General features: G+C 70.9%; 52 protein-coding genes, 1 rRNA gene and 1 pseudogene (1 of these 54 only partly in view). 19 read left to right on the top strand and 35 right to left on the bottom strand.

What is annotated here, in order from left to right:
• The 6 genes in view from tkt to pgl are tightly spaced (at most 26 nt apart) and all read left to right on the top strand, a layout consistent with a single transcriptional unit that may run on beyond the window.
• Positions 1–1627 carry the 3' portion of a transketolase gene (gene tkt, locus ACIHAD_RS41550; RefSeq protein ID WP_397360366.1) on the top strand. 404 nt of this gene lie to the left of the window's left edge, so only the last 1627 of its 2031 coding nucleotides appear in the window; the start codon falls outside the window, past its left edge; its stop codon occupies positions 1625–1627.
• 7 nt (positions 1628–1634) lie between these two features.
• A complete protein-coding gene (gene tal, locus ACIHAD_RS41545; RefSeq protein WP_397360308.1) occupies positions 1635–2726 on the top strand; it encodes a transaldolase in 1092 nt (363 codons plus the stop codon).
• Positions 2723–4339: a glucose-6-phosphate isomerase gene (locus ACIHAD_RS41540; RefSeq protein ID WP_397360307.1), complete on the top strand. Its 1617-nt coding sequence runs from the start codon at positions 2723–2725 to the stop codon at positions 4337–4339. Before tal ends, ACIHAD_RS41540 begins: the two co-directional genes overlap by 4 nt.
• A gap of 1 nt (position 4340) precedes the next feature.
• Positions 4341–5942, top strand: a complete 1602-nt coding sequence (gene zwf, locus ACIHAD_RS41535) for a glucose-6-phosphate dehydrogenase (RefSeq protein WP_397360305.1) — start codon at positions 4341–4343, stop codon at positions 5940–5942.
• A complete protein-coding gene (locus ACIHAD_RS41530; RefSeq protein WP_397360304.1) occupies positions 5942–6856 on the top strand; it encodes a glucose-6-phosphate dehydrogenase assembly protein OpcA in 915 nt (304 codons plus the stop codon). The genes zwf and ACIHAD_RS41530 overlap by 1 nt, the downstream gene beginning before the upstream one ends.
• A gap of 26 nt (positions 6857–6882) precedes the next feature.
• Entirely contained in the window at positions 6883–7656 is a 774-nt protein-coding gene (gene pgl / locus ACIHAD_RS41525; protein ID WP_397360303.1) for a 6-phosphogluconolactonase, read from the top strand.
• 2 nt (positions 7657–7658) lie between these two features.
• Here the strand turns inward: pgl and add are convergent, their stop codons facing one another.
• Positions 7659–8678 (bottom strand): adenosine deaminase, encoded by a 1020-nt coding sequence (gene add, locus ACIHAD_RS41520; RefSeq protein WP_397360302.1) that lies wholly within the window; start codon positions 8676–8678, stop codon positions 7659–7661.
• Between the two features lie 101 nt (positions 8679–8779).
• On the opposite strand from add, the gene ACIHAD_RS41515 reads away from it, so the two are divergent.
• Positions 8780–9535 carry a class I SAM-dependent methyltransferase gene (locus ACIHAD_RS41515; protein WP_397360300.1) on the top strand — a complete coding sequence of 252 codons (756 nt, stop codon included), beginning with the start codon at positions 8780–8782 and terminating at the stop codon, positions 9533–9535.
• On the opposite strand, the gene ACIHAD_RS41510 is transcribed toward ACIHAD_RS41515, so the two are convergent.
• The 3 genes from ACIHAD_RS41510 to ACIHAD_RS41500 are packed head-to-tail and all read right to left on the bottom strand — an operon-like array spanning position 9515 to position 11839.
• Positions 9515–10099, bottom strand: a complete 585-nt coding sequence (locus ACIHAD_RS41510; RefSeq protein ID WP_397360299.1) for a TetR/AcrR family transcriptional regulator — start codon at positions 10097–10099, stop codon at positions 9515–9517. The genes ACIHAD_RS41515 and ACIHAD_RS41510 overlap by 21 nt on opposite strands.
• 11 nt (positions 10100–10110) lie before the next feature.
• Positions 10111–10980 (bottom strand): oxidoreductase, encoded by an 870-nt coding sequence (locus tag ACIHAD_RS41505; protein WP_397360298.1) that lies wholly within the window; start codon positions 10978–10980, stop codon positions 10111–10113.
• Positions 10981–11020: 40 nt separating this feature from the next.
• The gene (locus ACIHAD_RS41500; RefSeq protein ID WP_397360297.1) at positions 11021–11839 is read right to left on the bottom strand and encodes a hypothetical protein; all 819 of its coding nucleotides are present in this window, start codon (positions 11837–11839) and stop codon (positions 11021–11023) included.
• 73 nt (positions 11840–11912) lie between these two features.
• Between ACIHAD_RS41500 and ACIHAD_RS41495 the strand changes: the two are divergent.
• A pseudogene (locus ACIHAD_RS41495) lies at positions 11913–12329 on the top strand (Clp protease N-terminal domain-containing protein); the annotation flags it as partial.
• Positions 12330–12533: 204 nt separating this feature from the next.
• Here ACIHAD_RS41495 and ACIHAD_RS41490 read toward each other — a convergent pair.
• A complete protein-coding gene (locus ACIHAD_RS41490; RefSeq protein ID WP_397360296.1) occupies positions 12534–13556 on the bottom strand; it encodes a GNAT family N-acetyltransferase in 1023 nt (340 codons plus the stop codon).
• A gap of 108 nt (positions 13557–13664) precedes the next feature.
• On the opposite strand from ACIHAD_RS41490, the gene ACIHAD_RS41485 reads away from it, so the two are divergent.
• Together ACIHAD_RS41485 and ACIHAD_RS41480 are read left to right on the top strand one after the other, a co-directional pair.
• The gene (locus ACIHAD_RS41485; RefSeq protein ID WP_397360294.1) at positions 13665–15041 is read left to right on the top strand and encodes an NAD(P)/FAD-dependent oxidoreductase; all 1377 of its coding nucleotides are present in this window, start codon (positions 13665–13667) and stop codon (positions 15039–15041) included.
• Between the two features lie 25 nt (positions 15042–15066).
• A complete protein-coding gene (locus ACIHAD_RS41480; RefSeq protein ID WP_397360293.1) occupies positions 15067–16671 on the top strand; it encodes an amidohydrolase in 1605 nt (534 codons plus the stop codon).
• Between the two features lie 49 nt (positions 16672–16720).
• Here ACIHAD_RS41480 and ACIHAD_RS41475 read toward each other — a convergent pair whose 3' ends face one another.
• From ACIHAD_RS41475 to gap, 5 genes are all read right to left on the bottom strand, one after another.
• Positions 16721–17065 (bottom strand): RNA polymerase-binding protein RbpA, encoded by a 345-nt coding sequence (locus tag ACIHAD_RS41475; protein ID WP_397360292.1) that lies wholly within the window; start codon positions 17063–17065, stop codon positions 16721–16723.
• Between the two features lie 74 nt (positions 17066–17139).
• Positions 17140–17370: a preprotein translocase subunit SecG gene (gene secG / locus ACIHAD_RS41470; RefSeq protein ID WP_352364424.1), complete on the bottom strand. Its 231-nt coding sequence runs from the start codon at positions 17368–17370 to the stop codon at positions 17140–17142.
• Positions 17371–17469: 99 nt separating this feature from the next.
• Entirely contained in the window at positions 17470–18255 is a 786-nt protein-coding gene (tpiA, locus tag ACIHAD_RS41465; protein ID WP_397360291.1) for a triose-phosphate isomerase, read from the bottom strand.
• Between the two features lies 1 nt (position 18256).
• The gene (locus ACIHAD_RS41460) at positions 18257–19444 is read right to left on the bottom strand and encodes a phosphoglycerate kinase (RefSeq protein WP_397360290.1); all 1188 of its coding nucleotides are present in this window, start codon (positions 19442–19444) and stop codon (positions 18257–18259) included.
• A 37-nt stretch (positions 19445–19481) separates the two neighbouring features.
• Positions 19482–20486, bottom strand: a complete 1005-nt coding sequence (gap, locus tag ACIHAD_RS41455) for a type I glyceraldehyde-3-phosphate dehydrogenase (RefSeq protein WP_397360289.1) — start codon at positions 20484–20486, stop codon at positions 19482–19484.
• A 182-nt stretch (positions 20487–20668) separates the two neighbouring features.
• Between gap and ACIHAD_RS41450 the strand changes: the two genes are divergently transcribed.
• The gene (locus tag ACIHAD_RS41450) at positions 20669–21325 is read left to right on the top strand and encodes a hypothetical protein (protein WP_397360288.1); all 657 of its coding nucleotides are present in this window, start codon (positions 20669–20671) and stop codon (positions 21323–21325) included.
• 133 nt (positions 21326–21458) lie between these two features.
• Here ACIHAD_RS41450 and whiA read toward each other — a convergent pair whose 3' ends face one another.
• From whiA to ACIHAD_RS41415, 7 genes are all read right to left on the bottom strand, one after another.
• Entirely contained in the window at positions 21459–22439 is a 981-nt protein-coding gene (gene whiA, locus ACIHAD_RS41445) for a DNA-binding protein WhiA (protein ID WP_138714326.1), read from the bottom strand.
• Between the two features lie 72 nt (positions 22440–22511).
• Positions 22512–23444, bottom strand: coding sequence for a uridine diphosphate-N-acetylglucosamine-binding protein YvcK (gene yvcK, locus ACIHAD_RS41440; RefSeq protein WP_397360365.1), 933 nt, complete (start codon positions 23442–23444; stop codon positions 22512–22514).
• Positions 23445–23479: 35 nt separating this feature from the next.
• Positions 23480–24346 (bottom strand): RNase adapter RapZ, encoded by an 867-nt coding sequence (rapZ, locus tag ACIHAD_RS41435; protein ID WP_357705735.1) that lies wholly within the window; start codon positions 24344–24346, stop codon positions 23480–23482.
• 44 nt (positions 24347–24390) lie between these two features.
• The gene (gene uvrC / locus ACIHAD_RS41430; protein ID WP_397360287.1) at positions 24391–26319 is read right to left on the bottom strand and encodes an excinuclease ABC subunit UvrC; all 1929 of its coding nucleotides are present in this window, start codon (positions 26317–26319) and stop codon (positions 24391–24393) included.
• An 81-nt stretch (positions 26320–26400) separates the two neighbouring features.
• Positions 26401–26838: a Rieske (2Fe-2S) protein gene (locus tag ACIHAD_RS41425; RefSeq protein ID WP_397360286.1), complete on the bottom strand. Its 438-nt coding sequence runs from the start codon at positions 26836–26838 to the stop codon at positions 26401–26403.
• 76 nt (positions 26839–26914) lie between these two features.
• Positions 26915–27373 carry a Rieske (2Fe-2S) protein gene (locus ACIHAD_RS41420; RefSeq protein WP_397360285.1) on the bottom strand — a complete coding sequence of 153 codons (459 nt, stop codon included), beginning with the start codon at positions 27371–27373 and terminating at the stop codon, positions 26915–26917.
• Between the two features lie 117 nt (positions 27374–27490).
• Positions 27491–27907, bottom strand: a complete 417-nt coding sequence (locus ACIHAD_RS41415) for a Rieske (2Fe-2S) protein (protein WP_397360284.1) — start codon at positions 27905–27907, stop codon at positions 27491–27493.
• A gap of 285 nt (positions 27908–28192) precedes the next feature.
• Here ACIHAD_RS41415 and ACIHAD_RS41410 point away from each other — a divergent pair, with 285 nt between their 5' ends.
• Positions 28193–28909, top strand: a complete 717-nt coding sequence (locus ACIHAD_RS41410) for a DUF2306 domain-containing protein (RefSeq protein WP_397360283.1) — start codon at positions 28193–28195, stop codon at positions 28907–28909.
• A gap of 1 nt (position 28910) precedes the next feature.
• On the opposite strand, the gene uvrA is transcribed toward ACIHAD_RS41410, so the two are convergent.
• Positions 28911–31751, bottom strand: coding sequence for an excinuclease ABC subunit UvrA (uvrA, locus tag ACIHAD_RS41405; RefSeq protein WP_397360282.1), 2841 nt, complete (start codon positions 31749–31751; stop codon positions 28911–28913).
• A 218-nt stretch (positions 31752–31969) separates the two neighbouring features.
• On the opposite strand from uvrA, the gene ACIHAD_RS41400 reads away from it, so the two are divergent.
• Both ACIHAD_RS41400 and ACIHAD_RS41395 read left to right on the top strand, forming a co-directional pair.
• Positions 31970–32761, top strand: a complete 792-nt coding sequence (locus ACIHAD_RS41400; RefSeq protein ID WP_397360280.1) for a maleylpyruvate isomerase family mycothiol-dependent enzyme — start codon at positions 31970–31972, stop codon at positions 32759–32761.
• Complete coding sequence (locus ACIHAD_RS41395; RefSeq protein WP_397360279.1) at positions 32758–33414, top strand: MBL fold metallo-hydrolase; 657 nt, start codon at positions 32758–32760, stop codon at positions 33412–33414. The genes ACIHAD_RS41400 and ACIHAD_RS41395 overlap by 4 nt, the downstream gene beginning before the upstream one ends.
• A 290-nt stretch (positions 33415–33704) precedes the next feature.
• On the opposite strand, the gene pssA is transcribed toward ACIHAD_RS41395, so the two are convergent.
• From pssA to ACIHAD_RS41335, 12 genes are all read right to left on the bottom strand, one after another.
• Positions 33705–34532 carry a CDP-diacylglycerol--serine O-phosphatidyltransferase gene (gene pssA / locus ACIHAD_RS41390; RefSeq protein WP_352364447.1) on the bottom strand — a complete coding sequence of 276 codons (828 nt, stop codon included), beginning with the start codon at positions 34530–34532 and terminating at the stop codon, positions 33705–33707.
• Positions 34519–35160 (bottom strand): phosphatidylserine decarboxylase, encoded by a 642-nt coding sequence (locus ACIHAD_RS41385; protein ID WP_397360278.1) that lies wholly within the window; start codon positions 35158–35160, stop codon positions 34519–34521. Before ACIHAD_RS41385 ends, pssA begins: the two co-directional genes overlap by 14 nt.
• A gap of 108 nt (positions 35161–35268) precedes the next feature.
• The gene (locus ACIHAD_RS41380) at positions 35269–36252 is read right to left on the bottom strand and encodes a TerC family protein (protein ID WP_397360277.1); all 984 of its coding nucleotides are present in this window, start codon (positions 36250–36252) and stop codon (positions 35269–35271) included.
• 176 nt (positions 36253–36428) lie between these two features.
• Positions 36429–37718, bottom strand: coding sequence for a glycosyltransferase (locus tag ACIHAD_RS41375; RefSeq protein ID WP_397360275.1), 1290 nt, complete (start codon positions 37716–37718; stop codon positions 36429–36431).
• Positions 37719–38537: 819 nt separating this feature from the next.
• On the bottom strand, positions 38538–40130 hold the full coding sequence (gene murJ / locus ACIHAD_RS41370) for a murein biosynthesis integral membrane protein MurJ (protein ID WP_397360274.1): 1593 nt from the start codon (positions 40128–40130) through the stop codon (positions 38538–38540).
• Between the two features lie 70 nt (positions 40131–40200).
• Positions 40201–41052: a hypothetical protein gene (locus tag ACIHAD_RS41365; protein WP_397360272.1), complete on the bottom strand. Its 852-nt coding sequence runs from the start codon at positions 41050–41052 to the stop codon at positions 40201–40203.
• A gap of 1 nt (position 41053) precedes the next feature.
• Positions 41054–42028 carry a copper transporter gene (locus tag ACIHAD_RS41360; protein ID WP_397360270.1) on the bottom strand — a complete coding sequence of 325 codons (975 nt, stop codon included), beginning with the start codon at positions 42026–42028 and terminating at the stop codon, positions 41054–41056.
• Entirely contained in the window at positions 42025–43221 is a 1197-nt protein-coding gene (gene steA, locus ACIHAD_RS41355; protein ID WP_397360364.1) for a putative cytokinetic ring protein SteA, read from the bottom strand. The genes ACIHAD_RS41360 and steA overlap by 4 nt, the downstream gene beginning before the upstream one ends.
• Positions 43222–43294: 73 nt before the next feature.
• The gene (gene recN / locus ACIHAD_RS41350) at positions 43295–45004 is read right to left on the bottom strand and encodes a DNA repair protein RecN (RefSeq protein WP_397360269.1); all 1710 of its coding nucleotides are present in this window, start codon (positions 45002–45004) and stop codon (positions 43295–43297) included.
• 91 nt (positions 45005–45095) lie between these two features.
• Positions 45096–45998 (bottom strand): NAD kinase, encoded by a 903-nt coding sequence (locus tag ACIHAD_RS41345; protein ID WP_397360268.1) that lies wholly within the window; start codon positions 45996–45998, stop codon positions 45096–45098.
• Positions 45995–46807 carry a TlyA family RNA methyltransferase gene (locus tag ACIHAD_RS41340; RefSeq protein ID WP_397360267.1) on the bottom strand — a complete coding sequence of 271 codons (813 nt, stop codon included), beginning with the start codon at positions 46805–46807 and terminating at the stop codon, positions 45995–45997. Before ACIHAD_RS41340 ends, ACIHAD_RS41345 begins: the two co-directional genes overlap by 4 nt.
• On the bottom strand, positions 46804–46977 hold the full coding sequence (locus ACIHAD_RS41335) for a hypothetical protein (protein WP_352326208.1): 174 nt from the start codon (positions 46975–46977) through the stop codon (positions 46804–46806). Before ACIHAD_RS41335 ends, ACIHAD_RS41340 begins: the two co-directional genes overlap by 4 nt.
• A gap of 127 nt (positions 46978–47104) precedes the next feature.
• On the opposite strand from ACIHAD_RS41335, the gene ACIHAD_RS41330 reads away from it, so the two are divergent.
• On the top strand, positions 47105–47452 hold the full coding sequence (locus ACIHAD_RS41330) for an SCP2 sterol-binding domain-containing protein (protein ID WP_397360266.1): 348 nt from the start codon (positions 47105–47107) through the stop codon (positions 47450–47452).
• A gap of 310 nt (positions 47453–47762) precedes the next feature.
• On the opposite strand, the gene ACIHAD_RS41325 is transcribed toward ACIHAD_RS41330, so the two are convergent.
• Complete coding sequence (locus ACIHAD_RS41325) at positions 47763–48734, bottom strand: HAD-IIA family hydrolase (RefSeq protein WP_397360265.1); 972 nt, start codon at positions 48732–48734, stop codon at positions 47763–47765.
• Positions 48735–48838: 104 nt separating this feature from the next.
• On the opposite strand from ACIHAD_RS41325, the gene ACIHAD_RS41320 reads away from it, so the two are divergent.
• Positions 48839–49276, top strand: coding sequence for a TipAS antibiotic-recognition domain-containing protein (locus ACIHAD_RS41320; protein WP_397360264.1), 438 nt, complete (start codon positions 48839–48841; stop codon positions 49274–49276).
• Between the two features lie 666 nt (positions 49277–49942).
• On the opposite strand, the gene ACIHAD_RS41315 is transcribed toward ACIHAD_RS41320, so the two are convergent.
• Positions 49943–50368, bottom strand: a complete 426-nt coding sequence (locus ACIHAD_RS41315; RefSeq protein ID WP_397360262.1) for a tetratricopeptide repeat protein — start codon at positions 50366–50368, stop codon at positions 49943–49945.
• A gap of 114 nt (positions 50369–50482) precedes the next feature.
• Here ACIHAD_RS41315 and ACIHAD_RS41310 point away from each other — a divergent pair, with 114 nt between their 5' ends.
• Positions 50483–52105 carry a DUF1015 family protein gene (locus ACIHAD_RS41310; protein WP_397360261.1) on the top strand — a complete coding sequence of 541 codons (1623 nt, stop codon included), beginning with the start codon at positions 50483–50485 and terminating at the stop codon, positions 52103–52105.
• 115 nt (positions 52106–52220) lie between these two features.
• Here the strand turns inward: ACIHAD_RS41310 and ACIHAD_RS41305 are convergent, their stop codons facing one another.
• Complete coding sequence (locus ACIHAD_RS41305) at positions 52221–52613, bottom strand: single-stranded DNA-binding protein (RefSeq protein ID WP_397360260.1); 393 nt, start codon at positions 52611–52613, stop codon at positions 52221–52223.
• An 83-nt stretch (positions 52614–52696) separates the two neighbouring features.
• Here ACIHAD_RS41305 and ACIHAD_RS41300 point away from each other — a divergent pair, with 83 nt between their 5' ends.
• Entirely contained in the window at positions 52697–53650 is a 954-nt protein-coding gene (locus ACIHAD_RS41300; RefSeq protein ID WP_397360259.1) for an MBL fold metallo-hydrolase, read from the top strand.
• Positions 53651–53732: 82 nt separating this feature from the next.
• Here ACIHAD_RS41300 and ACIHAD_RS41295 read toward each other — a convergent pair whose 3' ends face one another.
• Complete coding sequence (locus tag ACIHAD_RS41295; protein WP_397360257.1) at positions 53733–54725, bottom strand: hypothetical protein; 993 nt, start codon at positions 54723–54725, stop codon at positions 53733–53735.
• Between ACIHAD_RS41295 and ACIHAD_RS41290 the strand changes: the two genes are divergently transcribed.
• Positions 54669–55754 (top strand): hypothetical protein, encoded by a 1086-nt coding sequence (locus ACIHAD_RS41290; RefSeq protein WP_397360256.1) that lies wholly within the window; start codon positions 54669–54671, stop codon positions 55752–55754. The two genes, ACIHAD_RS41295 and ACIHAD_RS41290, sit on opposite strands and share 57 nt — an antisense overlap.
• Before the next feature lie 1135 nt (positions 55755–56889).
• Here ACIHAD_RS41290 and rrf read toward each other — a convergent pair.
• Positions 56890–56976, bottom strand: a 5S ribosomal RNA gene (gene rrf, locus ACIHAD_RS41285); the annotation flags it as partial.

Here is a 56976-nt window from a genome sequence, read left to right as displayed (position 1 = left end):
CCACATCTGGTGCATCGTCAGCGACGGCGACATCGAGGAGGGCATCAGCCACGAGGCCAGCGCCCTGGCCGGCCACCAGAAGCTGGGCAACCTCGTCGTCCTGTACGACGACAACCACATCTCCATCGAGGACGACACCCTCATCGCCAAGTCCGAGGACGTCGTCAAGCGCTACGAGGCCTACGGCTGGCACACCGAGAGCGTCGACTGGACCGCCGGCGGCGAGTACGAGGAGGACGTCCAGGCGCTCTACGAGGCGCTTGAGGCGGCCAAGGCCGAGACCGACCGGCCCTCCTTCATCCGGCTGCGCACGATCATCGGCTGGCCGGCGCCGAACAAGAAGAACACCGGCAAGATCCATGGCGCGGCCCTGGGCGAGGCGGAGATCGCCGCGACCAAGGAGATCCTGGGCATGGACCCGGCCAAGAGCTTCGACGTGCCGGCCGAGGTGCTCCAGCACGCCCGCGAGGTGGTCGCCCGCGGCCGTAACGACCGCGCCGAGTGGGACAAGGGTTACGCCGAATGGCGCCTGGCCAACCCCGAGCGGGCCAAGGAGTTCGACCGCATCTCCCACCGCGAGCTGCCCGCCGGCTGGGCCACGGCCCTGCCCGAGTTCGAGACCGGCTCCTCGATGGCCACCCGCAAGGCCAGCGGCGAGGTGCTGGGCGCGCTGGCGCCGGTGCTGCCCGAGCTGTGGGGCGGCTCGGCCGACCTGGCCGAGTCGAACCTGACCACGATGAAGGGCGAGCCGTCCTTCATCCCCGAGGAGTACCAGACCAAGGACTTCCCCGGTAACCGCTACGGCCGCACGCTGCACTTCGGCATCCGCGAGCACGCCATGGGCGCGATCCTCAACGGCATCGCCCTGCACGGCGGCACCCGCCCGTACGGCGGCACGTTCCTGGTCTTCTCCGACTACATGCGCCCGTCGGTGCGCCTGGCCGCGCTGATGAAGCTGCCGGTCACCTACGTGTGGACGCACGACTCCATCGGCCTCGGCGAGGACGGCCCCACCCACCAGCCGATCGAGCACCTGTGGGCGCTGCGCGCGATCCCCGGCCTCGACGTCGTCCGCCCGGCCGACGCCAACGAGACCGCGTACGCGTGGAAGACGATCCTGGAGCACACCGACCGTCCCGCCGCCCTGGCTCTGACCAGGCAGAACGTGCCGGTCTACGAGGGCACGAGCGCCGACGGCGTGGCCCGTGGCGGCTACGTGCTGCGTGACGCCTCCGACGGCCAGCCGCACGTGATCCTCATCGCCACCGGCAGCGAGGTCGAGGTCGCCGTGCAGGGCCGCGAGCTGCTGGAGGCGCAGGGCATCTCCACACGCGTGGTGTCGATGCCGTGTGTCGAGTGGTTCAACGGGCAGGACTCCGCTTACCGGCAGACCGTCCTGCCGAGCGCGATCAGGGCTCGGGTCGCGGTCGAGGCCGGCGTCGCGCTCGGCTGGCACCAGTTCGTCGGCGAGTGCGGCGAAGTGGTCAGCCTGGAGCACTTCGGCGCCTCGGCGCCGTACAGGACGCTGTACGAGCAGTTCGGGCTCACGGCCGAGCGCGTGGCGGCGGCGGCCAAGGCGAGCCTCGCCAAGCTGGGTCAGGACAAGGGCGAGACGACGGGAAACTGAGAAGAAGATGAGCGACAACCTCAACAAGCTGTCCGGCCAGGGCGTTTCCATCTGGCTCGACGACATCAGCCGCGAGCGGCTGCGCACGGGCAACCTCGACCAGCTGATCCGCGAGAAGAACGTCGTCGGCGTCACCTCCAACCCGACGATCTTCGCCGGCGCGCTCAGCAAGGGTGACGCCTACAACGCCCAGCTCCACGACCTGGCCGTACGCGGCGTCACCGTGGAGGAGGCCGTGCGCGCGATCACCACGTACGACATCCGCTGGGCCGCCGACGTGCTGCGCCCGGTCTACGACGCCACCGGCGGCGTGGACGGCCGCGTCTCGCTGGAGGTCGACCCGCGTCTGGCCCGCGAGAGCGAGAAGACCGTGGCCGAGGCCAGGGCGCTGTGGTGGATGGTCGACCGGCCCAACCTGTTCATCAAGATCCCGGCCACCCTTGAGGGCCTGCCCGCGATCACGCAGGCGCTCTCGGAGGGCATCAGCGTCAACGTCACGCTGATCTTCTCCCTGGAGCGCTACCGCGCGGTCATGGACGCGTGGCTGGCCGGCCTGGAGGCCGCGCAGGCCAAGGGTCTCGACCTGGCCACGATCGAGTCGGTGGCCTCGTTCTTCGTCAGCCGTGTCGACACCGAGATCGACAAGCGGCTCGACAGGCTCGGCAAGCCGGAGCTGAAGGGCAAGGCGGGCATCGCCAACGCGCGCCTGGCCTACGCCGCCTACGAGGAGGTCGTCAGCTCCGAGCGCTGGCAGCGCCTGCGCGCCGCGGGCGCCCGTCCGCAGCGCCCCCTGTGGGCCTCGACCGGGGTGAAGAACCCCGACTACTCCGACACCATGTACGTCGACCAGCTCGTCGCCCCCGGCACCGTCAACACGATGCCGGAGAAGACCCTCGACTCCACGGCCGACCACGCCCAGGTCACCGGCGACACCGTGCGCCCCTTCTACGAGCAGGCCTGGAACACCATGGCCGCACTCAAGGACGCCGGCATCGACTACGACGACGTGGTGCGCGTCCTGGAGGAGGAGGGCGTCGAGAAGTTCGAGGCGTCCTGGAACGAGCTGCTCGAAAGCGTCACCAAGAATCTGGTGCCATGATCGAGGTGTCCTACCGCGAGGAGGGGGTGGCCGCGGCCGCCGCCTCCGTCGCGGGGCGCCTCGTCGCCGACGGCGTGCCCGCGCGGCTGGCCGGCGGCGACCCCACGCTGTGGGGTGAGGACGCCGAGGTGGTGGCGGCGGTCCGGCTCGGCTGGCTGACGCTGCCCCGCACCTCCCGCGAGCTCCTTCCCGAGCTGGGCAAGCTCGTGGAGCGGGCACGCGCCGAGGGCCTGACGAACGTGGTGCTGGTCGGCATGGGCGGCTCGTCGCTGGCTCCCGAGGTGATCTGCCAGACCGCCGACGTGCCGCTGACCGTGCTCGACACGACCGACCCCGCGCAGGTCCGGCGGGCCCTGAGCGACCTGCTGGAGTCCACGGTCGTGGTGGTGGCCAGCAAGAGCGGCTCGACCGTCGAGACCGACTGCCACCTGCGCATCTACGAACAGATCTTCACCGAGGCGGGCATCGCGCCCGCCGACCGGATCGTGGTCGTCACCGACCACGGCTCGCCGCTGGAGCAGCGGGCCATCGACGGCGGCTACCACCTGGTGCTGGCCGTTCCCGACGTGGGGGGCCGTTACTCGGCGCTGTCGGCGTTCGGGCTGGTGCCCAGCGCGCTGGCCGGCGCCGACGTCGAGCGGCTGCTGGACGACGCCGAAGAGGTGCTGCCGCTGCTGTCCCAGGACGTCGGCAACCCCGGCCTCGACCTGGGCGCGGCGCTCGGCGGCGCGGCGCTGGCCGGACGCGACAAGCTCGTGCTGGAGGACCAGCTCTCCGGCATCAACGGGCTGCCCGACTGGATCGAGCAGCTCGTCGCCGAGTCCACCGGCAAGCAGGGCAGGGGCATCCTGCCGATCGTCAACGCCGACCCCAACCACACCGGCGACGAGCTGATCGTCGCGATCGAGTCCGACGACGGCGCCGTACGCGTCGACGGGCCGCTCGGCGGCCAGTTCCTGGTCTGGGAGTACGCGACCGCCGTGGCCGGGCTGCTGCTGGAGATCGACCCCTTCGACCAGCCGAACGTGGCCGAGTCCAAGGAGAACACCGCGGCCCTGCTGGCCCTGCCCGACCTGCCGCTCGGCGCGCCCACGCTGGTCGACGGGCCCGTCGAGGTCTACGGCGCGGTCCGCTCGCACGACCTGCCCGGCGTGCTGGCCGAGCTGCTGAAGGCCATCCCGCACGGCGGCTACCTGGCCGTGATGGCCTACCTCGACCGGCTGGCCGCCTTCGACGCGCCCGTGCCCGAGGGCGCCGACTTCGAGCAGATGACCGACGCGTGGATGATGGCCGACGCCGCCACGCTGCGCGCGCTGCTCGCCATCCGCACCAACCGGCCGGTGACGTTCGGATGGGGGCCGCGTTTCCTGCACTCGACCGGCCAATACCACAAGGGCGGGCCGCAGAACGGCGTGTTCCTGCAGATCACGGGGGCGGTGACCGAGGACGTCGCGGTCCCGGGGCGGCCGTACACGCTGGGGCGGCTGCAGCTCGCGCAGGCGCTGGGCGACCTGGCCGCGCTGGAGACCCGCGGACGGCCCGCCGTACGCCTGCACTTGACGGACCGCGCGACGGGTGTCGCGCATTTGCTCGCAGCCGCACAGGAGGTTTGAGATGACTGAGCAGGCATCTCCTGAGGAAGAGGTCGTCGCGGTGGCGGCGGCCGTGGCGAACACCGCCACGACATTGGAGGTCGCGGAGGCCAACCCGTTGCGCGACCCACGTGACAAGCGGCTGCCGCGGGTGGCGGGGCCGTGCGTGCTGGTGCTGTTCGGCGTGACGGGCGACCTGGCCAAGCGCAAGCTGTTGCCGGCCATTTACGACCTGGGCAACCGCGGCCTGTTGCCGCCCGGTTTCTCGCTGGTCGGTTTCGCCAGGCGCGACTGGAAGGACCAGGACTTCGCCCAGTTGACGCACGACGCCGTCAAGGCGCACGCGCGTACGCCGTTCCGCGAGGAGGTCTGGAAGCAGATCCTCGAAGGCATCCATTTCGTGCCCGGCGAGTTCTCCGACGACGGGGCCTTCGACGCGCTGGCGATGGCGTTGGCCGAGATCGACCAGACCCGCGGCACGGGCGGCAACTACGCTTTCTACCTGTCGGTGCCGCCGAAGTTCTTCCCCGTGGTGGTCGAGCAGCTCAAGCGCACCGGGCTGTCCGACGCGCCCGAGGGGTCGTGGCGGCGGGTGGTCATCGAGAAGCCGTTCGGCCACGACCTGAAGTCGGCCCACGAGCTGAACGAGATCACCAACTCGGCGTTCCCGGAGAGCTCGATCTTCCGGATCGACCACTACCTGGGCAAGGAGACGGTCCAGAACATCCTGGCGCTGCGCTTCGCCAACAACCTCTACGAGCCCATCTGGAACCGCAGCTTCGTCGACCACGTGCAGATCACCATGGCCGAGGACATCGGCATCGGCGGGCGCGCGGGCTACTACGACGGCATCGGCGCGGCCCGCGACGTGATCCAGAACCACCTGCTCCAGCTCCTCGCGCTGGTCGCCATGGAGGACCCGACCTCCTTCGACGCCTCGGCGCTGCGCCGGGAGAAGGAGAAGGTGCTCAAGGCCGTGCGGCTGCCGTCCAACCTGGGGCTCAACACCGCCCGCGGCCAGTACGCGGCCGGGTGGCAGGGCGGCGAGAAGGTCGTCGGCTACCTCCAGGAGGAGGGCATCCCCGCCGAGTCGATCACCGAGACGTACGCGGCGATCAAGCTGGAGATCGCCAACCGGCGGTGGGCCGGGGTGCCGTTCTACCTGCGTACCGGCAAGCGGCTGGGCCGCCGGGTCACCGAGGTGGCCGTGGTGTTCCAGCGGGCGCCGCACCTGCCCTTCAGCAAGACCGACACCGAGATCCTGGGCCAGAACGCCCTGGTCGTCCGCGTGCAGCCGGACGAGGGCATCACCGTGCGGTTCGGGTCGAAGGTCCCGGGCACCGCCATGGAGGTGCGCGACGTGTCCATGGACTTCGCCTACGGCGAGTCGTTCCTGGAGTCCTCGCCCGAGGCCTACGAGCGGCTGCTGCTCGACGTCATGATCGGCGACCCGCCGCTCTTCCCGCACCAGCGCGAGGTCGAGCTGTCCTGGACGATCCTCGACCCGATCGAGGACTTCTGGGCCACGCAGGGACAGCCCGAGGCGTACGAGTCGGGCTCGTGGGGCCCGGAGTCGGCCGACGCGATGATGGCGCGCGACGGCCGCGTGTGGAGGAGACTCTAGTGACGACTTTCATGCTGTCGGACACGACGGCCGGCAAGATCTCGGCGCAGCTCATGCTGCTGCGCCACCAGATGGGCGCGCCCGCCATCGGCATGGTGCTGACCCTCGTGGTGGTCTCCGAGGAGCGCCACCAGTACGACGCGCTGCGTGCCGCCACCGAGGCGGCCCGCGAGCACCCCTCGCGCGTCATCGTGGTGATCAAGCGTGAGGAGGCCGAGCCCAACCGGCTCGACGCCGAGCTGCGCATCGGCGAGAACACCCCCGGCGAGGTCGTGGTGCTGCGCCTGTACGGCGAGCTGACCCAGCACGCCGACTCCGTGGTCAGCCCGCTGCTGCTGCCCGACACGCCCGTGGTGGCCTGGTGGCCGGGCGCGGCCCCCGACGTGCCGTCCAAGGACTCGATCGGCGCCCTGGCCCAGCGGCGCATCACCGACGCCAAGGGCTTCGAGGACGGCGGCGCCAAGTCGCTGGTGACCCGGGCCAAGGGCTACGCCCCCGGCGACACCGACCTGTCGTGGGCCCGGCTGACGCCGTGGCGCAGCCTGCTGGCCGCCGCGTTCGACCAGCCGGTCGGCAAGGTGCGCAAGGGCGTGGTGGAGGCCAGCCCCGGGCACCCGAGCGCGCCGCTGCTGGCGGCCTGGCTGTCGGAGCGGCTGGGCGCGCCGGTCAAGGTGGCCGACTCCGCCGGTCCCGGTCTGACCGCCGTACGGCTGCAGGTGAGCGACGGCGAGCTGACGGTCATGCGCTCCGACGCCCGGCTGGCCACGCTGTCGCGTCCCGGCCAGCCCGACCGGAACGTGGCCCTGGCCAGGCGGCACACCTCCGAGCTGATGGCCGAGGAGCTGCGGCGGCTGGACAGCGACGAGGTCTACGAGGCCGCCGTCAAGCGCTTCGCCCGTACGTACAAGGGCTGACCCCCTCCACTCCAGAAAGAAGTGTCGTGAGCGTTCCCAACGTTGTCGTGCACCGCGACGCCGACGTCCTGGCCAAGGCCGTGGCGGCGCGCATCATCACGCGCCTGGTCGACGTGCAGTCGGCCAAGGGGTCGGCCTCGATCGTGCTGACCGGTGGCACGGTCGGCATCGCCACGCTGGCCGCCATCGCCGCCACGCCCGCCCGCGACGCCGTCGACTGGCGGCGCCTGGACGTCTGGTGGGGCGACGAACGTTTCGTGCCCGCCGGCGACAAGGAGCGCAACGAGACCGGCGCCCGCCAGGCGCTGCTCGACCACGTGGACGTCGATCCCGCCCGGGTGCACGTCATGCGCGGCCCCGACGCGGGCCTGACGGCCGAGGAGTCGGCCGAGGCGTACGCCGCCGAGCTGCGCGCCGCGGCCCGCCCCGAGGACCACGGCCCGGTGCCGGCCTTCGACGTCATGCTCCTCGGCATGGGCCCCGACGCGCACGTGGCCTCGCTGTTCCCCGGCATGCCCGCCCTGTACGACACCCGCCCGGTCGTCTCCGTGCACGGCTCCCCCAAGCCGCCCCCCACCCGCATCTCCCTGACCCTGCCCGCCATCCAGGCGGCGCGCGAGGTGTGGGTGGTGGCGGCCGGCGAGGAGAAGTCGGGCGCGGTACGCCTGGCCCTGTCGGACTCGGGCCCCGTCCAGGTGCCGGCCGCCGGCGCGCGCGGCCGGGCCGGCACCCTGTTCCTGCTGGACCGCGCGGCCGCCGGCAAGATCCCGCCGGAGCTGGGCCGCCTGGCCTCCCCCTGAGGTCAGACGCCCGCGGTCAGGGTGTCGATCTCCTTGAGGAACGTCTGCTTGCGGTCGGCCGCCAGGTAGGAGGCGTTGACGGCGTTGCGGGCGAGTTGCGCCAGCTCGGGGGCGCCCAGCCCGAGCACGTGGGCGGCGGCCCGGTACTCGCCGGCCAGGGTGGTGGCGAACATGGGCGGGTCGTCGCTGTTGAGGGTGACGTACAGGCCCTCCTCCAGCATCCGGGGCAGCGGGTGGGCGGCGAGGTCGGGCACCTGGCCGGTGCAGACGTTGGAGGTGGGGCAGACGTCCAGGGGGAGCTGGGTGTCGCGCAGGTGGGCGACCAGGCGGGGGTCGGACAGGCAGTTGATGCCGTGGCCGATGCGCTCGGCGCCGTAACCCTCGATGACCTCCCACATCGTCTCGGGCCCGCTCATCTCGCCGCCGTGCGGGACGCTGTGCAGGCCCGCGGCGCGTGCGGCGGAGAAGGCGTCGCGGTAGGCGTCGCGGTACTTGGGGCGCTCCTGTTCGATGCCTCCGATGCCGAAACCTACCAATGCGGCGGGAGGTTCGCGCAGGGCGTGATCGACGGTGATCCGGGCGGCCTCCTCGCCGTACTCGCCGGGGATGTCGAAGATGTAGGCCATCTCCACGCCGTGGTCGGTCAGGGAACGGCGGGCGGCCAGGTCGAGGGCCTCGGTCACCTCGCGCATGGGCATGCCGACCACGTGGTGGGCGTACGGGGTGACCTGCAGCTCGGCGTACCGGCCGCCCTGCGCTGCGAGGTCCCCGGCCAGGCCCAGGACGAGGGTGGCGACGTCCTCGGGCTCGCGGACGAGGCTGTTGACGGCCTTGTACACGCGGGCGAAGTGGGGGAAGTCGAGGAAGGTGTAGAAGCGGCGCAGCTCCTCCTCGGAGGTCGGGACCTCGCTTCCGGGGTGGCGCCGGGACAGCTCCAGCACGGTGGCGACCGAGGCCGAGCCGACCAGGTGTACGTGCAGCTCCACCTTGGGAAGCGCGTCGATGAAGGCGTCGATGGTCATGGCGAAGACCATAAGCCCGAGATTTCGCCATAAAACAGGGAAAGAGCCGAAATTTCACGTGAAGATGTAAGGATTCGGGCTCCGGGGTATGCTCGTGGCCCGTGAGGGACCCTGAGGCCTACGACCGCGGCTTCGCGCGGCTCACTTCGCACACCGTCGAACCGCTGCTCGCCGCCCTGGCCCGAGGCCCGGGGCAGCGTCCGGAGCGGGTGCTCGACCTGGGGTGCGGCACCGGCGTGGTCACGGCCGCCGCGCTCGCTACCGGCGCCGAGGTCACTGCCGTGGACACCGACCCCGCCATGCTGGAGCTGGTCGCCCGCCGCCACCCCGGCGCCACGGTCGGCCGGGCCACCCTGCCCGCCCTGCCGTTCGAGGACGCCTCCTTCGACGCCGTGGCGGGCAACTTCGTCGTCAACCACGTCGCCGACACCCCGGCGACGCTCGCCGAGCTGCACCGCGTGCTGCGTCCCGGCGGCGCCGTCGCGCTGACCTGGTGGAAGTCCGACGAGATGACGGCCACGAACGTCTTCGCCGAGGCCCTGGCCGCGGCCGGAGTCCCGTACGAACCTCCGGCCCGTCCCTTCGACGCCGTGGACCGGCCGGAACGGTTCGCCGGGCTGCTGGCGCAGGCGGGCTTCACGGAGGTGGGCGTGCGCACGCTGCGCTGGCGGCACCAGGTGGACGTCGCCGCCTGGTGGACCGGCATCGTGCGGGCGGGCGGCCCGCGCTTCGAGACGATCGCCCGGCAGCCGCCGGAGACCGCCGCCCGCGTCAGGGCCTGCTACGACCGCCTGGCCGCCCCGTACGCCGCCACGGGTTTCCCCGTCTGCGCCCGCCTAGCCCGCGGCCTGCGCTGACCAGGCCAGCACCAGCGGCGTCAGCACGCCGTCGACCGACCCGGCCACGAACTGCTCGTCGAAGGGCGGCCCCGTGAAGATCATGCGATGCCAGACCAGGGCCTCGGCGACCTCGAACAGCCGCGCGGCGTCGACGTCCGCGCCCAGTTCGCCGCGCCCTCGGGCCCGCTCGACGAGCGCGCGCACGTCGCCGAGGTTCGTGACCCGCATGTGGGCGCGCAGCGTGCGGGCCAGCTCCTGGTTGGACACCAGCGTCGAGGACAGCCCGATGACCAGCGTGTGCTTGCGCTCCACCGTCTCGCACAGGCCACGGAAGATCGAGACCAGGTCGCCGCGGAGCGAGCCGGTGTCCTCCCCCGGCGGCGCGTCCATGTCGAACCGCCGGCAGATGACGTCGACCACCAGCTCGGGCTTGCCCGCCCAGCGCCGGTAGATGGTGGCCTTGCTGGCCCTGGCCCGCTTGGCGATCTGGTCGACCGACATGCGGTCGTAGCCGACCTCGGACAGCAGCTCCATCGTGGCGTCGAGGATGGCCCGGGCGCGGTCAGGGTCGAGTGGAGCCACGATCACGTCCTTCAGCGATAGGCGATCTCCTCGAATCGTACGCCCGTAAGCTCCGTGGACACCTCCCACAGCCGCCGGGCGACCTCCTCGGACCTGGCCGTCTCCGAGGGCGTGAGCAGCTTCGTCCGCGGGCCGACGAACTCGCCGCCGGTGATGGCCGGGGAGGTGGCGGCGTACAGGGAGGGGGTGGCGCCGGCCTCGGCCGACTGCAGGAACAGGCCCAGGAGGGGCTGTAGGGGCCCCACCTTGAAGATGCTGGTCGCGGTGGCACCGGGGTGGGTGGCCACGCTGGTCAGGGCCGTGCCGGCGGTCCTGGCGCGGCGCTGGAGCTCCAGGGTGAAGAGCAGGTTGGCGAGCTTGGACCGCGCGTACGCGCTCATCCGGCCGTAGCCGCGTTCCAGGCCGAGGTCGTCGAGGTCGAGCCGGCCCATGGAGTGCGCGGCGCTGGAGACCGTGACCACGCGGGCGTCCGGACCGGCCAGGAGCCGCGGCAGGAGCAGCCCGGTGAGCGCGAAGTGGCCGAGGTGGTTGGTGCCGAACTGCATCTCCCAGCCGTCCTTGGTCACCTGGCGGGGGATCATGCCGATGCCCGCGTTGTTGACCAGCAGGTCCACCTTGTCCACCGTGGCGGCGAAGCGCCGGATCGAGGACTGGTCGGCCAGGTCGAGGCCGCCGTACGCGACGTCGGCCTCCGGAACGGCCCGCCGGATCTCCGCCACGGCGGCCTCGCCCTTGTCCGCCGAGCGGGTGGCCACGATGACACGGGCTCCGTGCCGGGCCAGCTCGCGGGCGGTGGGCAGGCCGATGCCGCTGTTGGCGCCGGTCACGATGGCCGTTCTGCCGGTGAGGTTCGGGATGTCGGCTGGCGTCCAGGGGGTCATCGCCCCTCCTTTGGTGTACGGAACCGTTTCGTACACCTTACTATCCCAGTCGCTGCCGCGCGTGGCGCTCCTCGCGGCGGGTGACCTGGAGGCGCTGCCGGACCTCCTCCAGCTTCTTGCGGGCCTTGGCGAGCTTGCGTTCCAGCCGGGCGACCTTCTCGACGCGCTCGTCGTACTCGCGGGTGACCGACTCCAGCGCCTCGGTCCACTCGCGGTGGGCCGCCTCGGCCTCCTCCCGCTCGCGAGCCCTGGCCTCCTTCGCTTCCCTGGTCTCCTTCGCTTCCCTGGCCTCCCGGGCCTCGGTCTCCGCGCGGGCCCGCTCCTCGGCCGCCGCGTCCTTGCCGGACGGCTTGCGCCCGCGCGGCGCGGTCCGGGGCGCGGGCCGGGGGGCGGTGACGGGGGCGGGCGCGAAGCCGCTGTAGCTGAGCGGCTTGGCCAGCCGACCGGCCCGCACCTGGTCGGCGGCGCCGGCGTCCACGACGGCGGCGTCCAGCGTCTGGTCCACCTCCGAGGCGGCCGCCGCCGACAGGCCGCCGGCCTGCCTGGCCAGCCTGGCCACCTTGGCGGTGACCTCGCCGCGCCGCTGGGTCAGCTCGCCCAGCGCCTCGGCGTCCTGGGCCTGCCAGGCCGCGCGCAGCCGCTCCCCCACGCCGAGCAGTTCGGCCAGCTCACCGGGGTGCTCCCGGGCCAGCCGATTGACCGCCCAGGCCGAGACGGTGGGCTTGCGCAACTTCGCGATGTCGCGCGAGAGCCGTACGTCGCCCGCCTCCTTGGCCGCGCGCACCTCGGCCGCGCGGGCGGCGGTGAACTCCGCCGGCGGGACTGCGTAGAGGCGGCCGGCCACCTCGTCAAGATCCACACAGGACAAATACCCCACACGCCGGGGTTTGTAGCGCATAGTGGAGACAGCCCCAGTCGAACGGAGGCCCCCGGTGTTCGAGCGCTTCACCGACCGTGCGCGCAGGGTCGTCGTCCTCGCCCAGGAGGAGGCGCGGCTGATGAGCCACAACTACATCGGCACGGAACACATCCTGCTGGGCCTCATCCGCGAGGGCGAGGGGCTGGCCGCGCTGGTGCTCGACGGCTGCGGCGTGGAGCTGGAGAACGTACGGACCTTCGTGGAGCGCGAGGTGGGCCGCGGCGCCAGCTCGCCGAGCGGGCACATCCCCTTCACCCCGCGCGCCAAGAAGGTGCTGGAGTTGTCCCTGCGCGAGGCGCTGCAACTGCGCCACAACTACATCGGCACCGAGCACATCCTGCTCGGGCTGATCAGGGAGGGCGAGGGGCTGGCCGCCCAGGCCCTGGTGGACACCGGCGCCGACCTGGCCGACCTCCGGCAGCGCCTGATCGACCGCGTGGGCCGCGGCACCAGGGAACGCCCGACCGAGGTGTACTTCGGCGGCGGCTCGGTGCTCGGCGAACGGCTCACCCGCATCGAGGAGAGCCTGGAACGCATCGAACGCCACCTGGGCATCGGCCCGGCCGCCGCCGAGCCCGCCGGTCCAGGGGAACCTCGGGAGGCTCCGGAGCAGGAGGGGCCGCGCGAGGAGGGCCTAGGCTGAGGCCCGCGCGCCGACCGGCAGCCGCGCCTCCACGACGTCCGGGTCCTCCGTCCGGCCGAGCGTGGCGCCCAGGGTGGTCAGCAGGCCGCGCATGCGCGCGTTGTCGGCCAGCAGGGTGGCCCTGACCTCGGCGTACCCCAGGTCGCGAGCCTGCCTCACCAGCATCCTGGCCAGCACGGTGCCCAGGCCGCGCCCCTGCCAGCGGTCCTCCACCAGGAAGGCCATCTCGGCGATGCCGGGGTCGGGGGTGAACATCAGGTTCGCCATGGCCACGACCTGGCCGTCGTGCCCGGCGACCAGCGAGAAGCCCCTGCCGCGGTCGCAGAGCCGGTCGAACGTGCGCGGCGGCAGCGCGGGCATCGAGGTGAAGTAGCGGAACCTGCGGGCCTCGGGCGAGCACCTGTCGTGCAGGTCGCGCACGGCCTCACGGTAGATCGAGGTGAGGGGGCGCACGGTGACCTCGGCGCCGTCGGCCAGTTTCAGCGCGTGTTCGGCGGGAGCCTCGCCGGGCGCGGGCTGGGCGAGCCGGGCGAAGGACGCCGCGCGCGCGGCCTCGGTCAGCGTGAACGGCAGCCCGGAGCGGCGCAGCCGGACCGCGCGCCGCTGCGCCACGGGCACGACGAGCAGCGTCGGGTCGGGCAGGTCGCTCACCGGTTCACCGTAGATCCACCGGGCGTCGTCCGCGCGCAGCAGCTCGGCCAGCAGCTCGGGCAGCCGCCAGGGCATGGAACGCAACCTGGAGGCCAGCAGCAGCGCCCTGGTCGGCTCGTCGGTCAGCTCGTGGGCGGTGGCCGGGACCACCTGGACGCGCCGGCCGCCGGCGGCCTCCAGGGCCTCGCGCACGACCTCGGGGGCGGCCGGGATGTCGGCGACGAACTCGTCGACGGTGCCGTCGGCGTCGGACTGGACGCTCAGGCCGAGGATGTTGCCGCCCCTGGCGGCCAGGGCCGAGGCCAGCGAGGCCAGCCGTCCGGGTCGCTCGTCCACCGTGGTGCGGATGCGCAAGAATCCCATATGGAGGAGCATGCCTGGGATGTGTTACATGCCCGCTAACGACGGGTTTCATCACGAATTTCGTCGTGAGATGCGCCACCTGATCCCGATATAGCAGGATATGGGGCCATGAATGCGCGAGTTCCCTTGTCGTCCGGATTCGTCAACGGTGACGTCTCCTTCTGGTACCGCTCGTCCGGGGTGCCGGAGCCCGGTCCGCGGCTCGACGGCGACCTGTCGGCCGACGTGGCGATCGTCGGGGCGGGCTACACGGGGCTGTGGACCGCGTACTACCTCAAGAAGGCCCGCCCCTCGCTCCGGGTGGTGGTGCTGGAGCAGGAGTTCGCCGGGTTCGGCGCCTCGGGACGCAACGGCGGCTGGCTGACCGGCGACCTGGCCGGCTCCCACGAACGGTACGGCTCGGACGCCCGGCGCCTGCAGCGCGAGATGTACGCCTCCATCGACGAGGTCATCGCGGTCTGCGAGAACGAGTCGATCGACTGCGACATCGTCAAGGGCGGCGTGGTGAACGTGGCCCGCACCCCCGCCCAGGCCGACCGGCTGCGTGCCTCGGTGGCCTCGGCGCGCGCCTGGGGCATCGAGGAGGCCGACCTGCGCCTGGCCGACCCGTCGGAGCACGTACGGGTGGCAGGGGCCCTGGCGGCCTCCTGGAGCCCCCACTGCGCCCGCATCCAGCCCGCCAAGCTGGCCCAGGGGCTGGCCAGGGCCGTACGCGACCTCGGCGTCCCCGTCCACGAGCGCACCCCGGTCACCGAGATCGCCCCCGGCCGGGCGGTGACCCCGTACGGGACGGTCAAGGCGACGTACGTCATCCGCGCCACCGAGGGCTTCACCGCCCGCCTGAACGGCCTGCGCCGCCAGTGGCTCCCCATGAACAGCTCCATGATCGTCACCGAGCCCCTCCCCGCCTCCTTCTGGGACGAGGTCGGCTGGCGGGGCGCCGAGCTGCTCGGCGACCTCGCGCACTACTACATGTACGCCCAGCGCACCGCCGACGACCGCATCGCCTTCGGCGGCAGGGGCCGTCCGTACCTGTACGGCTCCCGCATCGACGCCCGCGGCCGCACCCACGAGTGGACGGTCGAGGCCCTGTGGCGGCTGCTGGTCGACTTCTTCCCCGCGGCCCGCTCCTCCTCGGTCGCGCACGCCTGGTCGGGCGTGCTGGGGGTGCCGCGCGACTGGTGCTCGACCGTGCACGTGGACCGCGCGACCGGCCTGGGCTGGGCCGGCGGGTACACCGGACACGGCGTGACCACGACGAACCTGGCCGGGCGCACGCTGCGTGATCTGATACTCGGGGAGGAGACGGCGCTGACGTCCCTGCCCTGGGTGGGACACAAGGTGCGTTCCTGGGAGCCCGAGCCGCTGCGCTGGATGGGGGTGCACGCGATGTACCGCCTGTACCGGGTGGCCGACCACCGTGAGCGTTCCATGCCCAGGACCTCGGCCCTGGCCCGTTTCGCCGACCTGATCACCGGCCACTGACGCGTCCCAGAAAGGGAGAACCCCCATGAACATGCTCTTCCGCGGTGGAGCCGCCTTCGTCGGCGGCGCCGTGCGGCGCGACGCCGTGCTGGTGCGGGACGGGGTGATCGCCGCCGTCGGCCCGGAGGGCGAGCTGTCCCGCCGCGCCCCCGGCCACGACACCGTCGACCTGGACGGCGGCCTGCTGACGCCGGGCTTCACCGACGCGCACCTGCACCCCGTACAGGCCGGACTCGAACGAGCAAAGTGCGACCTGTCCGAGATTTTCGGCCTAGAAGCCTACCTAGCCAAGATCTCCAACTACAGCACGAAAAATCCAGAAAAAGAGTGGATCGACGGCGGAGGCTGGGACATGTCCGCCTTCCCCAACGGCCTCCCCCACCGCTCCCAGCTCGACTTCCTCGACCGGCCGGCCTACCTGATCCAGCGTGACCACCACGCCGCCTGGGTCAACTCCCGCGCCCTCGACCTGGCCGGCATCACCCGGGACACCCCCGACCCCGCCGACGGCCGGATCGAGCGCGACGCCGACGGCACCCCGTCCGGCGTCCTGCACGAGGGCGCGATGGACCTCGTCGGCCTGCTCACCCCCCGCCCCACCGCCGAGGACCAGGCGCGCGCCCTCGCCGCGGCCGAGCGGCACCTGTTCTCGCTGGGCATCACCGGCTGGCAGGACGCCATCGTCGGCTCGTACGCCGGCTCGGACGACCAGCTTCCCACCTACCTCGACGCCGCCCGCGTGGGCCGGCTGCGCGCCCGCGTGGTGGGCGCGCTGTGGTGGGACAGGACGCGCGGCGAGGACCAGATCGAGGACCTGGTGCGCAGGCGGGCCGCCGCCGAGGGGCTGGACCGGTTCGCCGCCACCTCGGTCAAGATCATGCAGGACGGCATCACGGAGAACTTCACCGCCGCCACGCTGGAGCCGTACTGCCGGTGCGGTGGCACGGGCCTGTCGTACGTCGACCCCGGCAAGCTCAAGCAGTACGTCGCCGAGCTGGACCGGCTCGGCTTCCAGGTGCACTTCCACGCCATCGGCGAACGCGCCGTGCGCGAGGCCCTGGACAGCTTCGAGGGCACCGACCCGGCCAACCGCCACCACATCGCCCACCTGCAGATCATCGAGCCCTCCGACGTGCCCCGCTTCGCCGCGCTGGGCGTGACGGCCAACCTGCAACCCCTGTGGGCCACCCACCACGCCCAGATGGACGAGCTGACGCTGCCGTTCCTGGGCGAGCCGCGCTCCTCGTGGCAGTACCCCTTCAAGGATCTTCAGACGCACGGCACCCGGTTCTGCGCGGGCAGCGACTGGCCGGTCTCCGAGGCCGATCCGATCCAGGGCATGCACGTGGCGGTGAACCGTACCGAACCGGGCGGATCGGTGCACGCGGGCTACCCGACGGCGCAGACGCCGTTCCTGCCGGGCCAGCGCCTCGACCTGGCCACGGCGATGAGCGCGTACACCGAGGGGTCGGCCTGGATCAACCGCTCGCCGGCGGGCGTGATCGCGCCCGGCCGTCCGGCCGACCTGGTGGTGCTCGACCGCGACCCCTTCGACCTGCCTCCGGCCGACATCTGGACGACGCGGGTGCGCATGACGTTCGTCGACGGCGTGGCGGTGCACGGGCGATGACGCGCGAAGGGCCCCGGCGACCAGCGCCGGGGCCCTTCGACAGGCACGCCTACCAGGGGGACTTGGTGTTGCGCAGGCGCTCCAGTGCCTCCTCGAGGATCGCCTTGCCGTCCTTGTCGCTCCGGCGCTCCTTCACGTAGGCCAGGTGCGTCTTGTACGGCTCGTTCTTGGGCGGGGCAGGCGGGGCCTCCTCGTCCTGTCCGGCTGGGAGGCCGCAACGTGGGCAATCCCACATCTCGGGGACCGCCGCGTCGCTGGCGAAACTGGGGCGCGTCTCGTGCATGTTGGCGCACCAGAACGAGACCCGCACTCTCGGAGCTGCCTCGCCGCGCTCGGCCTCCCCCATAGGGCCGGCGCCGACTCGGCTGCCACGGATCGCGTTGCCACTACCCACGGATGAACTCCTCGCTAGATCGCCCCGCGTCGTGACACGGGGGGAGAATCACTGTCACGCGTTAATCAGTTGTCTCAGGGCCGCATGAGCAGGCCGAGAGCGATGATGCAGACGAACCAGATGGTGCCCGTGATGACGGTCAGCCGGTCGAGGTTGCGCTCCACCACCGAGGAACCACCGAAGTTCGACGAGAAACCGCCGCCGAACATGTCAGACAGGCCGCCACCCTTGCCCTTGTGGAGCAGGACGAGCAGGATCATGAGACCGCTCGCCAGGATGAGGGCGATGGAGATTCCGATTTCCACGGTATGCCTGTTCCTTCAGTGCTCTGTTACGCGTGACGATTCAAACTTGCCTCTTGAGGGTACGGCCTGGTGTCAAGTCGCACCCTCAGAACGACTCAGTTAGCCAGGCAATTCGGAGAATCGGCAGATCTTGGCGAACTCCCCGGCGTCGATGCTGGCACCGCCCACGAGCGCGCCGTCGACATCGGGTTGAGCCATGATCCCCACGATATTGCCGGACTTGACCGAGCCACCGTAAAGGATACGTACCGCGGAGGCCACTTCGGGGTCGTAGAGCTCCGCGAGTCTGACCCGCAACGCTCCGCAGACCTCCTGGGCGTCCTCCGGGGTGGCCACCTCGCCCGTGCCGATCGCCCACACGGGCTCGTAGGCCACCACTATCGATTTTGCCTGCTCGGCGCTGATTTTGCGCAGAGCGCCGTCGAGTTGGCCGAGACTGTGCGCGATGTGGCCGCCCTCTTGGCGGACGGCCAGCCCCTCGCCCACGCACAGGATGGGCGTCAGCGAGTGCCGGTAGGCCGCCTGCACCTTGGCGTTGACGAGATCGTCGTCCTCGCCGTGGTACTGGCGCCGCTCGGAGTGGCCGATGACCACGTACGTGCAGCCGAGCTTGGCCAGCATGACGCCCGACACCTCGCCGGTGTAGGCGCCGCCGTCGTACTGGGACAGGTCCTGGGCACCGTAGACGATGCGCAGCTTGTCGCCGTCGACCAGCGTCTGGACGCTGCGCAGGTCGGTGAAGGGCGGCAGGACGGCCACCTCGGCCTTGTCGAAGTCCTTGTCGCCGAGCGTGAAGGCCAGCTTCTGGACCAGGGCGATGGCCTCAAGGTGATTGAGGTTCATCTTCCAGTTGCCGGCGATGAGCGGTTTGCGCTGCTGGGCCACCTCAGTCCTCCAGAGCCGCGAGTCCGGGAAGGGTCTTGCCCTCAAGGTATTCCAGGCTGGCCCCGCCACCGGTGGAGATGTGCGAGAAACCGTCCTCGGGCAGGCCCAGCCTGCGCACGGCCGCCGCGGAGTCGCCGCCGCCGACCACCGTGAAGGCGTCGGAGCCGATCAGCGCCTCGGCCACCGCCCTGGTGCCGCCGGAGAACGCGTCGAACTCGAACACGCCCATCGGCCCGTTCCAGAACACGGTCCTGGCGTCGGCCAGCTTGCTCGCGAACAGCTCGCGCGTCTTCGGCCCGATGTCGAGCCCCTCGCGGTCGGCCGGGATCGCGGTGGCCTCGACCACCTCGTGCTCGGCGTCGGCCGCGAACGTGACGGCCGCCAGCACGTCGACCGGCAGCACGAGGTCGACGCCCCGCCTGCCCGCCTCGTCGAGGAATCCGCGCACCTGGTCGAGCTGGTCCTCCTGGAGCAGCGACCGGCCCACCTCGTGGCCCTGGGCCTTGAGGAAGGTGTAGGCCATGCCGCCGCCGATGAGCAGCCGGTCGACCTTGGTCAGCAGGTTGGCGATGACGCCCAGCTTGTCGGAGACCTTGGCCCCGCCCAGGACGACCACGTACGGACGCTCGGTGTCCTGGGTCAGCCTGCGCAGCACCTCGACCTCGGCCACGACCAGCCCGCCGGCCGCGTGCGGCAGCAGCTTGGGCACGTCGTAGACGCTGGCGTGCCTGCGGTGCACCGCGCCGAACCCGTCGCCGACGTAGAGCTCGGCGAGTCCGGCCAGCTTCTCGGCGAACGCGCCGCGGGCGGCGTCGTCCTTGGACTCCTCGCCCGGCTCGTAACGCAGGTTCTCCAGCAGGGCGACCTGGCCCTCCTGGAGGGCGTCGACCGTCTGGTGCGCGCTGTCGCCGACCACGTCGGTGGCGAAGGCGACGTCCTGGCCGAGCAGCTCGCCCAGGCGGGCGGCCACCGGCCTGAGCGAGTACTTGGGGTTGACCTGGCCCTTGGGCCTGCCCAGGTGGGCGCAGACGACGACCTTGGCGCCGCGCCCGGCCAGCGCCTGGATCGTCGGCACCGACGCGCGGATGCGGCCGTCGTCGGTGATCGTCTCCCCGTCGAGCGGGACGTTGAGGTCGGCGCGCACGAGCACGCGCCGCCCCTTGACGTCGAGATCGTCGAGCGTGCGCATGCTCATGCTCCTGTTCCCGCAGCGGCCTCGACCACGCTCACAGGCCGCGGCCGACCAGCTCGATCAGGTCGGCGAGGCGGTTGGAGTAGCCCCACTCGTTGTCGTACCAGCCGACGACCTTGACCTGGTTGCCGATGACCTTGGTGAGGCCGGCGTCGAAGATGCAGGAGTGGGGGTCGGTGACGATGTCGGAGGAGACGATCTCGTCCTCGGTGTAGCTGAGGATGCCCTTGAGCGGGCCGTCGGCGGCGGCCTTGACCGCGGCGTTGACCTCCTCGACGGTGACCTCACGGCTGACGTCGACGGTGAGGTCGGTGGCCGAGCCGGTGGGGATCGGCACGCGCATGGCGAAGCCGTCGAGCTTGCCCTTGAGCTCGGGCAGCACCAGGCCGATGGCCTTGGCGGCGCCGGTGGAGGTGGGCACCACGTTGAGGGCGGCGGCGCGGGCGCGGCGCAGGTCCTTGTGCGGGCCGTCCTGCAGGTTCTGGTCCTGCGTGTAGGCGTGGATGGTGGTCATCAGACCCTTCTCGATGGTGAAGGTGTCGTGGATGACCTTGGCCATCGGGGCCAGGCAGTTAGTGGTGCAGGACGCGTTGGAGATGATCGTGTGGCTGGCCGGGTCGTAGACGCCCTCGTTGACGCCCATCACGATCGTGACGTCCTCGTTCTTGGCCGGCGCCGAGATGATGACCTTCTTGGCGCCGTTGTCGGCGTGCACCCTGGCCTTGGAGGCGTCGGTGAACAGGCCGGTCGACTCCACCACGACGTCGACGCCGAGGTCGCCCCAGGGCAGCTTGGCCGGGTCGCGCTCCGCGAACGCCTTGATCGCCTTGCCGTCGACGGTGATCTCGTCGCTGGAGGCCTTCACCTCGTACGGCAGGCGGCCCAGGATGCTGTCGTACTTCAGCAGGTGGGCGAGCGTCGCGTTGTCGGTCAGGTCGTTGACCGCGACGATCTCGATGTCCTTGCCGCTGGCGGCGACCGCGCGCCAGAAGTTGCGACCGATGCGGCCGAAGCCGTTGACGCCTACGCGGATGCTCACGGAAACCGATCTCCTCGAACAGATGGCGGTTGAATCTCAACCACGAACACTATCGGACCCAAATTGGTTTAGACCACTGCAGGTGCCGCCCTGCGTATCCCCGTTGAGGCGGCGTAATTTGCGAGCTTCGAGTAAAGTGCCCGACTCGTCGGAGTAAATTCGTGCATTCTCTGGGGGCTGAGATGTCACATAAGCGGTCCGGCCTGCTTCCTGGACTGATCGCGGGGCTGGTCGCCGCGCTGGTCTGCGCGGCGGCCCTGGGGTTCGCGGTGCTCTTCCAGGACCGGCTGCCCAAAGCCGTGGCCACGCTGGGCAACGGCCACGCCCTGTCGGTGACGCTGTCGCTCCTGATCGCGCTGCTGGTCGCCCTGGCCGTGGGCGCGGCCCGCCCGCGCAACCGCGCGCTGCCGGTGGTGGCCGCCCTGTACGCGGCGGCGGCGGTGGCCGGAGGCCAGATCTCGGGCGCGTCCATCATGATCGGTGCCGCGCGGCGCACGCCCGCGTCCGGCACGTCCTCCTCCCCCCGGCTCGGCGACATCACGGCGGCCAACGCCGGCGAGGGACTTCCCCACGCGTTGGCGGTCTACCGCGAGCCGCTCGGGCAGACGTGGCAGATGTGGCTGTACATCGCGGTGGCCGCCGTGGCCGCGCTCCTGCTGGTCACGCTGCGCGTCTTCCGCCTACGCCGCGCCGACCGGGCCGCCCTGGCCCAGGAGGCGGCCGAGGCGGCGAACGAGCCCGGGCAGGAGTACCGGGCGCCGTTCGAACCGGCCCAGTCGCCCGCCCAGCAGAGCGCGCCCACGGACCTGTTCACCCCGCGCAAGCCCGCCAGGGACTGACGGCCGCCCTTCCAGCCGTCGACAGGCGGTCGCGCGGCCCACGGAGGTCGGCGCGTGCGGGCCACCGCGCGGAGCCGTACGGGATGGGGGTCTCCCGGACGGCGCCGCACGCGCCCGCACGGCGGCGAGCCCGCTACGGCGCCAGCATGTCGACGGTGAGGTTGGCCTCGGTGTTGGGGATGCCCAGGTCGGAGGCGCGCTTGTCGGCCATCGCCAGCAGCCGCCTGATGCGCCCGGCGATGGCGTCCTTCGTCAGCGGCGGGTCGGCGATCTGCCCGAGCTCCTCCAGCGACGCCTGCTTGTGCTCCACCCGCAGCCGCCCGGCCACCACCAGGTGGTCAGGCGCCTCCTCGCCGAGGATCTCCAGCGCCCGCTGCACCCGCGCGCCCGCCGCGACGGCCGCCCGCGCCGAGCGCCGCAGGTTGGCGTCGTCGAAGTTGGCCAGTCTGTTGGCGGTCGCGCGCACCTCGCGGCGCATCCGGCGCTCCTCCCAGGCCAGCACGCTGTCGTGCGCGCCCAGCCGGGTGAGCAGCGCGCTGATCGCGTCGCCGTCGCGGACCACGACGCGGTCGACGCCGCGCACCTCCCGGGCCTTGGCGTGGATCTTCAGCCGCCGCGCCGAGCCCACCAGCGCGAGCGCCGCCTCCGGCCCCGGGCAGGTGACCTCCAGGGACATCGAACGCCCCGGCTCGGTCAGCGAGCCGTGCGCCAGGAAGGCGCCCCGCCAGGCCGCCTCGGCGTCGCAGGCGGCGCCCGCCACGACCTGCCGGGGCAGGCCGCGCACCGGGCGCCCGTGATTGTCGATCAGGCCCGTCTGCCGGGCCAGCGCCTCACCGTCGCGGTAGACGCGCACCACGTAGCGCGAGCCCTTGCGCAGCCCGGCCGGCGCGAGCACCAGCACCTCGGCCTTGTGACCGAAGACCTCGCCGATGTCCTTGATCAGCCGCCGCGCGGTGGCGTTGGTGTCGAGCTCGGCCTCGATCACGATGCGCCCGCCCACCAGGTGCAGGCCGCTGGCGAACCGCAGCAGCGTGGAAACCTCCGCCTTGCGGCAGCACGGTTTCAGCACCGGCAGGCGGCTCAGTTCGTCCTTCACCACACCTGTCATCGCCATAAGCGTTAGTCCTTCCCCCATTCAGACCGGCTCTCGCCAGTCTCTCGCACCTTCGCGCCACGCCGACCAGGATCAACGCTTCTGGAGGAAAATCTCGTCCAGGACGGAGGCAAGACGTCGTGGGTCATGGCGGGGGGAGCCGTCGGCCGTGGCCACGTCGGCCAGGACGAGCCGGGCGCCGAGCGCCGCGGCGGCCTTGTCGAGGGCGTCGAGGTCGTCGACCACGCCGGTGTCGGCGAGCACGACGTCGAGGGCCAGGTCGGGGGCGTGCTGGCGGAGCACCTCCAGGTGCTGCTGGGGGGAGAAGTCGTCGGTCTCGCCCGGCTGGGGCGCCAGGTTGAGCGTGACGAGCCGCTTGGCCCTGCTCTCGTGCAGCGCGCGGGCCAGTTCGGGGACCTTCAGGTGCGGGAGCACGCTGGTGAACCACGACCCGGGCCCGAAGACCAGCCAGTCGGCCTCACGCACCGCCGCGACCGCCTCGGGACGCGCGGGCGGGTCTTCTGGCACCAGGGAGATGGCCTGTACCCGGCCCGGCGTGAGCGCGCAGGCCACCTGACCGCGCACGGTCGAGGTGACGCCGTCGAGCTCGACCTCGGCCACGATGTCGAGCGGCACCGAGGCCATCGGCAGCACCCTGCCGTGCGCGCCGAGCAGCCGCCCGACCCAGTCGAGGCCGGCCACCGGGTCGCCGAGCAGCTCCCACAGCGCCACGATCAGCAGGTTGCCGACGGCGTGCCCGTGAAGGTCGCCCTCGCTGCGGAACCGGTGCTGGACGACCTCGCTCCAGGTGATGCCCCACTCGTCGTCGCCGCACAGCGCGGCCAGCGCCATGCGCAGGTCGCCGGGCGGCAGCACGCCGAGCTCGCGGCGCAGCCGGCCGCTGGAACCGCCGTCGTCGGCCACGGTCACCACCGCGGTCAGCCGGTCGGTCACGACCCGTAAGGCCGACAGCGAGGCGTACAGCCCGTGGCCGCCGCCCAGGGCCACCACGCGAGGACCGTTCATCGGATGGGGCAGGCCCGCCTCCATACGCTCATGGGTCACTCCCGGCCCACATCCCGGTGGCTGACCTGGACCTCCATGCCGCGGTCACGCAGGCGTGCGGCGACCTGCTCGGCCATGGCCACGCTGCGGTGCTTGCCGCCCGTGCAGCCCACGGCCAGGGTCGCGTAACTCTTGCCCTCGCGGGCATAGCCGGTGGCCACGACCTGCAGGACCTCCTCGTAGGCGTCGAGGAACTCCTTGGCTCCGGGCTGCCCGAGCACGTAGTCGCTGACCGGCGCGTCGAGGCCGTTCATCGGCCGCAGCTCGGGCACCCAGTGCGGGTTGGGCAGGAAGCGGCAGTCGACGACGAGGTCGGCGTCGACCGGCAGCCCGTACTTGAACCCGAACGAGACGACGTTGAGCCGCAGCCCCGGACGGTCCTCCCCGCCGAAGTAGGCGACGATCTTGTTGCGCAGGTCGTGCACGTTGTGGGACGAGGTGTCGATCACCAGGTCGGCGTTGGCCCGCACCTCGCGCAGGATGCCGCGCTCGCGGGTGATGCCGTCGACCAGACGGCCCTCGCCCTGCAACGGATGGGGCCTGCGGACGTTCTCGAACCTGCGCACCAGCTCCTCGTCGCTGGCCTCGAGGAAGACGACCCGTACGCGCACGCCGCGGCCCTCCAGCTCCTCGATGGCCGCGTTGAGGTCGGTGGTGAAGGCCAGGCTGCGCACGTCGACGACCGCGGCCACCTTGTCGGCGGCCAGCTTGACCTTGCCCGCCTCCTCCGCCATCGCGAACAGCAGCCCCGGCGGCAGGTTGTCGATGACGAACCAGCCCAGGTCTTCCAGCGCCTTGGCGGCCGTGCTGCGCCCCGCCCCGGACATGCCGGTGACGATGACGAACGCCGGCTCGGTGCTCATGGCCTCACTCCGTTCGCCGACACCCTGCGCTCCCTCGCGGGTGTTCACGATGTATCTCCCTTCAGCGTCGACACGATGACCTCCGCGAGGGCCGGCCCGATGCCGGGAACCTCGCAGATCTCGGCCGCGCTGGCCTCGCGTAGCTTCTTGACGGAGCCGAAGTGCTTGAGCAACGCCTGCCTGCGCGCCGGCCCGAGGCCGGGCACGCCGTCGAGCGCGCTCTCCTTCACTGTCTTGGACCTCTTGGAACGATGGTAGGTGATGGCGAACCTGTGTGCTTCGTCGCGCACGCGTTGCAGCAGGTAGAGACCCTCACTTGAACGAGGCATGATCACTGGCTGGTCGTCGCCGGGCAGCCACACCTCCTCCAGCCGCTTGGCCAGGCCGCACACCGCGACGTCGTCGATGCCGAGCTCGTCGAGCGCCCGCTGCGCGGCGGCCGCCTGGGGGCCGGCGCCGTCGACGACGACCAGGTTGGGCGGGTAGGCGAACTTGCGCGGCCTGCCCGTCTCGGGGTCGATGGGCCCGTGGCCGTCGTCGTCCTCGGTGGCCAGCTCGCCGGTGGCCGAACGCTCCTCCAGGTAACGCCGGAACCGCCGTGTGATCACCTCGTGGATCGAGGCGACGTCGCCCTCCTTCGTCCTGATCGCGAAGCGCCGGTACTCGCTCTTGCGCGCCAGGCCGTCCTCGAAGACCACCATGGACGCCACCACGTTCTCGCCCTGCAGGTGGGAGACGTCGTAGCACTCGACGCGCAGCGGCGCCTGGTCGAGGTCGAGCGCGTCGGCGATCTCCTGCAGCGCCTTGCTGCGCGTGGTCAGGTCGCCCGCCCGGCGGATCTTGTGCTGGGCCAGCGACTCCTTGGCGTTGCGCTCGACGGTCTCCATCAGCGCCTTCTTGTCGCCGCGCTGCGGGACGCGCACCTCGACCCGGGCCCGGCGCTGCTCGGTCAGCAGCTCGGCGACCGCCTCGGCGTCGGGCGGCAGCGCTGGCACGAGCACCTCGCGCGGCATCGACTCGGGGCCGGCCTCGCCGTACATCTGCAGCAGGAACTGCTCGACCAGTTCGCCCGGCGATGACTCCTCGACCTTGTCGACCACCCACCCCCGCTGCCCGCGGATGCGGCCCCCGCGCACGTAGAACACCTGGACGGCGGCCTCCAGCGGATCCTCGGCCAGCGCGATGACGTCGGCGTCGGTGGCCTCGCCGAGCACCACGGCCTGCTTCTCCAGCGCGCGCTGCAACGCCTGGATGTCGTCGCGCAGCCGGGCCGCCCGCTCGTACTCCTGCTCGCCGGCGGCCTCGCGCATGTCCTTCTCAAGGCGCTTGATGAAGCGGGTGGTGTTGCCCGCCATGAAGTCGCAGAAGTCTTCGGCCAGGTCGCGGTGCTCCTGCGGGGTCACCCGCCCCACGCACGGCGCCGAGCACTTGTCGATGTACCCCAGCAGGCACGGACGGCCGATCTGCCCGGCCCGCTTGAACACCCCGGCGCTGCACGTGCGCACCGGGAAGACGCGCAGCAGCAGGTCGACGGTCTCACGGATGGCCCAGGCGTGCGAGTAGGGGCCGAAGTAGCGCGTGCCCTTGCGCTTGGCGCCCCGCATGACCTGGACGCGCGGGAAGTCCTCCCCCATCGTCACCGCGAGGTAGGGGTAGGACTTGTCGTCGCGGTACTTGACGTTGAAGCGCGGGTCGAACTCCTTGATCCAGGAGTATTCGAGCTGCAGCGCCTCGACCTCGGTGCCGACGACGGTCCAGTCGACGTCGGCGGCCGTGGTGAGCATCGACTGGGTGCGCGGATGCAGCGTGGAGAAGTCGGCGAAGTAGGAGTTGAGCCGCTGCCGCAGGCTCTTGGCCTTGCCGACGTAGATCACCCGGCCGTGCGCGTCCCTGAACCGGTAGACCCCCGGCGACTCGGGGATCGAACCTGGTCTGGGCCGGAAACTCAAGGGGCTGCCCGCTGCTCTCGCCACGGTCAAAGACTAGTAGGCGCCACCGACAAGGTGACCCGCCGAGCCTTCAACCGGCACAACGGGCTCGCCCTCGTGTTCGGGTCAGGCCAGGGTGATCTGGTCGCCCTCGACCTTGATCTGCTGTGCGGCCAGCGGCTTGTCGGCCGGCCCGTCGGTGACCGAGCCGTCGGCGATGTTGAACTTGCTGCCGTGGCACGGGCACACGATCGCGCCGTCCGCGACGCTGCCCACGGGGCAGCCCTTGTGCGTGCAGATCGCGCTGAACGCCTTGAACTCGCCCGCCGTCGGCTGCGTCACCACGATCTTCTGGTCCTTGAAGACCGTGCCCCCGCCGACGGGGATGTCGGCGGCCTTGGCCAGCGCGCCGCCGGGCTGCGGGGCGTTCGACTGCGTGGCGCCGGGCTGCGCCGCGCTCGACTGGCCGCCCGCGTCGGGGGCGGTGGTCGCCGGCGTCTCGGTGCTTCCGCCGCAGGCGCTGATCGCCAGCGCCAGCCCGCCCGCGCCCACGCCCGCTATCACTGCCCGACGGCTTCGAAGGTCATCTCCCATGCGTCCCACCCAACCGGAGGCAGGTGAGAAATTCATGAGACACGGATTAGGCGAGTCTGATCTTGTCGCCGTCCACGGTGATCTTCTTCTCGGCGAGCGGTGCTCCGGCGGGGCCGTCGGCCACGGAACCGTCCTCGATCTTGAACTTGCTGCCGTGGCAGGGGCAGTTGATGGTCCCGTTCGAGACGCTGGCGACCGTGCAGCCCGCATGGGTGCAGATCGCCGTGAACGCCTTGAACTCCCCTTCGGTCGGCTGCGTCACCACGACCTTCTGGTCCTTGAAGACCGTGCCGCCGCCGACCTGGATGTCGCCGGTGTCGGCCAGCGCCTTGGCCTTCTTCTTCGCCTTCTTCTTGGGCTCGGCGGACGACGGCTCGTCCGCGGCCGGCGCCTCGTTCGCCGCCGTCGTCGTCGGCGAACCGTAGCTCGCGCACGCCGTCAGAACCGCCGCGAGCCCGGCGCCTCCGGCGCCGAGCATGACCGTCCGGCGCGTCGTTTCTGTCATGGTGCGTCCTCCCAGGTCTCGGTCTCACTTGCAGGTACGGCCGGCACCCCGCCGCCGGTTCAGCCTGCACGAGCCCAATCCCGGGAACCACGCACAATTACCCAGAACGATCCGTCCTCAGGCCACGACGATGCCGTCGCCCTCCACCTTGACCTGATAGACGGTCAGCGGCGCGGTCGCGGGCCCCTTGGTGGCCTGGCCGCTGTCGGCGGCGAACTCGCTGCCGTGGCACGCGCACGTGATGACGTTATCCTTCGGCGTGCCGACCGTGCATCCCTTGTGCGTGCAGACCGCGCTGAACGCCTTGTAGACGCCCTTCGTGGGCTGCGTGACCACGATGCGCCACTCCTCCACGAGCGTGCCGCCGCCTACGGGCACGTCCGCCGTCTTGGCGAGCACCTTGCCCTTGATCCCCGACACCGGTTGCGCCTTGGCGTCACCCGCGCCGCACCCCGCCAGCGCCAGCCCGCACGCGGCCACCCCTGCCACGCCGAGCATCTCGCGCCGCCCGATCCCGCCACCGGTTTCGGGCATGGCTTCGCCCCGATTCGTCACTGTCATGAATTAGCCGACCCTTCGCGTCTCCGCCGACCCCCAGCAGGTCAGGCCATTACCCGTGCCTCAACTTTATTGGCCCCACCCCTCGGTCCGCCCATCGGGTGACCGATCCGCCCCCCGTCACACCAAGTCCCGGCCGAGAGATAGCAGCAGGACGGTCTGGGCACGGTCGAGGCACGGTCGGGACGCGGTCGGAGCGCGGTCGGAGCGCGGTCAGCAGACGGTGCGCCCGCGGTGAGCGCCACACGAGAGCCTGTGCGCATGACTCTCACCGAGACTCCCGCGCCCACGACGTCCGGGCCGCGCTGGTGGCGCCGTCCGTGGGTGGCTCCGCTCGCGGTGGTGGCGATCGCGTTCGTCGCCTTCTCGCTGCCGCCCTATCTGTCGCTGGACCCGAGCCGGTCGCGGGTGCCCGCCCCCGACTTCTTCCCGCCGCACTTCGCGGTGCTCTCCCTGCACGTGATCTTCGGCTCGATCGCGATGATCTCGTCCTGCCTGCAGGTCTGGCCGTGGTTCCGCGCCCGCCACCCGCGCGCCCACCGCCTGATCGGCCGCGTGTACGTCTTCGGCGGCTGCCTGCCCGGCGGCGTGCTGGGCCTGGTGGTCAGCCTGGCCACCCCCTTCGGCCCGGTGACCAGGGCCAGCGGGGTGGTGCTGGCCCTGCTGTGGCTGGGCTGCACCCTGGCCGGCTGGCGGATGGCCCGGCAGCGCAGGTTCGTCGATCACCGCAGGTGGATGATCCGCAGCTTCGTCCTGACGATGTCGATCATCACCAACCGCCTGTGGGACGCGGTGTTCGTCATCACGCTGTCGCCGCAGCTCGACACCACCTTCCACGGCGACCAGGCGCTGCTGGCCGGCACGGTGGGCGGGCTGAGCGCCTGGCTGGGCTGGGTGCTGCCGCTGCTGTTCGCCGAGTGGTGGCTGGAGCGCGGCGACGCCGCCAAGCGCCGCCGCCGCACCCGAGCCGCCGCCTGAGTCAGAGTGACAGGATCTTCCGCAGGAAGCGCCCGGTGTGACTCTCGTTGACCAGCGCCACCTCTTCGGGCGTGCCCGCGGCCACCAGTGTGCCGCCGCGGGACCCGCCTTCGGGGCCCATGTCGATGATCCAGTCGGCGGTCTTGATGACGTCGAGGTTGTGCTCGATGACGATCACCGTGTTCCCGCCGTCGACCAGCCGCCCGAGCACGCCGAGCAACCTGCGGATGTCCTCGAAGTGCAGGCCGGTGGTGGGCTCGTCGAGCACGTAGATCGTCCGCCCGGTCTGGCGGCGCTGCAGCTCGGAGGCGAGCTTGACGCGCTGCGCCTCGCCGCCGGACAGCGTGGTCGCCGGCTGCCCGAGCCGTACGTAACCCAGACCGACATCGTTGAGCGTCTGCAGATGCCGCTTGATCGCCGGGATCGCGTCGAAGAAGGCCAGCGCTTCCTCGATCGGCATGTCCAGCACCTCGGCGATCGTCTTGCCCTTGTAGTGGACCTCCAGCGTCTCCCGGTTGTATCGGGCGCCGTGGCAGACCTCACAGGGGACGTAGACGTCCGGCAGGAAGTTCATCTCGATCTTGATCGTGCCGTCGCCCGCGCACGCCTCGCAGCGCCCGCCCTTGACGTTGAAGCTGAAGCGCCCCGGCTGGTAGCCGCGCACCTTGGCCTCGGCGGTCTGGGCGAACAGCTTGCGCACGTGGTCGAAGACCCCGGTGTAGGTGGCCGGGTTGGAGCGCGGCGTACGGCCGATCGGCGACTGGTCGACGTGCACGACCTTGTCCACCTGGTCCATGCCGTTGATGCGGGAGTGCCGCCCCGGCACCGTGCGGGCGCCGTTGAGCTCCTTGGCCAGCGCGTTGTAGAGGATGTCGTTGACCAGCGTCGACTTGCCCGACCCGGACACACCGGTCACCGCCGTGAACATGCCCAGCGGGAACTCGATGTCGACGCCCTTGAGGTTGTGCTCGCGCGCGCCCTTGACCGTGATCTGCCGCTTCTTGTCGCGCTTGCGGCGCTTGGCCGGGATCGCGATGCTCCTGCGGCCCGACAGGTACTGGCCGGTCATGGACTCCTCGCTGGCGAGGAGCTCCTGGACGGTGCCGGAGACCACGACCTGGCCGCCGTGCTCGCCGGCGCCCGGACCGATGTCGACCACCCAGTCGGCGGCGGCGATGGTGTCCTCGTCGTGCTCGACGACGATCAGCGTGTTGCCCATGTCGCGCAACCTGATGAGCGTGTCGAGCAGGCGCATGTTGTCGCGCTGATGCAGGCCGATGGACGGCTCGTCCAGCACGTAGAGGACGCCGACCAGCCCGGAGCCGATCTGCGTGGCCAGCCGGATGCGCTGGGCCTCGCCGCCGGCGAGGGTGGCCGCGGCGCGGTCCATGGTGAGGTAGTCGAGGCCGACGTCGAGCAGGAAGCCCATGCGGGCGTTGATCTCCTTGACCACCCGCTCGGCGATGTGCATGTCGCGGTCGGACAGCTTCAGCTCCGCCAGGAACTTGGCGCACTCGCCGATCGACATGGCCGCGACCTCGGCGATCGACCTGTCGTCGACCGTGACGGCGAGGGTGACCGGCTTGAGCCTGGCGCCCTTGCAGGCCGGGCACGGGATCTCGCGCATGTAGCCCTCGAAGCGCTCGCGCGTGGCGTCGCTCTCGGCCTCGGCGTGCCGGCGCTGCACCCAGGGGATGACGCCGTCGAAGGTGGTGTAGTAGGAGCGCTGGCGGCCGTAGCGGTTGCTGTACCGGACGTGCACCTGCTCGTCGTGGCCGTACAGCAGCGACTTCTGGGCCTTCTTGGGCAGCCGCTCCCACGGCGTGTCGAGGGTGAATCCGACGGTCTGGCCGAGCGCCTCGATCAGCCGGACGAAGTATTCGCTGGTGTGGCCGCCCGACCACGGGTGCAGCGCGCCGTCGCCGAGCGCGCGCTCGGGGTCGGGCACCACCAGGTCGGGGTCGACCTCCATCTTGGTGCCGAGGCCGGTGCACTCGGGGCAGGCGCCGAAGGGCGAGTTGAAGGAGAACGAGCGCGGCTCCAGCTCCTCGAACGACAGGTCGTCGTAGGGGCAGTAGAGGTGCTCGGAGTAGAAGCGCTCGCGGCCCGGGTCGTCTTCCGGCAGGTCGACGAACTCCAGCGTGATCGTGCCGCCGGACAGCTGCAGCGCGGTCTCGACGGAGTCGGTGAGCCGGCGGCGCGAGGACTCCTTGACCGAGAGGCGGTCGACGATGACCTCGATGTCGTGCTTCTCGTACTTCTTCAGCGTCGGCGGCTCCTCCAGCCGCACGACCGTGCCGTCGACCCTGGCCCGCGCGAAACCCTTGGTCTGCAGCTCGCGGAACAGCTCGGCGTACTCGCCCTTGCGGCCGCGGATGACGGGGGCGAGCACCTGGAAGCGGGTGCCCTCCTCCAGGTCCATGACGCGGTCGACGATCTGCTGCGGCTGCTGCCGGGCGATCGGGCGGCCGCAGGTCGGGCAGTGGGGCTTGCCGATCCGCGCCCACAGCAGACGCAGGTAGTCGTAGACCTCGGTGATGGTGCCGACGGTCGAGCGGGGGTTCTTGCTGGTGGCCTTCTGGTCGATGGACACCGCGGGCGACAGGCCCTCGATGAAGTCGACGTCGGGCTTGTCCATCTGGCCGAGGAACTGGCGGGCGTAGGCCGACAAGGATTCGACGTAGCGCCGCTGTCCCTCAGCGAAGATCGTGTCGAAGGCCAGGCTCGACTTGCCGGAGCCGGAGAGGCCGGTGAAGACGATCAGAGAGTCTCGCGGCAGGTCCAGCGAGACGTCCTTGAGGTTGTGTTCTCGTGCACCACGCACGATCAGGCGGTCTGCCACGGCGATCCCGGAGGTCGAAAGGCGGATAGGTCCACGGGGGATGGTAGACGGGGGCACCGACATTTTCGGCGAGCCGATCCCCGGCCCCCGAAAATCCGTCCTTCACAGGTTACGGCCATCTCCCGCGTCGGCAGGATCCCTTTGAAAGTCAACCACTTGACCAGCCGCTTTATGCCCGAGCCCGACGCCGGACACCCTAGATGAGGAAGTATCTGGACATGACCGTTCTACCCGCGGTGCAGGCCGAACTCGCCTCCGCGACCGACCGGCTGCTGGCCACGGCCGCGTCCCTGTCCGACGCCGACATCACAGCCCCGTCCCTGCTGCCCGGCTGGACCAGAGGGCACGTGCTCGCCCATCTGACCGGCAACGCGGGCTCCCATCTCAACCTTCTGACCTGGGCGCGGACGGGCGTCGAGACCCCGCAGTACCCCTCCCTGGAGGCCAGGACCGCCGAGATCGAGGCCGCCGCCGCCCGGCCGGCCGCCCGGCACCTGGCCGACCTGGCGGACAGCGCCGCCCGCCTGGCCGCCGCGATCCGCGACCTGCCCGCCGAGGCCTGGCCGGCGCTCGTACGGGGCATGCGTCCGCCGTCGCATCCCGCCTGGTACATCCTGGTACGCCGCCTTCGCGAGGTGGGCATGCACCACGTGGACCTCGGCGCCGGGTACGGCCCGCGCGACTGGCCGCAGACGTTCGTCCACCGCGAACTGCACGACCTCCACCGCTCCTGGCCGTACGGCGACAGCACGGTGAGCGAGGTCGTCCTGACCGGCGAGCCGGGGCAAAGGTGGCAGAACCTCGGCCAGGGCCCCGCCGTCCAAGGCGCGCCGGCCGACATGCTGGCCTGGTTGACGGGTAGGTCGGACGGCGAGGGCGTTACCCTGGTGCCCGCGGGACAGCCGTCGACGCCCGGCGACGGTGGCGCGCTCCTTCCCGAGCCGCCGCCGTGGCTGACGATGCCGGCCCCCGCTGATCTGCCCGCGACGCCCCCGAAGGACTATCCATGACCTACACAGGCGACGTCCGGGTCGGCGGCCCCGCCGACGTGCGAGAGCTGCCCGCCCTGACCATCTCCAAGCTGGCGGTCGGCCCCCACGACAACAACGCCTACCTGCTGCGTTCCACCGAGACCGGCGACGAGTTGCTGATCGACGCCGCGGCCGACGCCGACCGGCTGCTGGCGCTCGTCGGCGACCAGCCCCTCGGCGCGATCGTCACCACCCACCAGCACGGCGACCATTGGCAGGCCCTCGAACAGGTGTCCCGGGCCACCGGCGCCGAGGTGATCGCCCATCCGCTCGACGCGCCCGCTCTGCCCGTCCCGGCCGGCCGCACGGTCGAGCACGGCGACACGATCGCCCTCGGCCCGGTCAGCCTGGAGGTCATCCACCTGCGCGGACACACCCCGGGCTCGATCGCCCTGCTCTACGACGGCGGTCCTGACGGCCATCACCTGTTCACCGGCGACTCCCTGTTCCCCGGCGGGGTGGGCAACACGGGCAAGGACCCGGAGCGTTTCGAGCGACTCTTCACCGACGTGAGCGAGCGGCTCTTCGACCGGCTGCCCGACGACACCTGGGTCTACCCCGGCCACGGCAGGGACACGACGCTCGGCGCCGAACGTCCCTCACTGCCCGGATGGAAGGCCAGGGGCTGGTAGCTCACCGGCCCGCGGCCGGCACGCGCACGATATGTCCGGCCGCCAGGGCCGGATCGTCGGCCAGGCCGACGAACTCGCCCCACGACCAGCGGTAGAACCAGCCCTCGGGCAGCGGTACGCAGTCGATCGTCTCGGCCGGCAGCGCGGTGTCGGGATCACTGATCCTCAGCGCGGGCGGATAGGCCCGCGAGGTAACGGTCAGCCCGCGCTGCTCCAGCTAGCCGAGATAGTACGTACGCGCGGCATGGCCGACATGGATCCATCAAAGCCGAAGATGGATGAAAAATCCCCTAGTTGCCGATTCGCTCGGCTTCCTTACGCAGCTCCCGCTTGTAGAACAACATGCGCAGCGGGATGGCCGCGACGAGCGCGATCTGCATGGTCGCGCCGATCTTGATGGGCAGGTCGCCGCCTTCCGGCCAGGCCACCCAGACCGTGAGGAACGCCACGTTCACCATGATCCAGCCGAGGACGACCGCCGCGAGCTGCCCCTTCGGCTTGGGGTACTCGATGCGGCTGACCATCAGCCAGGCCACCCCGAGGACCGCGAACAGCGCCCAGATGCTGGGCTGGAACAGCAGCACGATCGAGATCACGGTCATGGCGCCCATGGGGATGGGCAGGCCCATGAAGTCGCCGCTCTTGGTCTTGACGCACGCGAAGCGCGCCAGACGTACGACACCGGCGACCAGCACGGCCGCAGCGGCGGTGACCACCGCGATGAACGGCACCGAAGGCGGCGCGCCGACCCCCCAGATCACGACCATGAACGCGGGCGCGAACCCGAAGCTGATCACGTCGGCCAGGTTGTCCAGCTCGGCGCCCATCGCCGAGGCGCGGAAGCGCCGCGCGACGAGCCCGTCGAACAGGTCGCAGGTCGCGCCGATGAGCAGCAGGACGATGGCGGTGGCGAAGTAGCTCGGCGTGGGCGTGAACTTGCCGTCGGCGACCGTGAGCTGCTGAATCGCCGAGTAGGCCAGGACGCAGACCGCGAGGAACCCGCAGACCGCGTTGCCCAGCGAGAGCGAGTCCGCGGCGGACAGGCGGAACGCCTTGCCCACGGGACCGCGAGGCTCTTCCTCGCCCGCCTGCCAGCTGCCGGCGTCAGCCGTGGTCAATTCTGGTCACCCCCGCAACCGTCTTCTCCCCCACGGTGACCGCGGGCGAGATGCCTTCGGGAAGGTAGATGTCGACCCGCGAGCCGAACCGGATGAGACCGATGCGTTCGGTCTGCGCCACCTTGGCCCCGGCGCTCAGGTACGGCACGATCCGGCGCGCCACGGCGCCTGCGATCTGCACCATCTCGATGTCGCCCAGCGCGGTCTGGAAATGCCACACCACGCGTTCGTTCTGGTCACTGTCCTTGTTGAACGCCGGCAGGAACCCACCTGCCACATGCTGCACGGACGTGACATTTCCCGCAAGAGGGGCACGATTGACGTGCACGTTCAGCGGGCTCATGAAGATCGCGACGCGGGTGCGGCCGTCCGGCCAGGGGTCGATGCTCTGCACCACGCCGTCGGCGGGCGACAGGATGCGCCCCTCGCCCGGAGTGCGCTCGGGGTCACGGAAGAACCAGAGCATGCCACCGGTGAGCGCACCCAGCGGGGCCGCAGCCAGGGCCCAGCGCCGGTCTCGGCGCGTCAGCAGCGCGGTGGCGGCCGCCGCGGCCGCCGTCGGGAGGAGCCACGGGGAGACCCCGCGCGCGAGCCGGACGCGGCTCGACTTAGCAGAATCGTCTGACACGTACAACCTTTGGTGGTGACTGGACTAGGCGCTTTGCCATGCTGTTACGGAACTCGCAACTATTACACGGCGCAACTACACAAGCAAAGCGCCTCGATAGCCGTTCCGCTAGACCTGCTCCGGGTGCGTCTGCTCGCCTTCGCCGCTCGTCATGCGGGCCTTGATCAGGCTCGCAACCGTGGTGATCGCCATGGTGGAGCCGATGACCGTGAGCGACACCCAGATGGGAATTTCGGGTGCCCAGGAGACGCCACTGGCATGCAACGCCTCCATTATCAGCTTAACCCCGATGAACCCGAGGATGAACGCCAAACCATAGCTGATGTAGACGAGTCGCTGCAGCAACCCGCCCAGCAGGAAGTAAAGCTGACGCAGCCCCATCAGGGCAAACGCGTTGGCCGTGAAGACGACGTAGGGGTCTTTGGTGAGCCCGAAGATGGCCGGAATCGAGTCGAGGGCGAACAGCAGGTCGGTGGTTCCGATGGCGACCATCACGATGAGCATGGGGGTCACCATGCGGCGGCCGTCGATCTTGACGGTGACCTTGGAGCCGACGTACCCCTCGGTGGTCGGGAACGCCCGGCGCACCCACCTGAGCAGGATGTTCTCGTTGAACTCCTCTTCCTCGCCCTTGAGGTGCTGCCGGATCAGGTTGACGGCGGTGTAGACGAGGAAGGCGCCGAAGACGTAGAAGAGCCAGCTGAACCGTTCGAGCGCGGCAGCCCCGAGCGCGATGAAGATGCCGCGCATGACCAGCGCGAGCACGATGCCGACCAGCAGCACCTTGTGCTGGTAGGGCCGCGGCACCGCGAACCTGCTCATGATGATGAAGAAGATGAACAGGTTGTCGACGCTCAAGCTGTATTCAGTGATGTAACCGGCGAAGAACTCCCCCGCCTTGTCGGCCCCGAACGTGGCCCACAACCCCACACCGAACAACGCGGCCAAGGCGACATAGAAGGTGACCCAATATCCGGCCTGCCGCATGGAGAACTCACGGGCCTCACCGCGGTCGACGATCCACAGGTCAAAGGCGAGGACGACGAGCAGACCGCCGATGACGGCGATCCAGGCCCACACGGGTACGGTCACGGTTCAAACCCTCCGGCATGCATGACTCATTGCCGGAGGTCTCTCCCGCCCGCGAAGAACGCGGACCGGCAGCCCCGGGGGCCCCGTGGAGCGGGGCTGCACCGTGATGACGAGGCTGTCGCGAAGGGATACTCCCCTCCCTAACCCACGCAGTATACGCCGACACTTTGCTCTCATCATCCATTCGATCTTGCTGCCTCGTACACCCCGAGCACGCTCTCCACGGCATCGTCACCATCCGGCAACTCCCGCCCCCGCCGCGCCGCCGCCTCCGACAGCGTCCGCGCGACTTCCGGTTCGTCCAGGACCTTCCGCAACGCGCTCCGCAGCCCCTCGGCGTCCCCGTACGGCACGAGCGTCCCGGCGTCACCGACCAGCCATGGGATCCCGCCCACAGCGGAGGCGATCACCGGCTTGCCGGCCGTCAGGGCCTCGCTGAGGCTGAGCGGCAGCCCTTCCCAGCGGCTGCAGTTGACCACCACGGACGCGGCCGCGAGCAGGTCGGGGACGTCGTCCCGGTCTCCGAGCAGCAGCACGGGAAGGCTCCGCGCCCGGATCCGGTCCTGGAGCTCGTCCCGCAGCGGCCCCTCGCCAGCCACGGCGAACAGGGGCTTCGGCGTCTCCCACGGCCCCGCCGCCACGTCGAGCAGGGTGTCGAGCCCCTTCTGCTGGGCGAGCCGGGCGATCGTGAGCACCAGGGGCCGATCGCCCGTCCCGAGTTCCTCCCGAACCTCCTCCGGCGTACGCCGGGCTGGGCGGAGCGGGGGCGCGGGGACCACCGCCTCCTCCACCTCCCGGGCTCCCAGGACGGTCATCCGCTCCGCCAGGTCCGGCGAGACCACGAGCACCCGGTCGGCCCGCCGCGCCACGATCCGCTCCAGCACCCCGTAGACGAACCCCACGAAACCACCGGCGGTGAGCGCATTGTGCAAGGTAACCACCACCCCCGGCCCCTTCCCCCCCAACCGCCCGACTGCTCGCTCCCGGCCCTTCCCCCCCGATCGCCCTGCTCCGCGCTCCGGCCCCCGCCGCCCGCGGCCCCCTCCCCATCCAGCCTCATGGTGCATGCCCCCGGGACGCCCTGCCTCCTCAGACCTGGCCCCTAGGCCCCCCGCCTCCTCAGACCTAGCCCCTGAGCCCCCAGCCTTCTGCTGTCCGGTGCCTTGCCTCCGTGTCCCCTGTGACTCGGCCCCCGGGTGTCTTGTCGTCCGTGACCCGGTTGCCCGCAATGCCAGGCTCGCCAGCGCCCCCGCCCGCAGGCCGTGGGCGTGCACGACGTCGGCGGCCCGCGTCAGCCGCCGGATCGCGAGCACCGCGCGCAGGTCGTTCAGCGGATGCGGCCGATCGGACACGGGCACCTCGGCGAACGAGGCTCCCGCCGCCCGGAAGGAGAACGCCTCCTCGACACTCCCCGGCCCCACCACCGCCGCCTGATGCCCGCGCCGCACCAGCCCTTCGACGAGCATCCGTACATGCCGCCCGGTACCGCCGGACGTGGTCCCCATCACAAATGCCACCCGCAAGACCCCTCCTAGATCCTCACCGAAGCTCGCAGCACACCTCAAAGCCGAAACCGTAACCCGAACCCCACCGCAACTTCCCGCTCAAGCCGAGAACGACCGCTCCACAACGCACTCACGGGCGCCCGAGTCCGAAAGACAACCGGCGTCCGAAGACCGCGACTCGGGCAAAGGCTCCGGACCACCAACCAACCACCCGGTCACCCAGGACCGTGCGCCCGCCAAGCCCGGGCCCCAGCCCCCCTGGGCCCCAGGCGCCCGCTTCCGGGTCAGCCACGGCCCGGCATCCAGCCACCTTCCGGAGCCGAGCAACCCCAATGCCCCGAAACCGGCGCCCCTCGGGAAGCCAGCAACCCCGATGGTTCCGAGACAGCACCTCCCGACGGCCAGGTCCGCGATGGTCCAGCCGCGCCGCGGCTCCTGCCCCCCTGTGACCACGCGCCCTCTCGGAGGCCAGGCCCCACATAAAGGCCGGCCCCACGGAAATCAGGCCCGCACGACACTGACCGCTGTGAAGGATAGGCACCGCATGAGACCGACCCCCGCGAAAGCCAGGCACCACACGGGACCGAACCCTGCGAAAGCCAGGAACCACACGAAACCATCCCCTCCCCACAGAGGACCAACCACCGCATGAAACCAGGAACCGCACGAAAAAGTCACCACAGGAAACGATCACCGCACGAAGCCAGTCAGTCCAGAAGCCAAGGAACGGCAGGAGGCCCATCCGCCGCCTCCACAGGACAGCAGGTCCTTGGCAGAAGATCAGCCGCCCCGCCTGAGCAGCCCCGCCACCATCCTGGCGTCCGGCCGATCCACCAACGCCACGACAACAGCCCCCACCACCACGGCCACAAACGCCGCCAGCACGACCGCGCCCACGTTCGGCCAGATGCCCGAGACGCCGAGCCGGCCCACCGCCCAGGCCCCCGCCAGGTACCCCAGCACGCCACCACCGACCGCCGCCCCCGCGGCCCTGGGAAGCCCCGCCGCGGCCCCGCTCCCCCGCGCCCGCACCACGGACGCGAGCAGCAGCACCCCACCGGCGGTCATGCCCAGGCTCATCCCCAGCGCCATCCCGCCGATCTTCCACCCGGCGGGCAGCACCAGCACCAGCACGGTCTGCGCGACGATGACGACCAGCCACCCCACGACAGTCCCCGTTGCCGCCGCCCGGCCGAGCCCGGCCGCGTAGAGCACCCGGCTCAGGTGGGCGATGAGCCCGTAGCCGACGATGCCCGGCGCGAACAGCGCGATCGCCAGGGCGAGCTGGGACGGAGGCACCTCGCTCCGGCCTCCCAGGAACACCACCGCCCCAGGCCCCGACGCGGCGGCCAGCACCCCGGCGGCCAACCCTGTGACCAGCACCACGGCCCGCGTCGTACGCGCCGCCAGCGCCGAGAACGCGACCGCGTCACCCGCCTGCGCCGACAGCCGGGGGAACGCGCTGGTGGCGATGGGCACGGCCAGCACCGCGTACGGCACCAGGTAGATGGCCCACGCGTAGTTGTAGACGGTGAGGGCCCCGTTGCCGATCACCTTGTTCGACAGCAGCACCACGACGATCATGGCGGCCTGCTGGGCGAGCAGCGCCGCGATCCCGGCGAGGGCGAGCCTGCGCACCTGCCCGGCCACGCCGTCGGGGAAGCGTAAGGTGGGCCGCCACCGCAGCCTCAGCCTCGACACGGGCCCGAGCACGGTCAGCACGAGCGAGAGCACGCCCAGGCTGGTGCCCACCGACAGGGCCAGCTCGGCGGGCCCGGGCAGTTGAGCGGGGTCGATCACCCCTCCGCTGAGCGGCACGAACAGCAGGTACGCCACGATGACCACGATGCTGGACGCCAGCGGCGCGACCGCGGGCGCGGCGAAGCGGTTGTGCGACTGCAGCACGCCGTAGAGCACCACGGCCACGCCGTACAGGGGGATCTGGGGGGCGAAGACGACCAGCATCCGCGTGGCGAGGGCGACGAGGTGGGCCGTGTCGCACCCGTTGACCGCCTCGCCGAGGAACAGGCCGATGACCGGCCGGGCGAACAGCGCGGTGAGCGCCCCCAGCGGCACCAGAACCACGACGACCCAGGTCAGCAGCGCCGAACTGATGTGCCCGGTGCGCTCGCGCGAGGCGGCGGACCCGGCCAGCACCGGCACCACCATGCCCGCCAGCGCGCCCCCGACGACGACCTCGAAGACGATGTTGGGGATCTGGTTGGCCGTCATGTAGGCGGTGGACAGACAGTTGGTGCCGACGGTCTGGGCGAAGGCGTATTGCTTGACGAAGCCGGCGACCCGCGCCAGCACGGTGATCGCCCCGATGAGCAGGGCGCCACCCGCCACGCCCCGCGCCGTCACGCTCCGCACCCGGCCTCCCCCGCCCAGCATCCGGTCACGCGGACATCCTGGCAGGTGCCACCGACAATCGCGCGGAGGATCACACGTGGTCGACGGGACGCCGCCCGAGCATGTCGATCCGGTTGAGCACCGGGTGCGCGGCGATGACCTTGGTGAAGCTGACCTTCTCCGAGACCGCGGTGAGCGCGGCGACCGTGCCGAGGAGGACGAGCCTGCCCGGCCTGCCGAGCTTGGTGACCGCGGCCAGCCCGAGCAGGGCTCCGAGCGAGTTGGCGCCCGCGTCGCCGAGCATCGCGCGCTCGCCGAGGTCGTCGGGCAGCAGCGCAGCGGCGGCCCCCAGCGGCACGGCGGCCAGGGCCGCGGCGGCGGGCGACGACCGCAGCAGCGAGACGGCCAGCAGCGGCCCGCCGGCCAGCAGCCCGACCTTGATCGCCCGCCCGGGACGAAGGTCGAACAGGTTGGCGAGGTTGGCGGTGCCCGCGATGGCCGCGCCGTTGACCAGGGTGTCCACCGGCCCGCCGGAGACGAGGGCGGCGGCGCCGAGCCCGATGGCGCCGATGCCGAGGATCTTGACCGCGCCGCTGGTGACCTCGCCACGGGCCAGAGCCGTCAGGTGGCCCTTGAAGCCCTTGGAGGACGTGGTGCCGTAGAGGTCGTCGTAGGCCCCGAGGGCGCCGGTGCCGACGCCCGCCAGCACCGCGGCCAGCCGGGTACGCGGCGCCAGGCCGGGCGTGAGCGCGGCCGCGGCGCCGGCGCCCGCCACGAACGCGGGCCCCTCCAGCAGGGTGATGGGCTCGCCGCGGTGGTTCTTGCGCGTCCAGCGCCCGCCCAGGTCGGCCGGACGGTTCCGGGTGAAGGCGGAGTAGGCGGCACGGGCGGCGGCGGCGCCGATCGCGGCGCCGGCCAGCGCGTAGAGCAGGCCACGGGCCATGTCAGCTCCCTGACTGGGTCGGTGAGGGCGTGGTGGTCGGCAACGCGGGCTGGATGGCCGAGGCCCCCTTGCCGATGCCGTACTGGCCGGCGCGCCCGCTCAGTTGCTCCCGGAGAGCGTAGACGACCACGACCCGGCCCGTGGGCATATCGACGGTATCGACGGTGGACACGCGCTTGGAGACGTCGCCGTCGTCGCGAAGGGCACTGACGGCGCCCCCGGTGACGGCCGTGTTGGCGGCGCTGCCGGCCAGCACCGCGCCCTTGCCCCCCGCGTCGAGCCGGTCGGCGACCGAGACGAGCGCGCCCAGCTGGGTCTCGGCCTGTTCCCCCTCGTACGCCTTCTCCGGCGCGAACATCACCGCCAGCATGGCCCGCTTGGCGGGGTCGCCGTCGGTGCTGACCAGCCCGCCTGCCTCGAACCCGCTGAGGACGGCGGCGGTCGCGGCGTTGGGGGTGCCCGCCTGTGCCTGGTCGGTGGTGAGCAGCGTGGCGGCGAGCAGTGCGCCGGCCTTGTTCCAGACGGTCGCCGTGGACGGGAAGACCATGTCGACCGGCTTGAGCTGGTTGACCAGGCCGTCGAGCACGCCGCTGCGGTCGGGGTCGAAGAACTTATCGGTCAGCGTGACGCGCCCGCCCACCTCCGCGCCCGCCTCCTCCAGCACCTGCTGCTCGGCCTCGCGGAACGTGGTGCTCGAACCCGGCGTCTCGACCAGCAGCACGCGCTGGCCGGTCAGCTCGCCGGCCACCAGCTTCGGCGTCATGCCGGCGACGAAGGCGTCGTTGCCCGCCTCGCGGCCCTGGAGCTGGTCGATCTGCACGCGCAGCTCGTTCTTCGTCTTGGTGAGCTGCGCGGTGAGCTCCTGCGCGGACTTGACCGCGGGCTCCTGCAGCAGCGTGGTGCCCAGGACGATCCCGACGGCCAGCGCCAGGAAGATCGCGACGATGGAGACGACGTGGTAGCGAAAATCGATCACGAGAAGAGTCCGACCAGCCAGAAGATGAATGCGTTCCAGACGTCCTGCAGGCCGTTCAGCCAGGTCTGGCCGAGCGGTGACAGGAACAGGGCGACCCCCATGGTGATCAGCGCGGTGATCACGAGCAGCAGGAGCTGGGAGGTGGTGATGCGGCTGCGGTAGAGCCTGCTCACGCCCTTGGCGTCGATGAGCTTGCTGCCGATGATCAGCCGGGTCAGGAAGGTGCTGGCCATGCCGGAGCGCCCCTTGTCGAGGAACTCCTCCAGGGTGCCGTGGGTGCCGACCGCGACGATCAGCTCGGCGCCCTTGTCGTCGGCCAGGAGCATCGCGATGTCCTCGCTGGTGCCGGTGGCCGGGAAGATGACCGCCTCGCGGCCGAGCTGGTGCACCCGCTCCAGGCCGGGGGCGCGGCCGTCGCGGTAGGCGTGCACGACGAGCTCGGCGCCGCAGGTCAGGGCCTTGGTCGAGACCGAGTCGAAGTCGCCGACGATCACGTCGGGGAGGTAGCCGGCCTCCAGCAGCGCGTCGGCGCCGCCGTCGACGCCGACGAGGACGGGCTGATATTCCCTGATATAGGGGCGAAGGGTGGCGATGTCTTCCTTGTAGTGATATCCACGCACCACGATGAGGACATGCCTGCCCTCCATCGGGGTGCGGATCTCAGGCACGCCGACTCCGTCGATGAGAAGCTTGCCCTCACCACGAACGTACTCCATCGTGTTGACGGCGAAAGCCTCGATCTGCACGGCGAGCCCGGCACGGGCCTCGGCCATGGCGGCCTCGACGGCCTCGGTCGTCTGCTCGTCGCCCTTGCCCACGACGTCGTCGTCGAGGTAGATCACGCCCTCGTGGACGCGGACGACGTCGCCGTCCTTGACACGTTCGAACAGCTCGGGGTTGGCGTTGTCGACGAACGGTACACGCGCGTCGAGCAGGATCTGCGGACCCAGGTTGGGATAGCGGCCGCTGATGCCCGAGGCGACGTTGACCACAGCCGCCGCGCCGCATGCGACGAGCGCCTCCGCGCTGACCCGGTCAACGTCGACATGGTCGATAATCGCTATTTCCCCGGGCTGGAGGCGTTTGGTGAGCCTCTTCGTTCGCCGGTCGATTCTCGCCACTGCCGTCACACCGGGAAGGTCACCGACCTTCCTGCCACGGAGGCCCGGCATCTTGCTCCCCGGAACCTTCATCATGACCATCCTGCCAGAGGGAAACAGCGCGGAGGCCAAGCACTACACGGCGTGTCCACTATGTCACACAGAATCACCTGTCGGCCGCTGCGAGCCCCAGCAGCTCCTCGGCGTGCGCCCGGCCCAGTTCGGAGTCCTCCAGACCAGCCAGCATGCGGGACAGCTCGCGCACGCGTCCCTCGTGGTTGAGCGTGACGACACCGCTGCGCACGACGCTGCCGTCGCTGGCCTTCTCGACGACCAGATGCTGGTCGGCGAAGGCCGCCACCTGCGGGAGGTGGGTGACGACGATCACCTGCGCGGTGCGGGCGAGCCGGGCCAGCCGGCGCCCGATCTCGACCGCGGCCTTGCCGCCGACCCCCGCGTCGACCTCGTCGAACACGAACGTCGGCACCGGGTCGGCACCGGCGAACACGACCTCGATGGCGAGCATGACGCGGCTCAGCTCGCCGCCGGATGCGCCCTTGTTGAGCGGCAGCGGCGGCGCGGCCGGGTGTGCGGCCATCCGCAGCTCCACCTCGTCGACGCCCTCCGGGCCGAACTCGGCGCTCTGGGTGAGCTGCACCACGACCCTGGCGTGGGGCATGGCCAGCGCGGTCAGCTCCTCGGTCACGGCCTGGCCGAAGCGCTCCGCGGCGGCCAGGCGCACCTTGGTGAGCTCGGCGGCCAGGGTGGTGAGCCTGGTGGTGAGTTCCTCGTGCTCGCGGGTGAGCTCCTCGATGCGCTCGTCGTCGCCTTCGAGCTCGCCCAGGCGGGCGGCCGCCCGCTGGGCCCAGGCCAGCACCCCGGCGCTGTCCTCGGCGTATTTCCTGATCAGACTGCCCAGTACGGACCTGCGCTCCTGCACGGCGGCCAGGCGGCCGGGGTCGGCCTCGATGGACTCGGCGTAGGCAGCCAGGTCGGTGGCGACGTCGGAGATCAGGTATCCGGCCTCGGCGAGCCGGTCGGCCACGCCGGCGAGCTGGGGGTCGTAGTCGCGCACGGCCTCGACGGCCGCGCGGGCCTCCCCGAGCAGCGAGATCACGTCGCGGGCGCCACCGGCGGCCTCCATCGGATCGCCGAGCAGCGCGGTGTGGGACGTGGTCGCGGCGCTGCGCAGCGCGTCGGCGTGCGAGAGTCGCTCCTCCTCCTCGCGCAGGTCGGCGTCCTCGCCCGGCTTGGGGTCGACCTTCTCGATCTCCTCCAGGCCGAACCGCAGCCGGTCGGCCTCCTGGGCGCGCTCCCTGGCCCTGGTGGTCAGCTCGTCGAGCAGCGCCCCCACCTGCTTGTGCCGCTTGTACGCCTGCGAGTACGCCCGCAACGGCTTGACCAGCTCGTTTCCCGCGTAACGGTCGAGCGCGGCGCGCTGCCTGGCGGCCTGCAGCAGCCGCTGCTGGTCCATCTGCCCGTGCACGGCCACCAGGTCGTCGGCCAGGTAGGTCAGCGTGCCGACGGGCACCGAGCGCCCGCCGAGCCAGGCCCTGGAACGGCCCTCGGCCGAGACGGTGCGCGAGATGATCAGCTCGCCGTCCTCGACCTCACCGCCGAGGTCCTCGACCTGCTGGGCGACCCGGCCGCCGGACTCGACGACGAGCGTGCCCTCCACGGTCGCCTTGTCGGCCCCCGGGCGGATGCGCGAGGGATCTGCCCGGCCGCCGAACAGCAGCCCGAGCCCCGTGACGACCATCGTCTTGCCCGCACCGGTCTCACCGGTGACCACGTTGAAGCCCGGCGAGAGCTCGAGTACGGCCTCGTCGATGACGCCGAGCCCCTGGATGCGGACCTCCTCGACCCTTGGTCGCACTGCCCACTCCCGTCACTGCCGTGCCTGATGGCCGGTTGGTCTCCGGACACCTGTTGCCCATGGGATCCTACGCGTTCCGCCCTCCATTCATTCAGGGTCGCACTCTCCCGCGCCATCCCTGAACCGGCAGTTCGAACTTGGCGACCAGCCTGTCGGTGAAGGGGGCGCCGGTGTTCTCCACGCCGTGCAGGCGGGCCAGGCGCACCGGCTCGGCGCCCCTGCGCACCTCCACGCGCGAGCCCGAGGGCAGCTCGAAACGGCGTCGGCCGTCGCACCACAGAACGCCGCCCGGAGTGTCCGGCAGGATCTCCACGGCCATCGTCGACCGGGGCGAGACCACCAGCGGACGGGCGAACAGCGCGTGGGCGCTGATCGGCACCAGGAGCAGCGCCTCCACCTCCGGCCAGACCACCGGCCCGCCGGCCGAGAACGCGTACGCCGTCGAACCCGTAGGAGTGGCGCATATCACGCCGTCGCAGCCCCAGCGGGACAGCGGCCGCCCGTCGATCTCGGCGACCACCTCCAGCATGCGTTCCTGCTTCTCCACGGTGACCTCGTTGAGCGCCCACGTGTCGGCGATCACCCGGCCGTTCTGCCTGGCCAGGACGTCGATCGTCATGCGCTCCTCGACGTCGTAGCGCCCGGCGACCACGCTGTCGACCGCCGAGGCCAGGTCGGCCACCTCCGCCTCGGCCAGGAATCCGACGTGCCCGAGGTTGACCCCGAGCAGCGGCGTGCCGGCGGGCTTGGCCAGCTCGGCCGAGCGCAGCAGCGAGCCGTCGCCGCCGAGCACGATCATGACCTCGGCGTCCTTGGCCGAGCCGGGATCGTCGCTGGGCACGACCTCCACCCGGCCGCAGCCGATGTCACCGGCCTCGGTGTCCAGGACGCGTACGTTGATGCCGGCGTCGACCAGCCGGTTGATGACCAGGCGGGCGCTCTCGACGGCGGCGCCCCGCCCGGTGTGGACGGCGACGAGCACGGTGCGGTTCATTGCGGCCCTTCCGCGACGGCACGCTGGATCTCGGCATCGAGCTCGGCGACGGAGGGCTCACCCTCTCCTTTGCCCAGCCAGAGCAGATATTCGACATTTCCGGAGGGCCCGGGCAGCGGGCTCGCCGTCACACCCCGCACGCTCAGCCCCAGCTCCCGCGCCTTGGCCGCGGCCTCGCGCACCGACCGGGCCCGCAGCTCGGGGTCGCGCACCACGCCGCCCGCGCCCACGAGCTCCTTGCCCACCTCGAACTGCGGCTTGACCAGCATGACGAAGTCGGCCCGCGGCGCGGCGACCTGCGCCAGCGCGGGCAGCACGAGCCGCAGCGAGATGAACGACAGGTCGCCCACGACCAGCGTGGGCGGCTCGCCGACCATGTCGGGGGTCAGGTCGCGCACGTTGACGCGTTCCATCACGGTCACCCGCTCGTCGGTGCGCAGCGACCAGGCGAGCTGGCCGTAGCCGACGTCGACGGCGAGCACATGGGCCGCGCCGTGGCGCAGCAGCACGTCGGTGAAGCCTCCCGTGGAGGCTCCCGCGTCGAGGCACCTGCGCCCCTCGACCGAAAGGCTCTTGAACGCCTCCAGCGCCCCGAGAAGTTTGTGCGCTCCGCGCGAAACGTAGTCGGGCCCGTCGGCCGACTCGGCGACGACGATGGCCGAGGCGGTGTCGACCTGGGTCGCGGGCTTGCTCGCCCGCTGCCCGCCGACGCTGACCCGCCCGGCCTCGATGAGCTGGGCGGCCTGCTCACGGGACCTGGCCAGCCCTCGGCGCACCAGCTCGCTGTCGAGACGAATCCGCCGGCTCACCGCTCGCCCAGCGCTTCGTCGCCCGCACCCGCGAGAGTGGACTCCAGCCCGGCGAACGCCTCCTCGAACACCGCGACGTGCTCGTTCACCGGCAGCTCGCCCACACGACCGAGACCGGCCACGATGGCGTCGACCCGCTCGTCACCGGTCTCCTCCGGCAGCTCACTCATGACTCGACCGTAACGCCTCGGGCGAGCGCCCGGGACCTTGGCAGGCGTGTCACGCGTTGAAGCTCATACGGGGGTGCTAGTGATGTGGAACGCTACCGACCGCAAAGGAAAAGAAAGGATGCCCAACATGGCAAGCGTCGAGGAGTGCCGGGCGGCACTGGCCAGGCTCGTCGCCCAGTTCGACGAGATCGGCGCGGAGGATCGTGCCAAACACGTGGTCGAGCGCACGGTCAGCGCGCGGGTGTCCGACCTCGACGTGATCTTCTACGGGCGGCTGCACCACGGGGGGCTCGAACCGTTCACCGAGGAACCGCCCGCGGGCGGCAAACCGGCCGACGTGAAGATCACTATTACCGGCGACGACCTGATCGCGCTGGTCGACGGCGAACTGGACCTGGCCCGCGCCCTGCTCGGAGGGCGGGTGAAGATCGACGCGAGCTTCGGCGACCTGCTACGCCTGCGCAAGCTGATCTGACCGGTTCCGTTGTCCAATGCATGCGTTAACTGTTAGGCGACGGGCGAACACCGGCCCTGCCCCTCGGCCCCCGACCGACCGAGCCGCCCTCCGGCGGACACGTCGCCATCGGCGACCTGACGATTCCTCCCGACTCGGCCCGCACGCCCCCGACCCCCGTGATCAGAGCGCGGCGCCGGCACCGCGCATGTTCGCGTTCGGCGTGCTGCGGGCCTTGGGAGAAGGACGCCACCGCCTCGTTCACGCGACGCGGCGGGTCTCCTCGTGAGTGGTCGGCCACTGATCGAGAGGGGTTCCTCTGCACGGGCCCTCACCCGACGCGCTTCAGAACCTCCTTGACCGCGTCCTCCCCGACCTGGCCTTCCCCGGCCGCCGTCCAGGCGGCGTCGCAGGCCGCGCGCAGCCCGTCGATCCGGCTGCCGTCTCCTTCGAGGCGCAGCACCCCGTCCCGCCACTCGGCGTGCCATCCTCCGCAGGCCCCCTCCCGCACCTCGGGATAGGGCTGGACCAGCGCGCCGAGGTCCTCGGCAAGGTACGTGGGCCGGTGCCGTGGCCGCGCGGTCAGCACGTCGAGCGGGGTGGCCACCCCGGTGAGCACCAAGAGGCTCTCCACTCCCGCGTTGGAGGCCCCCTCGATGTCGGTGTCCAGCCGATCCCCCACGACCAGCGGCCGCCGGGCGCCCGTACGGATCATCGACTCCCGGTGCAACGGCGGATCCGGCTTACCCGCGTAAACCGGCTCGACCCCGGTGGCGGCGGCGATGACCCGGACCATGGCCCCGTTTCCCGGCAGTTCGCCCCGGCCGGTCGGCATGGTGCTGTCACCGTTGGAGGCCACGAACAACGCCCCTTGCCGGACGGCCAGCGCCCCCTCCGACAGCAAGGCGTACGACAGACCGGGAGCGATCCCCTGAACCACCGCCGCGGGAGACTCGGCCGCCACGGACACCGGCCTGAGCCCCTGATCACGTACGGCCACCCGCAGCCCCGACCCGCCCACGACCAGCACCGCGGCGCCCGGAGCCACCCGCTCGGCAACCACTCGCGCGGCCGCCTGCGCCGAGGTCACGACATCGGCCGCCGTGGCCGGGACGCCGAGTTCCCGCAGGTGGGCGGCGGTAGCGGCCGGCGTCCGCGAGGCGTTGTTGGTCACGTAGGCGAGCCGTACGCCCTTGCCCTGCGCCTCCTCCAGCGCCTCCCTCGCCCCGGGTACCGCGTGCTGTCCCAGGTAGACCACACCGTCGAGGTCGAGCAGCAAGGTGTCATAGCCGTCAATCAGCACAGCGCCTCTTCCCGTTTGACTCTCACGCCGCGTGAGACTTTAGCGTCGCCTTCGTACCCCGCCACAGGAAGCCCTGACGGGAAGCCCGTACCGAAAGGACGACCATGCCCCGCGCGCTCAACCTCACTACCGACGAGCGCATCGAACTCTTCGGCGACTTCGCCCACGACGCCCGCGCGGCAGAGGCCGAGGAACGCTGGGGCGACACGCATGCCTGGGCCGAATCCGCACGCCGTACCTCGTCCTACACGAAGGAGGACTGGCAGCGGTACAAATCCGAGGCGTCCGCCCTCACGGCCCGGCTCGCCGACGCGATGAACGCCGACGTCCCCGCCGACGGCGACCTTGCGATGGACCTGGCCGAAGAACATCGCACCCACATCTCCCGCTGGTTCTACGACTGCACGTACGACATCCACCGCGGCCTCGCCGACCTGTACGTCTCCGCCCCACGCTTCACCGCCACCTTCGACCGCACCTCCCCCGGCCTGGCCACCTACCTCCGCACCGCCATCCTCGCCAACGCCACCCGCCAGAACTGACCCCGCCCCCACCCGCCACCTGTCTCACCGGACGGGTGGCCATCAGGCGATCAAGGGCGCTCTGACCACCGTTCTGCCGCATACAGGATGCTGATCAGCGGCACGCGCGAGATTACGTGTGGGCACTGGGCCACCGCGGTGGCTGGATCCTCCGCGCAGCCCTCTGGGCAGCCGGTCACCTGCAAGGTCACGACTTACCGGCGGCGGTTGCCTCTCATGTCCCCGGCGGTGAGACGTCATGCCCTTCCGCGGTTCCATCCCGACCGGATCCGCTACATGGTGGCTTGGCCAAGCCATCCCTCAGGTGCCGGCGGCGTCGTTGCAACAACCTCGGCCCTGGCCGCCGTCGGCGAGTCGAGTCCACGCAGGCGTGGCCCGCGCACAACTGACGGCATGGAGCCTTCGCCAGGCCCGAGGAGCGGCAGCTGCCGCCCGCTCAGGGTCAAGGGTCGGGGTGAGAGCGACTGAGCGCGGGGGCAAGGCGAGAGCCACGGAGCGCGGGGCAGGGTGAGGGGCAAGGAGTCATGTGCCGCGCCGCTGCTCGATCAGCGCCCTGGCTGACAGCGCTCATCTGAGGTGGCACCGACCGGGATCCAAGTACCCGAAGGGGCCCCCGGGGCAATGACGCTGCACTATGGCCAGGCCCAGCGCCCGCCTCTGCACCCCCTACATCTCCCGGCGAGCCCTCAACGTCGCACGCACACTCTTCAAAGCCGACACATAATGCCGCTCGTCCGGCCGCATGGCCACCGCGATGGCGAGCGGCTCCTGAGCTCCTTCCAGATCCCCGGTACGCCACAACGACAACCCCAGCCCGAAATACGCATAGTCCTCGGCCGGATTCGCATCCACGATCTGCCGAAAGCTGGCCGCGGCCTCCGCATACTGGCGGGAGTTGAACTGCGCCCGGGCCAACGCCTCAAGGATGCTCCGCGACTGTGGCTCGGCCGCGGCGGCCCGCTCCAGCAACGCCGCGGCAGCCGCGGGGCTCCCTTCCTTCAGCAACTTCACACCCCGCTGATACCAGTCGTAAACACCGCCCCCGGGAACGCCGCCCAAGGAATCATCGTGACCATTTCCGCCCTGAACCATGCGTGAGGACTCCTTCATCGCTGGACGACGAACCTCGCTCCCGCTCCGCCGCGATAGGGGCGCGACAGCAAACGATTGGGGCAACTCCTGGTAGGCGCAAGCATTTATGGGAGCATGCCCGGTATGGGGACTCCTGAACTGCCGGTGCCGGACGGACTGGTGCTACGGCCCTTCCGAGGCGTACGTTTCGATGTCGAAGATCCCGCCAAGGTGACCTCCCCACCGTACGACCTGATCAGCGACGCGGGCGTCGAAGCCCTCCTCGCCTCTCACCCGAACAACGTCGTCCGCCTCATCCTTCCCTGCAACCCCGAAGCGACACCCTCCGCCGAAGGCAGCACCCCTCGCGGCCCGGCCGGGACCCCGTCCAGGCTCCACCACCGGACCGAGGTACCGCTCGAAGCCCGTTACGCCGAGGCCAGGGACACCCTGAGGGCCTGGCTGGACGCCGGCGTCCTGGTGGCCGACGACACCCCCGCCCTGTACGTCTACGAACAGAGCGGCCCCCACGTCCTCCAGCGCGGCCTGATCGGCGACGTCGGCCTCATCGACCCCGCCAAGCGCGTCATCCTCCCCCACGAAGACGTCATGCCCGGCCCCATCGCCGACCGGCTGGCCCTGATGAGCACCACCGAGGCCAACCTCGAACCCATCTTCCTGCTCTACAACGGCGACAACGGCAGGGCCACCCGCCTGGTGGACGAGGTGGCCGCCAAGCGACCGCCCCTCGTCACGGCCGGAACCGAGGACGGCCTCACCCACCGGCTGTGGGCGATCACCGACCCGGACGAGATCGCCGCCATCAACGCCGACCTGCGCAAGCGTCAGGCCCTGATCGCCGACGGCCACCACCGGTACGCGACGTACCGCGTCCTCCAGCGCCAGGAGCATGCCGCCCGCCAAGCCCTGCGGGACGGAACTCACCACGTCACGTCCTACGCCCCGCAGCAAGAAGCCCTTCCGCACCCGCCCCAGAACGCGCTCCCCCAGAACTCGCGGAACATCCCCCTCAGCACTCCCGGGAGCATCCCCGACCCCCAGGACACACCGAACCCCTCCGACACCCCCTCCCCCAGTCCGATCACCTCGATCCGTCACGAGCTGACCGGCCACCTGGCCCATCCATCAGAGGAACCGGCCTCCGCCCCGGCCGATACCCGGCAAGCACTGGGCCCGTGGGACTTCGGGCTGGCCCTGATCGTCGACTCCGCCGCCTACCCACCCGATCTCAAGGCCATCCACCGCGTCATCCCGGGGCTGCCCTTGCCCCAGGCCACCGCCAGGGCCAGGGGCGCCTGGCAGGTGCACGACTACGACGACCTGCCGCAGGGCCTGGCAGCGCTGGAGAACGCCGCCGAGCCCGCCTTCCTGCTCGCCGGAGAAGGCGGCACCCACCTGCTCACCGACCCCGACCCGGTGCAGCTCAACCTGGCGATGCCCGACCACCGTTCCGACCGCTGGAACTCGCTGAACACCTCCATCCTCACCGAGTTCATCCTGCCGAAGGTGTGGGGCATGGAGGACGACGACCAGGCCGTACGCATCGTCCACCACGACACCGAGGCGGCGTTGCGGCTCGCGATCCAGACGGGCGGCACAGCCGTCATCCTCAAGCCGCTCATGGTTCACGACGTGCTGGCGGTGGCCGCCGGGGGCGAACGAGTCCCCCGCAAGTCCACCTCCTTCGGCCCCAAACCACGTACCGGCCTGGTCCTCCGCACGTTCGCCATCGACTGACCCCGCACGCTCCTCACCAACCTCGTAGCCACGCCTCCCCCTGCCCCAGCGATCCTCCACGCCCGCGACAGAACCCGTTTCCCACCCCCTGCCAGGCTCACCACCGCGAACAAGGTCACCCCACGCCCGCCAACTGAGCCACCTTCCGCGGCCCACGGTTCGGAGGCGCCTCCTCAGACGGCTCAGGAACCGGCTCCTCGACAGGTCTGGCGGCGCTCACCTCCACCTCGTACCGCCAGATCTTGGCGGCGGACGGACCGAAGACCCGGCAGCGGAACGCGCCCGTCACCTCGATGAAGTCCCGCGGTTTGAGGCCCCGCACGATCTCCGCCACCTCAGGATCGAAGGTGACGCACGGGACGCTGTCGGTGAGCGCCGGGCCCCGCCTGTGCCTCCGCCGGCGGCGTACGATGACCCGCCACTTCGTGGCCATGTCGCCGCTCGGCATCTCGTATTCCTCGACCGCCGCCGACAGCCGCCCCGCCAGCACGACCTCGTTCCGATCCATTGTCGTCCTCCCGTTTGTGTTCCGGCGGAGATCACTCTCTACGATGAAGGGAAGCCCGGATCGATACGAACGTCGTTCTGGGGATGACGGATGTACGCGCGGGAGTGCCTGTGGACAACATCACCGCACTAGGCGGCGACGTCTATGAGATCGACACCAAGATGGCGGGATACTCGGGCATCACCGCCGGCTATCTGATCCTGGGAGACCGGCCGTGCCTGGTGGAGACGGGCACCTCGACCTCCTCGCCCGTGGTGCGCGACGCGCTCGCCTCGCTCGGCGTCGGCCCGGACGACCTGGCCACAGTGGTCGTGACCCACATCCACCTGGACCACGCGGGCGGCGTGGGGGACATCGCGAAGTTCTTCCCGTCCGCCCAGGTGGTGGTGCATGAGAAGGGCGCGCGCCATCTGGCCGATCCGTCGCGTCTGATGGCCAGCGCCCGGATGGTCTGGGGTGACCAGCTCGACACCCTCTTCGGTGAACTGTCCCCCACCGAAGCCGAGCGTATCGTCGCCCTGGGCGACACCGGGGCCATCGACCTGGGCAACGGCCGCACACTGAGCAGCCACTACTCCCCCGGCCACGCCAAGCACCACGTCGGCCTGGTCGACTCCGCCACGGGCGACCTGTACGTCGGGGACGCCGCGGGCGTGTACCTGCCCCAGACCGGCGACCTGCGCCCCGCCACGCCGCCACCGGACTTCGACCTTCAGACGGCCCTCGACTCGATCGCCCTGTTCCAGGCGCTTGGTCCGCAACGGTTGCTGTTCAGCCATTACGGCCCGGTCGGCGCCGTCCAGGAGACCCTTGAGCGATCCGCCGAAGAGCTCCGCGTCTGGGTGGATCTCACCCGCCAGGCGCATTCGGAGGGCCTGGATCTCGATCACGCCGTCGCCATGGTCCGCGACCGCACCAAGGAGCGCTACACCGCCCTGCAGTCGGACGACGTGACGGCCGAGCAGTTCGAGCTGCTGAGCGGCGCCCCGTCGAACGTCGCGGGCATCCTCCACTGGCTCAACCGCGTCGAACGATGACAACTGGCGGCCCCCGCCGCACCTAAGACCAAAAAACTCCGCCGTACCCCCAACCATCAGGGGTACGGCGGAGCAACAACACCTACTCGTCGTTCTTCTTCGGCCGTTTCTGAGCGGATTCATCCGTCTCGATTTCCAGCACGTCACCGAAGTCCGGCTCGATGAACGCAGGCGTGATCCCCGGCGTCTCGGCCTCCGCCGGCTTCTCTTCCTCACCGGTGTTCACCGGTTCACCGGCCTCAGGCTCGACCGCCTCAGGGCTGGCGGCGGCCTCCGGCTCAGGCGCCTCAGGAGTCTCGGCGGCCTCCGGCTCCAGGAGGTCGTCCGCTTCGGCCAGGGCCTCGGCGTCCTCTTCCTCCTCCTCGGCCAGCTTGCCCTCCTCGGCGGCACCGGCGTCGTCGAAGTCGTCCTCGGAGTCGAGGTCTTCCTCGAAGTCCTCTTCGACGTCCTCGATGACGGCTCCGGTGAGCTCGGCGTACCGATCGGCCGCGTCCGTCTCGCCGTCCTCGTCGAAGGCCATCGCCCGTGCGAACCAGTCGGTCGCCGCCTCCTGGTGCCCGGCGTCGGCCAGGGCGTCCGCGTAGGCGAACGCGAGGCGCGCCGACCACGGCTTCGGCTGCGGGTCGCGCAGCTCGGGCAGGCGCTGGAGGGTGATCACGGCCGCGTCCTGCTGGCCGAGGTCACGCCTGGCGCCGGACTCGACGATGGTCAGCTCGATGCGTCCGGCCCGGTCGAGGCGCTCCGCCTCCGGCGAACGTACAAGATCGATGGCCCGCTCCGGACGACCCAGACCACGCTCGCAGTCGGCCATGACCGGCAGGTACGCATCCGACCCCGTCATCCTCCTGGCCGCGCGCAGGTCGCTGAGCGCCTCGGAGAAGTGTCCGGCCCGGTAGGCGACGATGCCCGCAGCCTCACGTACGACACCGATGCGAGCCGCGAACCGGCGCGCCACCTTGGTGTGTTCGTGCGCCTTGTCGGGATCGTCCTCCTCCAGGGCACGCTCCGCGGCGACCAGGTGCCTGCCAACCAGGTCGGGGAGGTCACCGGGCAGGGAACGCAGCTCCTCGCGCACTTCCTTGTCCAGTTCCTCGGCGGTGATGTCGGGCGCCACCTCGGGCAGCCGCTCGCGCTGCGGGGCGTCGGAGTCGCGCTCCTCCCTGCCGTACCTGGCACGGGTGCCACCGCCCGGACGCTCCCCACGGTCGTCCCGCGAGAACGGGCGCGACTCGCGGTAGCCGCCCTCGCGACGAGGCCCGGAGGAGTCGTCGCGGCGCGGGCCACGGTCGTAACCCTCGCGACGCGGACCCCGGTCGAAGCCCTCACGACGCTGGCCGCCAGCGCGGTCATCACGGAAACCGCCCTCACGACGCGGCCCCCGATCGGAGCCCTCCCTGCGAGGACCACGGTCGAAACCCTCACGGCGCGGCCCCTGCTCGAAGCCCTCACGGCGCGGGCCACGGTCACCGTAGCCACCGCCCTCACGCCGAGGTCCACCGTCCTGGTAGGGACGACGCTCGTCACCCTCACGACGCGGACCCCGGTCATCGCCCTCACGACGCGGACCCCGGTCAAAACCTTCACGGCGCGGGCCACGGTCACCGAAGCCACCGCCCTCACGCCGGGGACCACGGTCGAAACCTTCACGGCGCGGGCCACGGTCACCGAAGCCACCGCCCTCACGCCGAGGACCACGGTCCTGGAAGGGACGACGCTCGTCACCCTCACGACGCGGACCACGATCGTCCCTGTCCTGGGAGGGACGACGCTCGTCACCCTCACGACGCGGACCACGATCGAAGCCCTCACGACGCGGACCACGGTCAAAACCTTCACGTCGCGGCCCGCGATCGCCGTACCGGCTCTCGCGCCGGTCACCATGGCCACCGCCGCCGCCCTGGCTCCGGTCGCCGGAGCCACCTCCGCCTTCACGACGGTCGCCGGAGCCGCCCTCGCGGCGGGGCCCGCGGTCATCCCGGTCCCGGTAGGAGCGGCCCTCGTCCCGGAAACCACCCTCACGCCGCGGCGGGCGCTCGTCGCGGGCGCCTTCCCCGCCTCGGGGCGCTCTGTCCTCGCGGTTGTACGGCCGCGGCCGGCCCTCTGAACGGAACGGACGATCGCCACCGGAGTCACGCCCGCGAGAGCCGTATCCGCCAGTCCCGCCGCCACCAGAGCGCCTGTCCCCGTAGTCGCCGCGCCCGCGCTGTCCGCCGTCCGATCCGTTATCACTGTTCACTTCTGGTCCATTTCGTTGGCTCACTCAGCGGACTCACAACGGCGGTCCACCGTGGCTGGTCGCCGCCCGCCCTCGGGCCTTACGCGACGAAGGCCACCCGTGGGGGGTGGCCCGGTCCCCCCAGCCTAGCAAGCCCTCAAGCGTTCACGAGCCCTCCAGACGCCCCTCAAACGTCCGACCGACAACGAACCACGGGGGAATTACTCGCAACAATCCATCCCCGTCCGCGCCCGAAGGGCGACACCCACCCCGAAAGAGCGGGACGCCGACATCACCGACGAAGCAAAGCAGCAGACCTGGGCCTCACTGGGCCCATGCGCCCCATCCTGGCGAACAGAACACATCGGCTCTCCAGGCCGAAGGTCCTGCATATAAAGGAGCCCCTGGAGCCAGAGGTCTCTCTCCCACAGACCACGTAGGGCCAGGTGGAGATAGAAAGCCTCCCCGGCTGCATCCGGCCGACGTACTGGAGTGGCGCATCGACTTGGCGGGTGCCATTCCTATGCCAGTGGGACTGGGGGGCGGACAACGCCTCAGAAGGTGGCTCTTCACGACCACAAGCCGGACGAGTTCTGTACCTCGCAGGGCAAACAAAGAAGACGGGGACGCGGGGCCCGAACATCCCAGCGGCTCGCCCCGCCTCTCGTGAAGACCGTCACCCGAGGCAGTCCCCCTCGGCTCACTTACCGTCCGCTCGCGACGCTCATACAGAGCCACGCCTCGCGTCGAAACGGAGAGAACCGTTGAGGTCAAGGTCCTCGAACAAGTCGGGCGCGGGAAGAGACCAGCTTGTGGGGCCAGCCGCAGCTTGCCGCTCTCGCCGGACACACCACGTCCAGCAGCAGCGTGGCGTCGGCCGGCACCTGTCGGCCGACGTCCTACGCCCCCGGACCACACTGTCTTTGCCTTCAACATGCTGGAACCGATGAAGGCCCCCAACCGGGAAGCGCGTACAACGCAAAGAAGGCCCCACACAATCGTGTGGGGCCTTCTTTGAAAGATTGTCCGGCGGTGACCTACTCTCCCACACCCTCCCGAGTGCAGTACCATCGGCGCAGAGAAGCTTAACTTCCGGGTTCGGAATGTAACC

The sequence above is a fragment of the Nonomuraea sp. NPDC052265 genome (genome assembly GCF_044547985.1).
Taxonomy (GTDB): domain Bacteria; phylum Actinomycetota; class Actinomycetes; order Streptosporangiales; family Streptosporangiaceae; genus Nonomuraea.
The sequence above is the reverse complement of the archived record's forward strand: the minus strand, read 5'-3'. Positions and strand labels throughout refer to the sequence as shown.

What these genes read in the sequence shown, in the direction of transcription:
- ACIHAD_RS41305 (WP_397360260.1), bottom strand. Translation starts at nt 52,613, where the DNA reads ATGGATCGGAACGAGGTCGTGCTGGCGGGGCGGCTGTCGGCGGCGGTC.
- ACIHAD_RS41450 (WP_397360288.1), top strand. Translation starts at nt 20,669, where the DNA reads ATGTCACATAAGCGGTCCGGCCTGCTTCCTGGACTGATCGCGGGGCTG.
- ACIHAD_RS41335 (WP_352326208.1), bottom strand. Translation starts at nt 46,977, where the DNA reads ATGAGTGAGCTGCCGGAGGAGACCGGTGACGAGCGGGTCGACGCCATC.
- ACIHAD_RS41400 (WP_397360280.1), top strand. Translation starts at nt 31,970, where the DNA reads ATGACCGTTCTACCCGCGGTGCAGGCCGAACTCGCCTCCGCGACCGAC.
- ACIHAD_RS41505 (WP_397360298.1), bottom strand. Translation starts at nt 10,980, where the DNA reads ATGACCCCCTGGACGCCAGCCGACATCCCGAACCTCACCGGCAGAACG.
- ACIHAD_RS41415 (WP_397360284.1), bottom strand. Translation starts at nt 27,907, where the DNA reads ATGCCCGAAACCGGTGGCGGGATCGGGCGGCGCGAGATGCTCGGCGTG.
- ACIHAD_RS41330 (WP_397360266.1), top strand. Translation starts at nt 47,105, where the DNA reads ATGGCAAGCGTCGAGGAGTGCCGGGCGGCACTGGCCAGGCTCGTCGCC.
- ACIHAD_RS41480 (WP_397360293.1), top strand. Translation starts at nt 15,067, where the DNA reads ATGAACATGCTCTTCCGCGGTGGAGCCGCCTTCGTCGGCGGCGCCGTG.
- rapZ (WP_357705735.1), bottom strand. Translation starts at nt 24,346, where the DNA reads ATGAGCACCGAGCCGGCGTTCGTCATCGTCACCGGCATGTCCGGGGCG.
- ACIHAD_RS41345 (WP_397360268.1), bottom strand. Translation starts at nt 45,998, where the DNA reads ATGAACCGCACCGTGCTCGTCGCCGTCCACACCGGGCGGGGCGCCGCC.
- ACIHAD_RS41310 (WP_397360261.1), top strand. Translation starts at nt 50,483, where the DNA reads ATGCCCGGTATGGGGACTCCTGAACTGCCGGTGCCGGACGGACTGGTG.
- add (WP_397360302.1), bottom strand. Translation starts at nt 8,678, where the DNA reads ATGACCATCGACGCCTTCATCGACGCGCTTCCCAAGGTGGAGCTGCAC.
- ACIHAD_RS41395 (WP_397360279.1), top strand. Translation starts at nt 32,758, where the DNA reads ATGACCTACACAGGCGACGTCCGGGTCGGCGGCCCCGCCGACGTGCGA.
- ACIHAD_RS41320 (WP_397360264.1), top strand. Translation starts at nt 48,839, where the DNA reads ATGCCCCGCGCGCTCAACCTCACTACCGACGAGCGCATCGAACTCTTC.
- ACIHAD_RS41410 (WP_397360283.1), top strand. Translation starts at nt 28,193, where the DNA reads ATGACTCTCACCGAGACTCCCGCGCCCACGACGTCCGGGCCGCGCTGG.
- yvcK (WP_397360365.1), bottom strand. Translation starts at nt 23,444, where the DNA reads ATGAACGGTCCTCGCGTGGTGGCCCTGGGCGGCGGCCACGGGCTGTAC.
- ACIHAD_RS41490 (WP_397360296.1), bottom strand. Translation starts at nt 13,556, where the DNA reads ATGGGATTCTTGCGCATCCGCACCACGGTGGACGAGCGACCCGGACGG.
- steA (WP_397360364.1), bottom strand. Translation starts at nt 43,221, where the DNA reads ATGAAGGTTCCGGGGAGCAAGATGCCGGGCCTCCGTGGCAGGAAGGTC.
- ACIHAD_RS41315 (WP_397360262.1), bottom strand. Translation starts at nt 50,368, where the DNA reads ATGGTTCAGGGCGGAAATGGTCACGATGATTCCTTGGGCGGCGTTCCC.
- ACIHAD_RS41460 (WP_397360290.1), bottom strand. Translation starts at nt 19,444, where the DNA reads ATGCGCACGCTCGACGATCTCGACGTCAAGGGGCGGCGCGTGCTCGTG.
- ACIHAD_RS41375 (WP_397360275.1), bottom strand. Translation starts at nt 37,718, where the DNA reads ATGCTCGTCGAAGGGCTGGTGCGGCGCGGGCATCAGGCGGCGGTGGTG.
- tal (WP_397360308.1), top strand. Translation starts at nt 1,635, where the DNA reads ATGAGCGACAACCTCAACAAGCTGTCCGGCCAGGGCGTTTCCATCTGG.
- ACIHAD_RS41485 (WP_397360294.1), top strand. Translation starts at nt 13,665, where the DNA reads ATGAATGCGCGAGTTCCCTTGTCGTCCGGATTCGTCAACGGTGACGTC.
- zwf (WP_397360305.1), top strand. Translation starts at nt 4,341, where the DNA reads ATGACTGAGCAGGCATCTCCTGAGGAAGAGGTCGTCGCGGTGGCGGCG.
- ACIHAD_RS41300 (WP_397360259.1), top strand. Translation starts at nt 52,697, where the DNA reads ATGACGGATGTACGCGCGGGAGTGCCTGTGGACAACATCACCGCACTA.
- ACIHAD_RS41540 (WP_397360307.1), top strand. Translation starts at nt 2,723, where the DNA reads ATGATCGAGGTGTCCTACCGCGAGGAGGGGGTGGCCGCGGCCGCCGCC.
- ACIHAD_RS41420 (WP_397360285.1), bottom strand. Translation starts at nt 27,373, where the DNA reads ATGACAGAAACGACGCGCCGGACGGTCATGCTCGGCGCCGGAGGCGCC.
- ACIHAD_RS41365 (WP_397360272.1), bottom strand. Translation starts at nt 41,052, where the DNA reads ATGGCCCGTGGCCTGCTCTACGCGCTGGCCGGCGCCGCGATCGGCGCC.
- whiA (WP_138714326.1), bottom strand. Translation starts at nt 22,439, where the DNA reads ATGGCGATGACAGGTGTGGTGAAGGACGAACTGAGCCGCCTGCCGGTG.